This is a genomic window from Planctobacterium marinum (genome assembly GCF_020687805.1).
Classification (GTDB): Bacteria; Pseudomonadota; Gammaproteobacteria; order Enterobacterales; family Alteromonadaceae; genus Planctobacterium; species Planctobacterium marinum.
On record NZ_JAJEWQ010000004.1, the window covers coordinates 230,686 to 287,670 of the forward strand.

A 56,985-nucleotide genomic window follows, 5' to 3' on the forward strand; every position below is an offset into this window, starting at 1 on the left:
TATCGATAAGTTTATGGATGCCACCCCATTTTTCTTGCGCTTGTTCAATTCGGGTTAACATGATTTATACCTTCTGAGTTATGATAGATGCCTTGTCAGAGACAATAGAATTTCCAACTAACGCACCCATTTGATTCTGATTTCAGTATAACAAAAACTTCAGCCACCAAAAGTGTTGTTTGTCTACCTGCTGATAACATTTCCCGGTGCGGGGTGGCAACAGACAGGAGCAGTGCAGTTTGATTCAACAAAATCCGGTATTTCACGACGTGGCAGACGCCTGGTGGATTGTGGTGAGCAAAGAGAATATTTTGCAGTATTCAGAGCAGCCAGGGTTGATCCGGGGCAGTTGGCAAACTTTGACCGAGTTTCACGCCTGGCAGGACGATGTTATTCAGGTGGGTGAAGTGGATTCTTTGCCCTGTTACATGCTGGATCTGGAATCACAGTTTGTAGCAACAGATGAATTAGACAGCCTCAGTCTGCGCGCCATGTTGATGCAGTTACCGGGTGAATTGTTTTCTGTGGTATCCAGGGCCTGGCAGGTAGCGTTGTTTCTGCGTACCCACCGTTTTTGTGGTTGCTGCGGCAACAAGATGAGTCGGGTAGACTGGGAATTGGCAACCCAGTGTCACACTTGTCATCACCGTTGTTATCCACGCATTTCGCCTTGTATTATTGTGGCCATACGCAAAGGCAATCAAATATTACTGGCCAAAGGCGCCCATCATAAAAACGATATGTATTCTACACTGGCGGGTTTTGTAGAAAGTGGTGAAACACTGGAGCAGGCTGTACACCGTGAAGTGTTTGAAGAAGTGGGGGTTAAGGTGAAGAATCTGGAGTACTTTGCCAGTCAGCCCTGGCCATTCCCGCATTCGTTAATGTGTGGGTTTTTAGCTGAGTACGACTCGGGTGATATTAATGTCGACGGGGAAGAAATTATCGCCGCACAGTTTTACGATTTCGATGCACTGCCCAATATTCCACCCAAATTTTCTATTGCTGGTCGGTTGATCTCAGCCACAGAACAGAAAATCAGAAACGGGTAATTTGGGGTAACTAATTACCTCAGAAATGCGTCGCCGAACAAAATAAAAAGGCCCTTTCCGGAGAAAGGGCCCTAATTTCTGTTAGCGTCTTGGTCCTGTTAATTCAGGCTTCTTAATTGTTTGGAAGTCGTTAACTGCAATAAGTTATAGCAGATAATTAAAAAGAATGACAAGTTTTTTTGTTTAAAAAAATATCAATAGTCGCAAAAGTTCTCTTTCCTGGCTTGTTTTTGTGTAGAATAGCGCGGTTTCTAAAATTCTCTCAACTGCCCATGGCGTAAGGTATTATGACCCAGCAAAGCAATCCGAATCCCCTAAAGAATGATCGTTATCTCAGAGCATTATTACGAGAACCTGTCGACGTTACGCCGGTATGGATGATGCGTCAGGCTGGTCGCTATTTGCCAGAATACAAAGCCACCCGCGCTCAGGCCGGTGATTTTATGTCATTGTGCAAAAATACCGAGCTGGCCTGCGAAGTTACGCTACAGCCTTTGCGTCGTTATCCCTTAGATGCTGCTATTTTATTTTCCGATATTTTGACCATCCCGGATGCGATGGGACTGGGGCTGTACTTTGAAACCGGTGAAGGACCCAAGTTTGAACGCCCCTTGAGTAATATGGCTGACGTTGAAAAGTTACCGATTCCCGATCCGGAATCGGAACTTGGTTATGTGATGGATGCCGTCAGAGCCATTCGCAGTGCGTTGCAAGGCAGTGTGCCACTGATAGGGTTTTCCGGTAGTCCCTGGACTCTGGCCACCTACATGGTAGAGGGTGGCTCAACGAAAACCTTTGGGAAAATCAAGAAAATGGCGTTTTCCGATCCCGCCGCCCTACACCTGTTGCTGGATAAATTAGCCGATTCAGTGGTGTTATACCTGAATGCCCAGGTTAAAGCGGGGGCACAATCGCTGATGGTATTTGATACCTGGGGTGGCGTGTTGTCGCCGCAGGCCTATAAAGAATTTTCCTTGCAGTATATGGAAAAAATCGTGGCTGGTCTGATCCGTGAAAACGAAGGCCGCAAAGTACCGGTAACCCTGTTCACCAAAAATGGGGGACAGTGGCTGGAAGCCATTGCCGCGACAGGTTGTGATGCGGTTGGACTGGACTGGACTACTGATATTGCTGATGCCCGTGCTCGGGTGGGCGACAAGGTGGCGATTCAGGGGAATATGGACCCTTGTATGCTGCATGCCCCGGTCGAGCGCATCGAATCGGAAGTCGCCTCAATTTTGGCCGGATTTGGTGAAGGCACTGGTCATGTGTTTAATTTGGGCCATGGAATTCATCCTGATATCGATCCGGATAAAGCCGGTGCGTTTATTCACGCGGTCCATAAACTGAGCGGCCAGTACCACAGATAAACAGGTGCCGCGGCGCGGCTTTAATTGACAGAACATCCGGTCTTTTATCATTGCGCTGCCTGAACACGGCTATCAGGCAGCCGCAATTGTTACATTTTGTGAATGAAATAATTCATATAATTCAAGCAGTAAAGAAACTTTGCGTGATAGATCCAAAATGGACTATGATGTGGAGATGTCTATATAATTTCCACAAAAATTGTAGGGTGTAGCTAAATGTCCAGCGTACTGTTAGTTGAGGACGACAAGGAAATGAGCAGTTTGGTGGATGTGTTTCTGTCGGGAAATGGCTTTACCATCACACCGGTGGAAACCGCCAAAGACTGTTTTTCGCAGGTGGCGAAAAGTAATTTCGACCTCATTATTTTGGATCTGACTTTGCCGGATGAAGACGGTCTGGTTATTTTGCGCAAGTTAGTGAAGCGCACAGCGACGCCGATTATGATCATTTCAGGCCGCAAAACCGATGATGACAAAGTGGCGGGCCTGGAGTTAGGTGCCAAAGATTACCTCGGCAAACCCTTTTCCCTCAAAGAATTACTGATACGGATCAAAAACGTGCTGGGACTACCGCTGGTAGTGGAAACTCAGGATGAAGATTTAACCTTCCACGAATACGTGTTGAGCCAAAAACGTCGGGCACTGTTTGACGTGGATGGCAATCGCATCGAACTGACTCAGCACGAGTTTAAAGTACTGGCCACTTTGGCGCGCAGATACAACGAAGTGGTGCCCCGTGAAGAAATCGTAGAACAGGTTTCTGATCTGGATATTCCGGAAAATAACCGCGCTGTGGATATCAGTATCAGCCGTTTACGTAAAAAATTAAACGACAATGAGAAGCCGTTCCGCATCATCCAGACCATTCGCGGTGAAGGATATATGCTGCGCAACTAAATCACATGCCTGTCAGGCGCTGTCTGGCATGCCCTTTTCGATAGTGCGAATTAACCTCAGGGTCAGTCGCCCGGTGGATTCTTTCGCCTGTTTTGCTTTTTTCTGTAATTGTTCGGCAATTGCCCAGTCAATGTGACGCTGCACCAGCGCTGAAGCGTCATGCTGTTTTTGCTGTAAGGCCTGCAAAACTGCCTCACTGTATTGGGCGTTGCCCAGCGCAATACTGATGTTGCGTTGCCAGGACTGAAAGCCAATGCGTCTGATGGCAGAACCCTGCATCTTGTTCAGAAAGGTTGACTCATCCCATGCAAACAGTTCGAGTAACGTGGCCTGCGATAAATTGTGGCGGATCTTAAAATCCGGTTCGTCACTGATCTGAGCATAGCGATTCCACGGACAAATCAACTGGCAGTCATCGCATCCATAGATACGATTGCCGATGGCGCGACGAAATTCTTCGGGAATGTCACCTTTGTTTTCGATTGTCAGGTAACTGATACAGCGCCTGCCGTCTACCACATACGGGGCCACAATGGCCTTGGTGGGGCACACAGTAATGCAAGCTACACAACTACCACACTTCTCTTCAGTTGGGGTATCTGTTGGCAAGGGCAGGTTGATAAAAAGCTCCCCCAGAAAAAATAGCGAGCCGGCATGGCTGTTCAGGGTCAGGCTGTGTTTACCGGTCCAGCCGATCCCCGCTTTTTCTGCCAGTGCGTGTTCCAGCACCGGAGCCGAATCCACAAAGGGCCGCCACTGCGCTGACGGTACCAGCTCTGATATTTTCTCCCCCAGCTTTTTTAGCCGGTTACGCATCACTTTGTGATAGTCTCTGCCTGTGGCGTAGCGACTGATATAGGCCCGTTGATCATCTTTCAGGTTTTTAGCAAATTGCGCATCATCGGGCAGGTAAGCCATGCAAACACTGACAACGCGCAGGGTGCCCGGCACCAGTTTAGCCGGGTCCAGGCGTTTGTCGGTATTCTCGGTTATCCAATGCATATCGCCGTAATATCCATTGTCTAACCAATTCTGTAACGTTATTTTATGACTTTCCAGGTTAATATCAGCGATACCTACTTGCTGGAACCCAAGTTCCTGGCCCCAGATTTTAATTTTTTTGCTGAGCTCAGTATAAGTATCGTCGGGAAGGGCAGACATTGAAAACCTTTAAAAACCTATTTCAACGAGAGAGTTTAACACACAATATTTATACCGCAGACCAGGTTCGTCTGGTGGAGCCGCGCGCCGCTGAGCTGGCGGGGATCAGTCTCTACCAATTGATGGAAAACGCCGGTGCGGCTGTTTACGAACTGATAATTAAACAATATAGCCATGTTAAAAAACTGATTGTGCTGGCAGGACACGGAAACAATGGTGGTGATGCCTATGTGGTGGCACGACTGGCACTGGAAGCGGGGTTGATGTGTGATGTGTGCGAATTGGGCAATCCGCAAAAGCTGTCTGCCGATGCCAGACTGGCGCGCAGTAAATGGCTGAGCCAAAAAGGTGGAACCCGCACAGCCCACAACCTGGATTTCAATCAGTATGATCTTTGTGTCGATGGGATGCTGGGCACAGGTATTAAAGGCGCCGTTAAAGCTCCTTATGCCGAAGTGATTTCGCGCCTCAACGACAGTGTTATTACCGTAGTCAGCATCGATATTCCCTCCGGCATGAACGCCGATACAGGCTATGCTTCAGGCGTTGCAGTGCAGGCCGATGATACTTGCACCTTTGTGGGCATTAAAAGCGGCCTAAAAACCGGTGAAGGCAAACAGTATTGCGGCCATCTGCACTTTTTTGACCTGGGAATTGGTCGTGAGTTTCAACGTATTGCAGTGCAGGTAGGTAAAATCATTGACTTTCAGATGCTGCCGCCCTTACCCAAAAGACGCATCAACGCCCACAAAGGCGCGATGGGAAAATTACTCTGTATTGGCGGCAATGAAAGTTATGCCGGCGCAATCCGACTCACCGCTGAAGGTGCGTTGCGCACCGGAGCCGGACTGGTTAAAGTGTTTTGTCATCCGGGCTCGCGTTCTACTATAAACGGTACTCGTCCGGAAATTATGGTAGAAACCCGTACCGAACAACTGGCTGATACCTTGTCCTGGGCCAATGCCATTGCCATTGGGCCAGGTCTTGGAAAAGATCTGTGGTCTGTGACTTTACTGGAGGCCACGTTGCAGCATTGCCTGCAGTTTCACAAACACCTGGTGATTGATGCTGATGCCCTGAACCTGATTGCTGAGCACTATCGCCTGGCGATCCCGAAAAATCTGGCAATTATTACACCTCATTCCGCTGAGGCTTCGCGTTTGTTAAAATCCACCCCCAATGCCATTGAATCTGATCGCTATCAGGCAGCGGCTACCCTGACTCAACATTTTGAGGCTGTGGCTGTGTTGAAAGGCGCGGGCACGCTGATCGCATCCCAGGAAAACACCTGGGTGTGCAACAATGGCAATCCGGGTATGGCCACCGGAGGTATGGGGGATGTGTTAACCGGTATTCTGGGGGCCCTGCTGGCCCAGGGAATGAGTAACCGCCTGAGTGCCCTGTACGGTGTTTGTCTGCACAGTTGCGCGGCTGACCTGGCAGCACAAGAAAATGGTCAGATTGGCTTGTTAGCCAGTGATTTGTTCCCATATATACGTCGACTTATTAACACCGAAAAACGCGATTGATCCGGAGTGCGTTCACATGAAACAAACGATTCAGAGTCGTTCCGAACAGGATACGGAACAACTCGCACAAAACCTCGCCCGGTTTTGCCTGCAAAACCCCGAGGCCTGGACAATTCACCTGAATGGCGATTTGGGCGCCGGGAAAACCTGTTTTAGTCGGGGATTTATCGCCGGACTTGGCCATCAGGGCAGTGTAAAAAGTCCTACCTACACCCTGGTAGAGCCCTATGATTTAGGTAGCTTTAAAGTGTTTCACTTCGATCTGTATCGGCTGGCTGATCCGGAAGAACTGGAATTTATGGGGATTCGGGATTATCAGCAACAGGACACGATTAATCTGATCGAATGGCCGGAAAAAGGTGCCGGTTGGCTGCCAGCCCCGGATCTGGAGATAACTATTGAGTTTACCGACCAAGGGCGTAGTATAGAACTTCTAGGAAGGTCTCCCAAGGCAAGGGAACTGATACAACAATTAAAATAATATGTATCAATGAAGATATTGTTGCGCTACTGCCTGCTGGTTTTTTTGTGCTATCCGGTTAGCGGAGGGCTTGTCGCGCCTGAAGCTCATGCCAGCAATAATTCCATCAACAGTGTTCGCATCTGGCCTTCGCCCACCAATACCCGCGTTGTGCTGGACTTACAGCAGCAACCTAAATACAGCTGGTTTATCCTGCAGAACCCACACCGACTGGTCATCGATTTAGCCGACACCAAAGGCGATTTGGATTTCGCAAAAATTGATAACAGCAGTGAATTGGTTAAAAAAATCCGTTACAGCCGGCCAAAGGCGAATGGCGATGTGCGCATAGTGCTGGAACTGGACAAGAAGGTCACCCCGCAAATATTCTCCCTGCAACCCACTGCACCATATGGCAACCGTTTAGTGGTAGATTTGCCTGACGAGCGGGATTCGCAGCGCAATATGATCGAGCAGCCGGTGAACAAACGTCATCAGGACATTATTATCGCGATAGATGCCGGGCACGGTGGAGAAGATCCCGGCTCAATAGGCCGTGGTGGTACTTTTGAAAAAAATGTCACCCTGAAAGTGGCACGGGAGCTGGCAAAACTGGTGGATGGCGAGCCGGGGATGCGCTCTGTGTTGATCCGCACCGGCGATTATTATCTGACACCCAATCGCCGGCCTGAAATTGCGCGGGAAAAGAAAGCCGATTTATTTGTGTCAGTACACGCTGATGCCTTTACGCAACCACAACCCAATGGCTCATCGGTATGGGTTTTATCCACTGGCCGGGCCAACAGTGAGTTAGGTCGCTGGCTGGAAAACACCGAACAGCATTCCGAGCTGTTAGGCGGTGCTGCTGAGGTGATCCAGGATACCAACAACGAGCGCTATTTAACGCAGGCACTGCTGGATATGTCCATGGACCATTCCATTGCCACCAGTTATGACGTCAGCCGTAATATATTATCTGAACTTAAAGGCATGATGAAACTGCACAAGAAAAGCCCGCAGGCAGCCAGTCTGGCGGTGTTAACATCGCCGGATATCCCTTCGGTGCTGGTGGAAGTGGGGTTTATTTCCAATCCCAAGGAAGAGAAAAACCTGAACTGGCGTAAACATCAGCAAAATCTGGCTCAGTCTATCTTCAAAGGGATACGCTCACACTTTTTAAACAGCCCACCTGATGGAACGTTATGGGCAAAGCAAAGACCTAAAAATCGCACCCACCGGGTGGAACGCGGAGATTCCCTCAGCGAACTGGCTTTGCGTTATAATGTCAGCGTTAACAATTTAAAAAAGGCCAACAATCTCAATACTGATATTGTCAGAATAGGCCAGGTTTTAAATATTCCGCAAAGTTAAACAACGAGTCGAAGTCTCTTGCCGATAAAAGTGTTACCCGCCAGGTTGGCGAACCAAATTGCTGCCGGGGAAGTGGTTGAACGTCCCGCTTCCGTGCTGAAAGAACTGCTGGAGAACAGCATAGATTCGGGCGCCACACAAATAACTATCGATGTGGAAAAGGGCGGACATAAGAAAATCAAAGTAACCGATAATGGGTCGGGCATTGTCAAAGATGAATTAATGCTGGCGCTGAGTCGTCATGCCACCAGTAAGGTTGCTGAACTGGAAGATTTGGAGCACATTGCCACCCTGGGATTTCGCGGTGAGGCCTTGGCCAGTATCAGTTCGGTGTCGCGATTGACTCTGACGTCTCGTCCTGAACAACAAACCGAAGCCTGGCAAGCCCGAAGCGAAGGCCGCGATATGCAGGTGCTTGTTGAGCCTGCGGCTCACCCACAGGGCACCAGTGTGGAAGTGCTGGATTTGTTTTTCAATACGCCTGCCCGTCGAAAGTTTCTGCGCACCGAAAAAACCGAATTCAATCATATCGAAACGCTGTTCACGCGTATTGCGTTGAGCCGATTTGACGTGGGAATGAAACTACTACACAACGGCAAGTTAGTTAAATCTTTGCCTGCGATAACCTCAGATGACGAGCAGATAAAACGCATCCAGCAGATATGCGGCACCAGCGTTAGTCAGGATTTTTTGTATCTGGACAGCCAGTATCAGCAATTTCGACTGCTGGGATGGGTGTCCAGGCCCGGTGCTTTTCGATCGGTGAACGATACTCAGTATGTATTTGTTAATAACCGTATGATGCGCGATAAATTAATTCTGCATGCTATCCGGCAGGCATTTGAAGGGCAGTTACCGCCGGATAAATTTCCATTTTTTGTCTTGTATCTGACCTTGCCTCATCACGAAGTCGACGTGAATGTACACCCGGCGGAACACGAAGTGCGTTTTCATCAGGCGCGTCTGGTGCATGACTTTATCTATTCCGCGGTGAATGATGCTCTGAATAGCGGTGGTGCTTGCGCTGTTGAGCCGGCCGGGCCTGAGGCAAACGCGGATTCCGGGTCTGCTTTGACGGCAAAACCGGCTTCCCAAAGACACAATTATCAGCCGGACCGCGACTATATAAAACCGCTGCAAAGTTACACGCCGCAAACCGGACGGTATCAGGGAAGCTATAAATCTCAATCCGCAACCACCATTGAGGAAGCCGCGGGTAATTATACGCAACTTATGCGCCCACCAGTGTCGCAGACCGATGTTCCGCAACCAGAATATAAGGAGTCTGCTCAGGCAAAGTACAGCAGGGGGTTTGAAGTACCGGGAATGGGCTGGCTGTTACACAAGCAAGAGCAGGTTTATTTTGTACCGATGCAAAATTTAATTGTGCATTATTTGCAAGGTCGCTATCTGACTGAAAGCCCGGTATCTCAACCTTTGTTGTTGCCGGTCTCTGTCGTTAAAAACAGTCAGATTGACACTGAAACCCTGTGTCACAACGCCGCCCGAATAGGCATGAAGCTGGAACCTTATCACAATAAGTTGATACTGAAGCAGGTGCCGGTGGGCGCCAGAAATCAGCGTTGGCAGGATATTGTAACGGCCCTGAGTGACGCTGACGAATGCACATTAGCTTCACTCTTGCACTGTCTGGCGCGGTACTGGCAACTTGACGGGCTGGTGGATACACAGCAATTATTCGAGCAATATACGCAAAGCGTGGCATTGGAAAACTTTGCGGAACAGGGCATTGTTCCCGTGCCACTTCACACATGGCTACAAGAATTTCATGGCAACTGATAAACAAGGGCTACCTAAAGCCATTTTCCTGATGGGACCCACCGCCTCAGGAAAAACGGATCTGGCGATTGAGTTGGTGCAAAGTGGGTTGTGCGAAATTATCAGTGTTGATTCCGCGCTGATTTATCAGGGCATGGATATCGGTACTGCAAAACCCACTGAGCAGGAACAACAAAAAGCGCCTCACCGCCTGATTGATATTCTGGACCCGGCTGAATCCTATTCCGTCGCCCAGTTTCGAGATGACGCGCTGCGTGAAATGCAGGATATTACGCAAACCGGGCGTATTCCCTTGCTGGTGGGCGGTACTATGATGTATTACAAAGCCCTGACCGATGGCATTTCCACGTTACCGGAAGCAGACGATACTGTGCGTCAGCAGATCAGTGCAGACGTTGAAACTCATGGCTGGCAGGCATTGCATCAGGAATTGCAGCGCATCGATCCGGTATCTGCAGCCCGTATCCATCCCAATGATCCACAACGATTAATGCGCGCTATTGAAGTATATCGGATATCGGGAAAATCCATGACAGAATTGACGGCAACACGGTCGTCATCTATACCCTATAATATACTTCAACTTGGGATCGCCCCCGAGGATCGAAGTGTATTACACCAACGTATTGAGCGCCGCTTTGATATTATGCTGGAAAATGGCTTTCAGGATGAAGTTGAGCGGTTGATGCAGCGCACGGATTTGCATCTGGATTTGCCGTCTATGCGGTGCGTTGGTTATCGTCAAATGTGGTTATATCTTGTAGGAAAGTATGATTTTGACGAAATGCGATACCGTGGTATCGTCGCTACAAGGCAATTGGCCAAGCGTCAATTAACCTGGCTGAGAGGTTGGCCGGAGTTACATTGGCTGGATACGTTTGCCGATAATAACGTTAACAGGGTCAAAGACTTATTCTCAAAGTTGTAACTTGAATTTGCTGTGGTAAGACCCAAATATCAGGAGTGTATACAGTCCAGGTAAATCCTGTATACTGTATTTGACTTGCCCAATTGTGGGCAGCACACACAACCAGAACAACAAAAAAGATAAGAAGAACAAGAGGCTGAAAATGGCTAAGGGACAATCACTACAAGACCCGTTTTTGAACGCTTTGCGTCGCGAACGTGTTCCCGTGTCGATATATCTTGTAAATGGCATCAAGCTGCAGGGACAAATTGAGTCCTTCGATCAATTCGTCATTTTGTTAAAAAATACGGTAAGCCAGATGGTTTACAAGCATGCAATTTCTACTGTCGTACCGGCCAGAGCGATTCCAATGGTTGCGAACGATCAAGGAGATGGAGATAATATTCAGTCTGAATAATTACCCAATCAAGGAAATGAAGCTTGTTTGACCGTTATGAAGCTGGTGAACAGGCTGTATTAGTACATATATACTTCTCCGATGAACAGAGCAAAGAAGATTTGCAGGAATTGCAAATGCTGGTGTCATCGGCAGGTGTCAATGCAGTTGATATAGTCACGGGGTCTCGTCAAAATCCGGCCCCAAAATATTTCGTGGGCAGCGGTAAAGCGGAAGAGATCGCTAACGCCGTACGCGCCAATGATGCTGATGTGGTGATCTTTAACCACAGTCTTTCCCCTTCCCAGGAACGCAATCTGGAGCAACTCTGTAAGTGCCGGGTGCTGGACCGTACCAGTCTGATCCTGGATATTTTTGCGCAACGGGCCAGAACTCACGAGGGTAAGTTGCAGGTAGAGCTTGCTCAGCTTAAACATATTTCCACCCGCCTGATTCGGGGCTGGACGCACCTTGAGCGCCAAAAAGGCGGTATTGGTTTGCGCGGTCCGGGTGAAACTCAGCTAGAAACTGACCGGCGGTTACTGCGGGAACGCATCAAAAGCATATTGAAGCGTCTGGCGAAAGTACAAAAGCAGCGGGAGCAAGGTCGACGTTCACGGGAACGCGCCGAATTACCCACTGTATCGCTGGTGGGCTATACCAACGCAGGTAAATCTACGCTGTTTAATACCATTACAGAGTCCGGGGTATATGCCGCTGACCAGTTGTTCGCCACCCTGGATCCCACCCTCAGAAAAATTCAGTTACAAGATGTGGGTGCGGCAATATTGGCTGATACGGTAGGCTTTATTCGTCATCTGCCGCACGATCTGGTGGCCGCATTTAAGGCGACGTTGCAGGAAACACAGTCGGCGGATTTATTACTGCACGTTGTCGATTATTCCGATGAACGTTTCAGAGAAAACACCGACCAGGTAAATGCGGTTTTGAACGAAATTGAAGCCAATGACGTACCACAGTTGATAATTTGCAATAAAATAGACCGGATGGAGGGGATTGAGCCCCGAATAGACCGGGATGACGAAGGGCGACCAATCCGCGTCTGGTTGTCGGCACAACAAGGGCTGGGGATTGATTTATTACTAAATGCCCTCACTGAGTGTTTATCAGAAAAGATGGTGCAATATCGGCTTCGGGTGCCGCCGGCTTTAGGCCGCTTAAAAGGCGCTTTATATGCGATGAATTGTATATCAGCGGAAGAATACGCCGACGACGGAGACTGGCTTGTGGATATCCGCATGCCAGCCAAAGACTGGCATCGGTTAGCTAAGCGCTTCGATGCGGATATTAATACCATTATCGAGCATTAAGATTACATTGGATCAGTGCTGGTAGTTTTTTGGAACTTCCAGTAAGTTACGTATCCAAATCATGAATTTTGATTAATTGTGGAGAACAACATGGCCTGGAATGAGCCGGGTGGGAACAACAATGATCCCTGGAAAAATCGTAAAAACAACGATCAGGGCCCACCAGATTTAGACGATATTTTTAAAAATATTTTTAAAAAATTTGGTGGTTCTAAAGGAGGTTCAGGCAATGGACCTTCCTTTGGAAAAGGCCTGAGTGGCTTGGGGGCCGGTGTGATAATCGGTGTTCTGGTGGCCATCTGGGTGGTCAGTGGTTTTTACACCGTAAAAGAAGCTGAGCGCGGCGTTGTGTTGCGTTTTGGCCAGTTCCACTCATTGGTGGAGCCGGGCCTGCAGTGGCGTCCGACATTTGTTGACGAGGTGATCCCGGTTGATGTGCAAACCATTCGCTATATTCCGGCGTCCGGCTTCATTCTGACAGAAGACGAAAACGTGGTCAGAGTCGAAATGGAAGTACAGTATCGGGTTGTTGAACCCTATCAGTATACTTTCGCGGTAACTGAACCTGATGAGAGCTTACTGCAGGCGCTGGACGCATCCTTGCGTTATGTGGTGGGGCATTCACGAATGGATGACGTACTAACCAGCGGCCGTGAAGTGGTTCGCCAACAAGTCTGGGAAGAACTGGAAAGTGTGATCAACCCTTACAACATGGGGATCGCCATCACAGACGTTAACTTTAAAGATGCCAGACCACCAGAGGAAGTTAAAGCGGCCTTTGATGACGCGATTGCGGCTCAGGAGGATGAACAACGCTTTATCCGTGAAGCTGAAGCCTATGCCAGAGAAATCGAGCCTCGCGCCCGTGGCCAGGTGCGCAGAATGGAAGAAGAAGCACAGGCCTATAAAGAGCGTGTTATTCTGGAATCCCGTGGTGAAGTGGCCCGCTTTGAAGAGTTGCTGCCCCAATACGCTGCGGCACCGGAAGTAACCCGTCAGCGCCTGTATCTTGAAACGATGGAGCAGGTATACAGTAATACCAGCAAAATTGTGGTGGATACGCAGGGCGGCGGAAACATGATGTATCTGCCTCTGGACAAAATTTTAGAAAGACAGCAAAACTCGCAAACCCCTGCCAGTCGTAGCACGATAGAAGGTTTACGTGATAACAATGATGCGTCTGGTACATCGACGAATACCGCGCCGAGTTCTTCTCGCGGTGATCGCTTTCGTTCAGGGAGAGGCTAAGCTATGAAAAACTTAACATTGATTATTGCTGTGATTATTGCCTTCTTGGGTTTTAATTCACTCTTTGTGGTGCAGGAAGGTACACGTGGTATCGTAATCCAGTTTGGTAAAGTCAAACGGGATGCCGATACGAATGAAACCACCGTATTTGCACCTGGTTTACACTTTAAAGTGCCTTTCTTTGACAGAGTCAAAATACTGGACGCGCGGGTGCAGACGTTAGACGATTCACCGGGTCGTTTCGTGACATCTGAAAAGAAAGACCTGATCGTGGATTTGTACGTTAAGTGGCGTATCAGCGATTTTGCCAAGTACTACCTGGCAACACGTGGCGGTATCAAAGAACAGGCGGAAGCGCTGTTAAAGCAAAAGGTAAACAACGGCTTGCGTACCGAGTTTGGTACACGCACCATTTCACAGATTGTTTCTGGTGAACGTTCTGAACTGATGGACGAAGCATTAAAGCAATCCTCGCAAAGCTCTGACGAATTGGGAATTGAAATCGTTGACGTGCGGGTTAAGCAGATTAACCTGCCACTGGAAGTCAGTAATTCAATCTTTGACCGGATGCGTGCCGAGCGTACTGCGGTGGCCAAAGAGCATCGCTCTGAAGGTCAGGAACAGGCAGAAATCATTCGCGCCGATATCGACCGCAGAGTCACTGTTATGTTGGCTGATGCAGAGCGTAACGCCAGACAACTGCGTGGTGAAGGTGATGCCACTGCTGCCAAAATCTATGCAGATGCCTACAATAAGAGCCCTGAGTTTTATGCGTTCTTAAGAAGTATGGATGCTTACCGCAACAGCTTTAACAGCAAACAAGACGTATTGGTAGTAGAGCCCAACAACGACTTTTTCAAATACATGAAAAAGCAAAACTAATCAGCATCGCGATTAGTGTTACATAAAAACCCGCTTTTTAGCGGGTTTTTTCATTGTCAGGCGCAGTAATCTTACGCGATTACTTGTATAGTTCCGCTCAAACGAGTTTACGGAGACAGGCATGTTAAAGCACCACTACACCCATTTTCTGAACGCCAATCAGGGTGTGCAGCACTATGCCTGTCACAGTCATCACTACTGGCCCGATGTCAGCCGTCAGGCCATGTTGGATTACTGGGATGACTCAGCACGGTTCGTCGATGATAAGTGGGGCTATTTTTTTGCTGAAAAAGTACCGCGCCTGCAGAGCCACATTGCCAAATTGCTCAACACCAATTTGCCTGAGCAATTGGTTTTTGCTCCCAATACGCATGAACTCCTGTTTCGGGTGATCAGTGGCATGGATTTGCAATCGGAGCTTACGATTGTTACCACCGACAGTGAATTCCACAGCTTTACCCGACAGGTAAATCGCCTCGATGAGTTTAATAATATCCACGTGATTAAGGTGCCGGTGCAGCCGGTGAAATCCTTTCAGTCACGATTTATGGATGCTATCGAATACAATGATCCTAATCTGGTGTTTTGCAGTCAGGTGTTTTTCAATTCGGGTCTGGTATTAAAGGATCTGGATGCTCTGGTGTCAGCGGTAAAAAATCCCGATACCCTGATTATGATCGACGGTTATCACGCGTTTTGTGCGTTACCGGTAGACATTGAAAAGCATCGAAATCGCATTTTTTACCTTGCCGGAGGCTATAAGTACGCGCAGGGAGGCGAAGGTGTTTGTTTTATGCATGTGCCCAAAGGCTACCTGAATCGGCCTCTGTACACCGGCTGGTATGCTGAATTTGGTGAGTTACAAAAATTTAAGTCCCGCAAGGTAGACTATGCCACCAATGGTTTCCATTATGCGGGCTCTACCATGGATTATTCAGGTATTTACCGACAACTGGCCGTATTCGATCTGTGGCAAAAGGAAAAGGTTACCGTAGCGGTTATTCATCAGCATGTGCAGCAATTACAGCAGGCATTTTTAAACCATGTTTTTGGTCTTAAGCAATCAGTTCTTACCGAATCACGCTTGATGATGGTAAATCCAGAAAACCACGGGCACTTTTTGACCTTTGAACTGCCGGACGCCAGTATCACCGCAACTTTGCACGATTATCTGAAAGCCCACAAGATTGAAACCGACTATCGGGGCAACCGGTTGCGGTTTGGGTTTGCCCCTTATCATGCTATTGCAGATATTGATTTAAGTTGTCTGGAAAACTACGGTGGATAGTCTCTGGCTGGCATTGGCGCTGTTGTTGATTCTGGAAGGGGTTGGGCCCCTGCTTTTCCCCAATCGCTGGCAAAAATATTTGCACAGCCTGTCTCAGCTGCCGGCTGCTCAGTTGCAAAAAGTCGGGGCTGCAATGGTGCTGGGTGGCGCTATCCTGCTGTGGTTATTACTGGTTTAGGAATAACCGTGCCAAATAATGCCATTTTCCGCTTTTTTTGGGACAAAAAAGGTGAATCAGGGCACTCAACTTGGTAGAATCCCCGCTTAACTTTCAACCAAAGCGAAGTCAATGGCAAATAATGTAGTGGTCCTTGGTACCCAATGGGGTGACGAAGGCAAGGGTAAGGTTGTCGACCTTTTAACAGACAAAGCTTCATACGTAGTGCGTTATCAGGGTGGGCATAACGCTGGTCACACCTTAGTAATCGACGGTGAAAAAACCGTTTTACATCTTATTCCATCCGGTATTTTACGCGACAATGTTACCTGTGTAATTGGTAATGGCGTGGTATTAAGCCCGGAAGCGCTGATGAAAGAAATTGGCATGCTGAAAGAGCGTGGTGTGCCGGTAGAAGAGCGTTTGGTTATCAGTGAAGCTTGTCCGTTGATTTTACCTTATCACATCGCTTTGGATCAGGCGCGTGAGCAAGCTCGTGGCAATAAAGCTATCGGTACCACGGGACGTGGTATTGGTCCAGCCTACGAAGACAAAGTATCACGTCGTGGATTGCGTGTTGGTGACTTGTTCTGCGTGGAGAGCTTCGCAGCTAAACTCAAAGAAGTGATGGAATATCACAATTTTGCGCTGCAGCATTATTACAAAGCTGAGCCTGTCAGTTACGACAAAGTTTTACAGGAAGTGTTAGCCATTGCGGATATATTAAAATCCATGGTGGTAGACGTTACCGACCTGCTGGACAAAGCGCGTCTGGAAGGTAAGAAAATCATGTTTGAAGGTGCCCAGGGCACGTTGCTGGACATCGACCACGGTACTTATCCTTATGTTACCTCATCCAATACTACGGTAGGTGGTGTTGCCACAGGTGCCGGTTTTGGTCCGTTACATCTGGATTATGTGCTGGGTATCGTTAAAGCCTACACCACTCGCGTGGGCTCTGGTCCGTTTCCTACTGAGTTAGACGATGCCGTGGGTGAACATCTGGGCGTTAAAGGTCACGAATTCGGGGCCACCACAGGCCGTAAACGCCGCACGGGTTGGTTTGATGCCGTAGCCATGAAGCGTGCAGTGCAAATTAACTCTATATCTGGTTTCTGTCTGACTAAGTTAGATGTATTGGATGGCCTGGAAGAGCTGAAGATTTGTGTCGGTTATAAAGATGCTGACGGCAATATCAAAGATGTGCCTCCGATGGCGGCCGATGGCTATGAAGCCGTTACTCCTGTGTATGAATCCATGCCGGGCTGGTCAGACAATACTTTCGGTGCAAAAACAATTGACGCACTACCCCAGGCGGCGAAAGATTACATTAAACGCATTGAAGAAGTGACAGGTGTGCCGGTACATATCGTCTCTACCGGACCTGACAGAAATGAAACCATCATTTTAACTCATCCTTATGATGCCTAATTAAAAAAGCCGCTTGTTAGCGGCTTTTTGCTCTAAGTTGGTTTTTCAGGAGCTACGATGGACGCGAAAACGTTAAATACCATTCCCGATATAGTAAATCGCCTGCGCAATACCTATGCCACAGGTAAGACACGCTCGTTGCAATGGCGTATTCAGCAACTGCAGCAAGTGAAGAAGATGACACTGGATAACGAAGATAAAATTCGTGACGCCTTACTGGCCGATCTGGGCAAGTGTCAGCTTGAAGCCTGGAGTGCTGAAATTTCCTATATTGCTACGGAAGTGGACCATACCATTAAGCACCTGAAAAAATGGATGAAACCGCGCAAAGTCAAAACGCCCTTAGTGGCTATGCCCGGTAAGAGCTACATTCAACCAGAACCTCTGGGTGTGGCTTTGATTATTGGTGCCTGGAATTATCCCTGGCAACTGGTAATTGCCCCTTATGTCGCTGCGCTGTCTGCCGGTAACTGTGCCATTTTAAAGCCTTCTGAATTGGCAGCGAATACGTCAAAGCTCATGGCGGAACTGGTACCCAGATATCTGGACGGCGACGCAGTAGCGGTGGTCGAAGGGGGGGTAGAAGAATCTACAGCGCTGTTGCAACAGCGCTTTGATCACATCCTGTATACTGGTGGCGAAGCTGTCGGTAAAGTGGTTATGCGAGCGGCGGCTGAGCATCTCACACCGGTGACGTTAGAGCTGGGAGGAAAAAGTCCCTGCATCGTGGATAAAAGCGCCAATCTGGATGTATCTGTTGCCCGCATTGCCTGGTGTAAGTGGATGAATGCCGGGCAAACCTGTGTCGCACCTGATTATGTGCTTGTGGATGAGAGTGTAAAAGAGACGTTTATCGCTAAGTTGCAGCAAAAAATGCAGGAATTTTATGGCGAAGATGCCAGTAAAAGTGCTGATTATGCGCGTATAATCAATCAGCGTCACTGGTCCAGGATCATGGGCTTGCTGGATGGGCAGACGGTGTTGTCGGGCGGCGTAGGTGACCAGGAAAGTCGTTTTATTGCACCAACCCTGGTCGCTGAACCGGATCCGGAGTCACCGCTCATGCAGCAGGAAATTTTTGGTCCGATCCTACCCATTTTGACTTATCGCAAGCTCGATGAAGCCGTGCATTTTATCAATCAGCGGCCTAAACCTCTGGCCATGTACATATTTAGTAAAGATAAATTCGTATCTCAAAGCGTACTGCAACAAACCAGTGCCGGTAGCGTTTGTGTGAATGACGGCATGATGTTTATGACCAACCAGGACCTGCCGTTTGGCGGAGTCGGTACCAGCGGCATGGGCAGTTATTGTGGTCAGGCGGGTTTTGACACCTTCAGTCATTTAAAAGCGGTGATGGAGCGTAGCTTCGCCCTGGATGTAGATGTTCGTTATCCACCCTATAACGTTAAAAAGCTTAAAATGTTAAAAATGCTGTCCTGAGTAGTAAAGGTAAAACTATGCTGAACCCGTTTCATCTTGCCATTCCTGTCCACGATTTAGAGGCCGCTGAGAGCTTCTATGGGGAGATTCTGGGCTGTGAAAAAGGACGCTCTTCCAGCAACTGGATAGACTGGAACTTTTGGGGCCACCAGTTGGTGACTCACTTAGACAGAAGTATGCAACTCAACGAAACCATTAATCTGGTGGACGGCAAGGACATTGGCGTCCCGCATTTTGGATTAGTGCTGGATTGGGACGACTGGCAGGCACTGCAGACTCGCCTTAAGACTAAGCAGGTACCATTTGTTCTGGAACCCTACATCCGCTTTGCCGGAAAACCAGGCGAACAAGGCACTTTTTTTATTAAAGACCCCTCCGGCAATCGCCTGGAGTTTAAATCGTTTAAAGACCAGGCCTATTTGTTTGCCACTTAATTATTTAACGAATTTGGCGCGATTATTCGTACCAGGTTAAGCCTTTGTAGGGATTATGTTTTAAAGAATCCAGGCGTTGTTGCAGATCACCACAGTGTATCTCTAACTTGTGGCCATCCGGGTCTAAAAAATATAGGGAGTCACCTTCGCTACTGTTATCTTGCCAGATACCATATCCTGCCGCTACGATTTGCTGTTTCAGGTGATCAAATTGTCCCTCGTTAACCGAGAAGGCCAGATGTGAGTAATCTCGTGAGGGTTTGGCTTGTCCCAGAGATAAGCACAACCAAATTCCGGGTGATGAAAGATATGCACCCTTATCCCATCTGACTTCAGGTTTAAACCCAAGTACATCGCTGTAAAATTGCAGGGAAATATTCAGGCACTTTACTGAAAAGGTGATGTGATTGATACCTGAAATTATCAAGACCTAACCTGTCGCTTCATTAAAGCCCTCAATAAAGCCTGATGTGAAAGCGCTGAGGTCATTGAAGGTAGCAAATAGTAACAATACCAAAACCAGAATAATGACTTTTTTACCGTGCTTGTTCATTTCAAAATTCATTTTAAGTTCTCCAAATGAAGGTTAAAAGCATCAGCTTTTAACCTTTTTTTGCATTTAGTCTTTTAGTTTAAACAATTGTATAGCCAGATACCGAAGTCATGCCCGGCACCGCCGCCTACAACATATCCGATGCCATAGCCAATGTCATAACCCAGGTTTCCGACACTGTAACCAGCGCCCACCAGATTTAGTTCTTGTTCTGTTAAGTCGTTCATTTCAAATTCCTTCTTAAAATTAAGTTTTAGTTGCGTCGATTGTGGATGCCGTCATAAATGCCCGCACCCAGTGCAGACCCAAAAGAGGTCAGTGAATCAAAAGCACCAACAAAGCCTAATCCGATACCGATAGCTGCGCCAAGATTTCCAGCGCTAACTACTTCTAATTCAAATTCATTAAGTTCCTTCATAATATTCTCCATTCATTAAAGTTTTAACGTCTCTCAACAATAAGAGACGGATTAACTATAACTTACCGAGAAAATAATTCACCTGTACTAAAGTACAGTTTTTCAGCCGGCATAAAAAAGGGCAACCTAAGTTGCCCTTTGATAATGCGAATAGTTTATTTAAACGCGTTCGAAGATAGTGGCGATACCTTGCCCTAAACCAATACACATGGTGGCCAGGCCGACAGATTTGTCATTGGCTTCCATCAGATTGATTAAGGTAGTGCTGATACGCGCACCGGAACAACCCAGTGGGTGACCTAGTGCAATAGCACCACCATTGAGGTTAACCATCTCGTCGTAGTTATCCATCAGGCCCAGTGCCTTGATACAAGACAGGGCTTGTGCTGCGAACGCTTCGTTAAACTCTGCCAGTTCAATATCTTTGATATCCATACCGGCGCGTTTAAGTGCTTTTTGAGTGGCAGGTACCGGGCCGTAACCCATGATTGCCGCATCACAACCCGCCACACCCATAGAGCGGATTTTCACTCTGGGTGTTAGGCCCAATGCTTTGGCTTTATCAGCAGACATTACCAACATGGCTGAGGCACCGTCTGAGATCGCAGAAGAGGTACCGGCGGTTACCGTACCATTAGCTGGATCAAATACCGGGCGCAGGCCTCCGAGTGTTTCCACTGTGGTTTCCGGACGAATAACTTCATCGTGGGTGACGCTTACCAGAGCGCCATTGGCATCGTGGCCTTCAGTGGCAACGATTTCGTTGTCCCAGCGGCCTTCTAACGCTGCGGCGTGGGCTTTCTGATGAGAGCGGGCACCAAAGGCATCTTGTTGTTCACGAGAAATACCATTTTGTTTGCCTAACAGCTCGGCAGTTAAGCCCATGCTACCTGAAGCCTTGGCAGTGTATTTTGCCAGGCCAGGGTGGAAGTCTACGTTAAAGTTCATAGGCACGTGGCCCATGTGTTCAACACCACCAATCAGGTACACATCGCCAGCACCTGTCATGATACCGCGTGTTGCATCGTGCAGTGCCTGCATGGAAGAACCGCACAGACGGTTAACCGTGACTGCTGCCACATGACGCGGAATGTCAGTTAATAATTGTGCGTTACGGGCGACGTTAAAGCCCTGTTCTTTGGTTTGCTGTACGCAACCCCAGATAATGTCTTCGATATCAGCCGGATCTAAGGCCGGATTTCTGGCTAACAGTGAATTCATCAGATGAGCTGATAAGGTTTCAGCACGGACGTTTCTGAATACACCGCCTTTAGAGCGCCCCATAGGGGTACGAATGCAATCTACTATTACTACTTCTTTCATGATAGTTCCCCCTTATCCGCAGTATTTCTGGTTGTTTTTGGCCATTTCGCGAGTGCCTTCAGTTACCTGATACACTTCACCCAGGTGGGCAAACTTGTCTGCCAGTGCCACAAAGTTGGCAACACCCATGGTATCAATGTAGCGGAAAATACCGCCTCTGAACGGCGGGAAGCCCAGACCGTATAGCAGTGCCATGTCGGCCTCAGCGGCGGAATCTACAATGCCTTCTTCCAGGCAGCGAATGGCTTCATTGGCCATTGGGATCATCAGACGTCCAATGATTTCGTCAGCTTCAAAGTCTTTCTTGTCAGCCACATGCGCGCTCATCAACTCATAAGCTTCTTCTGCTGGTGTTTTTTGCGGCTTACCGCGCTTATCCAGACCGTGGTTGTAGAAGCCTTTCTGGTTCTTCTGACCATAGCGCTCCGCTTTATACAGCAGGGTCACTGGGTCGTTATCCACTTTCTTCATGCGCTCAGGGAAACCGTCGGCCATAACATCTGCGGCGTGATCAGCGGTGTCGATACCCACAACGTCAAGCAGGTAAGCCGGGCCCATTGGCCAGCCGAAGATTTTTTCCATTACCTTGTCTACTGCTACGAAGTCAGCACCGTCCAACAACAACTTGCTGAAACCTGCAAAATAAGGGAATAACACGCGATTCACTAAGAAGCCAGGGCAGTCGTTGACCACGATTGGGGTTTTACCCATCTTCAGGGTCATTGCTACCACATTGGCGATGGTTTCATCTGAGGTTTTTTCACCGCGAATGATTTCCACCAACGGCATTCTGTGTACCGGATTGAAAAAGTGCATACCGCAGAAACGTTCTGGGTTTTCCAGGTTCTCTGCCAGGGCATTGATTGAAATCGTAGAGGTGTTAGAACAAATGATGGCGTCTTTTGCTACAGTTTGTTCGGTTTCTTTTAATACGATCCCTTTAACTTTGGGGTTTTCCACAACAGCTTCGATAACGATATCAACGTTTTCCAACGCCTTGTAATCCAGGGTTGGCACGATATTGTTCAGAGTGGCCGCCATTTTCTTGCTGCTGACTTTGCCTCGCTGCATACCCTTGTCGAGAATCTTGCTGGCTTCGTCCAGACCCAGTTTTAATGCTGGCTCTGCAATATCTTTCATGATGGTCTTGGTGCCTTTAACGGCGGACTGATAGGCAATACCACCGCCCATGATACCAGCGCCCAGCACACCTGCCTGTTCAAAGGTTTTAGTGGCTTGTTTGGCCTGCTTTTTACCTTTGCCTTTTACTACCTGGTCTGCCAGGAAAATACCTACCTGGGCCGTAGCGGCCTCAGATTTGGCTAGTTTTACAAAGCCTTCGTTTTCCAGCTTCAACGCGCCTTCGCGATCCAAAGTAGCGGCTTTCTCCAGGGTTTCTACCACCATGTGCGGTGCCGGGTAATGTTTACCTGCCTGCGCAAATACCATGCCTTTGGCAGTGGCGAAACTCATCATCATTTCATTGCGATTCAGTTTCAGAGGCGATTTTTTCGCTGCGCGACGCGCCTGCCAGTCAATCTTTCCGGCGGCTGCATCGGCGGCCATCTGATTGGCAACCGCCACCAATAGCTCTGGTGCGGTCGCGGCATCAATCGCACCTTCATTCAGGGCTTTTCCCGCATTGCGGTCTTTACCTGTGGTCATCCACTCCATGGCGTTATCGGCACCGATAACCCGTGGCAAACGCACAGTACCACCAAAGCCAGGCATCAGGCCTAGTTTTACTTCTGGCAAGCCGATGGCGGCAGTGCTGTCTGCAACCCGCAGATCACAGGCCAGCGTCATTTCACAGCCACCGCCCAGCGCGAAGCCATTAATGGCGGCAACAGTAGGGAAGGGCAGATCTTCAAAACGGTCAAATACTTTGGAGGTATTGGCTACCCATTGCAGCAGCGTTTCTTCGGGCTCTGCAAATAAACCGGTGAACTCGGTAATATCGGCACCGACAATAAAGGTGGACTTGGCGGAACGCACCACGGCGGCTTTGATATCAGCGTTAGATTCTATGGCAGCACACAATTCATTTAATTCTGATACAGTTTGCTGGTCAAATTTGTTGACGGAGCCTTGCGCATTGAAAACAATATCTGCGATACCATTTTCATTCAGGCTGGCTTGTAGGCATTGGCCTTCAAATAACATTGGTTTCTCCTGTGCTTTTTCAGAGCCTTTAACCAGATTGAAACAAAAAATCACTGGCACGGTCTGATGTAGGGTGGCAACATTGTTGTTGAAGAAATGTTAAATTTCAACCTAAATTCAAACAATTGTTTGAATTTTTAATTTCATTTTGTTTCGAACGGTATAAAAGCCGTTACCTGAGGCCGCGAATTTGCTCGCAGTCTGTAGGCTAAAGATAGAGAGAATACGACAAAAAAGGTAGTCAATGCGTGCAATAAAACAGGGCGTTTTTTTACTTTCTGTATCGATGTTTTTACTGGTCTCTGTCAAAGGTGCAGCGCAGCCGGTTGCGCCTGAGCAGTTGCGGGAGTGGTTTGAACGTGCTGAACAAATCGCACACCGGCCAAATAGTAGTGAGTACAAACTACTAAAACAAAACCTCAAAGATTATCCGCTGTGGCCCTACGTTACCTACAAAACGCTGTTGCGTTTCCCCTATATTTCCAACGAAAACGCCATCGCGGAGTTCCTGGCAGAATACGTAGACACGCCAATGGAACGTCCTTTGCGCAAGAAATGGTTGCAACACCTCGCTCGTCAAAACCGCGACGATCTGTATTTAAAGTATTACGCCGAGGTGGGTGATACTGCGCTCCTGTGTCAACGCATCGCTTTCGATATTGCCAGACAGGGGCTGGACACCTATCTGGAAGAAATTCAGTCGCTGTGGTTGGTGGGAAAATCACAACCCAACGAATGTGATCCTTTGTTTGACCAATGGCGGGATGCCGGCAGAAGAAGTAAAGACATTGTATTACAGCGCATCGAGCTGGCCGCTGATGGCGGCAACAGTACCCTGATTCCCTATTTAAAGCGTTTGTTGCCGGAGTCAGAAAAATATCTGGCGGATTTGTGGTTGTCGGTGCGCCGTTCGCCCAGCATGTTATCGCGACAGTCGAAGTTTACCGGCGTACGCCCAGCTATTGAAACGCGCATTATTACCTATGGATTACGCCGTTTGATCTGGCGCGACCCGGAACTGGCACTGGAGACATGGCGGGATTATGCCCGTAAGTTCTCTTTCAGTGCAGAGCAAAAGCAAGCGATTACTGAGCGTTTTGCTATCGCTTTGGCCTCAAAAAATCACCCGCAGGCAGAAGGCTGGCTGGAAAAAGCCAGTGGCTTGCAGGAAGAAGACGTGTACCTCTGGCATTTAACTCACGTTTTGCGGGAGCAAAACTGGCACCATGCGCTGGAAGTACTGAGGGCTATCCCGGATGGCATGACCCAGGACCTGATTTTTCAGTATTGGGAAGCGCGCTCCCTGGAGTTACTCGGCAATCAGGACGCTGCAAACAGAATGTTCACCCAGCTGGCGCAGAATCGTCATTATTATGGTTTTATGGCCAGCGGTAAGTTGGGCATGGAAGTGAATTTACAAAACCGCCCCTACCAACAACAGGAAACTCAGTTCAGGCAACTGATGGCTAAACCTGCTATGCAGCGCATAGTTGAGTTTATTCAACTGGAGCGCAAAACCTCAGCTCGTCGTGAATGGAATATGTTGATCCCGACGTTGCCTACTGAGCTTCAGCAACTGGCAGCTGCGCTCGCCAGTCAGTGGGACTGGCACGATCAGGCGATTCACGCCTTTTCCAACTCCGGTTATCTCGATGACGTAGAAAAACGTTTTCCGTTGGCCTATAAATCGGATCTGATGGCCAGCGCAGAGCGCAATGACATCAGCCCGGCCTGGGCCTTTGCCATTGCCAGAAGAGAGAGTTCATTTAAACCGGATGCTCGTTCGGGAGCTGGTGCTTACGGGTTGATGCAGGTGCTTCCCAGTACCGTACAATATATGGAAAAGCGCAAAATTCGCGCCCGACAACTTTACGATGCGCAGTTCAATCTGGATATGGGCACTCAATATATGAATTACCTGATGCAGCGCATGGATAAAAATATTGTACTGGCGACAGCGTCTTATAATGCCGGCTGGCACCGGGTGAAAACCTGGGTGCCGGAAGGTCAGTCTATGGCAGCAGACATCTGGATTGAGAACATCCCATACCGGGAAACCCGCAATTACGTAAAGGCAGTGCTGGCTTATAAACAGATTTATCACCTGCTATTGGGCAATGAATATAATTACTTTAAAGATTATGCCCAGATGACAATAGGTGGAGCCGGAACCTGACAGTTAACCATATTTAATGGCAATGACTTTGGGCTGTAACATTTACACTCCGGAGATGGCGAGATACCATCATTTATTATTCCTCATTCGTTTCGTAGCAGAAGCTACCCTATAAGAAGGAGCCGCCTTTTATGTCAGAACTCAAAGCCCAATTTCAACAACACATCGCCGTGATGCAGGCACGTACCCGCGAGGCTTTGCAGCGCGAAGGGCTTGATGGCATTGTGATTCATTCCGGACAGGGCAAAATCAAGTTTCTGGACGACAATTATTATCCGTTCGCCGTTTCTCCCCTGTTTAAAGCCTGGCTGCCGGTGGTTGATAACCCCAACTGTTGGTTAATTCTGGATGGCGAATCAAAGCCGAAGCTGGTGTTTTATTTGCCGGTGGACTTCTGGCACAAAGTGCCTAAAGAGCCGAACGACTTCTGGACTGACGAATTCGATATCCATTTGCTGGCGAAACCCAATGCGGTGGAAAAGTACCTGCCCTACGACAAAGCAAAACACGCCTATCTCGGCGAATATCTGGAAGTGGCCAGTGCACTGGGATTTAGCAATGTTAATCCGGATCGGGTCTTACATTATCTGCACTATCATCGCGCTTACAAAACCGATTATGAAAAGTACTGTATGCGTGAGGCGAACAAGATCGCTATCCAGGGCCACCGGGCCGCAGAACAGGCGTTCAGAGCGGGCAAAAGCGAGCTGGATATTCATCTCGCCTACCTGGCAGCGACTCGCCATACCGATGAGCAATTGCCCTATCCCAGTATTATTGCCCTGAATGAAAATGCCGCCATCCTGCACAACAGCGTGCGGGATATCGACGCACCGCAACAGAGCCGTACTTTTTTAATTGATGCTGGTGCGCAATATCACGGCTATGCGGCAGATATCACCCGTACCTATGTTCAGCAGGATGGGGAGTTTGCTGATCTGATCCGGCACATGGATCAGGTAAATCTGGATCTGATTGATATGCTCAAACCCGGTATTGAATATGCGGATCTGCAATTTAAAGCCCACGAAAAGGTAGCGCAGTTGTTGTCAGATTTTGGCATCGTTAACCTGAGTGGCGCCGATACCCTGGAGCAAGGCATCGTTTCCACCTTTTTCCCGCATGGGATAGGTCACTTTTTGGGATTGCAGGTGCACGATGTAGGTGGGCACATGGCGGATGATCGCGGCACGGCTAAACCTTCACCTGAGTCACATCCGTTTTTGCGTTGCACACGCACAGTTGAAGCCGATCAGGTGTTTACGGTTGAGCCCGGCCTGTACTTTATTGATAGTCTGCTGGCGGATTTACGGAGCACCCCGGAGTCTAAATATATCAACTGGGATAAAGTGGCAGAATTCAAACCTTACGGCGGAATTCGCATTGAAGATAATGTGATTGTCCACGCTGACAGAAATGAAAACATGACCCGTGAAGGGGGATTGAACTAAACGTTATGAGTTAGCGCAAGGAGTCGCTACGCGGCTCCTTCAATTTACCGGCTTAATCTTCATCCTCTTCAATTTCAATGCCTTTTTCTGCCATGATGCGTCTGGCTTCTTCCGGAATCTTATGGGCGTTTTCTTTGGTTAAATCATTGTCGTTGGGCAAAGGCTGCCCGGTAAACGCATGCAAAAAGGCTTCACACAATAATTCCGAATTAGTGGCGTGTTTCAGGTTGTTAACCTGGCGTCGGGTACGCTCGTCAGTGAGTACTTGCAATACCTTGAGCGGTATAGAAACCGTTATTTTTTTAACTTGTTCACTCTTTTTTCCGTGTTCTGCGTACGGATCTATATAGTTACCATTCCATTCTGCCATGGTGGGAAACCCTGTTAATGATTATGAGTCAGAAGCTTTAATTCTAATGACTCTGGGAAACTAATCAATATTAGATGGCTAAACTGCTTGACGTCCAGACGGTGTTTAATTACATTTAGCCATCTAAACGTCTAAATTGGTTAAGGTTAACATGGTTTCGTACGCGCAGGGCATAGATGCTCTTAATCAGACTTTGTCTGAAATCAAAAATATTCAGGTGTCTTTTGAGTTTTTCCCACCTAAAACTGAAGCCATGCAACAAACTCTCTGGAATTCTGTAGAGCGCTTAGCGCCGCTTAATCCCAAATTTATGTCAGTTACCTATGGTGCTAACAGTGGTGAGCGGGATCGCACTCACGAAGTGGTTAAGCGCATTCAAAACGAAAAGGGTATCAATGCAGCCCCGCATTTAACCTGTGTGGACGCTTCACGGGAAGAACTGGTGCAAATTGCGCAGGATTACTGGGAGTCGGGCATTCGTCGGATTGTAGCACTGCGAGGCGATTTACCCGAAGGTTCAACTGAGCACCGCTCCTACGCGGTTGATTTGGTGAAATTACTCAAGGAAGTGGCTGACTTTGACATTTCTGTGGCAGCCTATCCGGAAACCCATCCCGATGCCCCTAATTCGCAATTTGATTTGCTTAATCTGAAACGCAAGGCTGAAGCCGGTGCAACTCAGGCTATCACTCAGTTTTTCTTCGACGCCGAGGTGTTTTTGCGTTTCAGAGATCGCGCCGCAGCCGCCGGTATTGATATCGATATCGTGCCGGGTATCCTGCCAGTTACCAACTATAAAACCTTGTTACGCTTCGCCGGTTTTACCAATGTACATGTGCCCAACTGGCTGCATCACATGTTTGAAGGTCTGGACGATGATGATCAGACTACCCGCAACCTGCTAGGCGCCAGCATTGCCATGGATACGGTAAAAGTGCTGGCAAAAGAAGGTGTGAAAGATTTTCACTTTTATACCCTGAACCGCAGTGAATTGAGTTACGCCATCTGTCATATGCTGGGCGTGCGCGGTTAACCAGGCTACACTGTCAAAAATTTCCGATTTTTGAGTGTATTTTGCAAAAACTTAAACGACTGTTTCGGCGACTTCGCCCCAAAGCGATTCAGTTTACCCGGTCTTTTTTAACCCAGTGCAAAGAAGATCGGGTTGCAGTGACCGCCGGTCACCTGGCCTATGTGACGTTGTTGTCGCTGGTGCCTTTTATCATGATGTTTTTTGCCATTTTGCAGGCGTTTCCGGCGTTTCAAAGCATTCGGGTTAAAGTCGAAGACTTTATCTTTCACAATTTTGTGCCCGCCGCCGGAGATACCATCAGGCGCTACGTGTTTGAGTTTGCCAACAATGCATCGGAAATGGGCATTATCGGTATCGGCTTTTTGGTGGTGGTGGCGCTGCTGCTGATCTCCAATGTAGACAAGACCCTTAACCATATCTGGCGCACCAACATCGAGCGGCGCAAGATATTCACCTTTGCGATTTACTGGATGGTACTGACATTGGGCCCGTTACTGGTGGGCAGTAGTCTGGCCATGACTTCCTATCTAATTTCTCTGACCACCTTTGCAGAAGAATACACGCCAGGCATAACCACCTTTGTTCTGCGGGTTCTGCCGTTTCTTATCTCTTTCGGTGTGTATTTTATTCTGTACATGGTGGTGCCCAATCAGATGGTACGGGCAAAAGATGCCGCAGCCGGGGCGGTGTTTGCTGCTGTATTGTTTGAGTTAGGGAAAAAAGTCTTTGCGCTTTATGTTACCAGCTTTCCGTCTTACAAAGTTATTTATGGCGCGCTGGCGGCTGTGCCTATTTTGTTTGTCTGGGTTTATTTGTCGTGGGTTATTGTATTGTTAGGCGCTGTGTTAACGGTACAGGTGGAAAAATGGCGTATCCTGAATATTCGGCCCAAACCAGAAGACGAGCAGGTTGCAACAAGCTCCTATACCAACGAACCGGAAGAATCGGCCTGATACAGGTATCAGGCTGATCGGATCAAGGGGCTTTAATACTATTGATAAACTCTGAAGATTGCGCAATGGCGCTGTTCATTTCGTTTATCAGCACCTGAATATCCTGTCTGATTTTGTCAAATTCTCCCTGCAATGCTCCAATCGCAGAGGCATTCAGGTTGTGTTTCAGGTACAGCACATTGTCATTGAGTGCGGTAAGCACCGGCTGCATTTTGTCCGCAGAACGATGCATGGCTTTGAGCAAACTGTTGTAGCGTCGTTGAGTTTCTTTTAGTTTGCGCTCACTATCGCGTCGTAGACTTTCATTGCTGTATTGTTGCAATTCATCTTGCCATTCATCAAACAAGGCCTCTGCTACCGACTCTACTTTGTCAATACGACTGATGAGGCGTTCTGCACTGTCGTTACTGGCATCGTATTGATCCTTAATTTGCTCGTAGGCGTCCTGCAACTCACCGCCGTCGAAGTTGATTAAGGCGGACAGTTCTTCCAGTGCCGAGGAGAATTGCTGCTGTGCTTCCTCCTGAGCCTCATTAACTGACTCTACTCTGTCCACCAGAATGTCGCGTTTCTCAACACCCATCGATTCCCAGATGGAATAATAGGTGGACTGACAGGCACTGAGCAGTAGCACCAGACAAGCCGCTAGTAGGTGTTTCATCAGCTGGCCTTAAACTTTGCGGCGTCAATAATGGCCCATAAATGGAAGATTGCGCCTACCGGCCACATAAAAATAAAGATCACAGTTGCCGCCAAACCATAGCTGACAGTACATACCAGAAAGAACAGCAACGCCATCATGATACGGCCCTGAATTAACTGTCCCAATCCGGGAATGAAAATATTACATAATGCAGCGATTACATTGCCGCCTGAACCTTGACCTGACATACGCGTTTCCTTCTGTTTAGCTGTTAACGGTGTTCGGTATGTGCTTAAAATAAAACAAAGTTTTTAAACTTACCAGTTGATATTTGTAAGCGATTTCGAATCGGGTGTGGTAAATATCGGTAATAACTGAATGAAAAAGGAGCAACATTGATAGCATTATTACAACGCGTCAGCTCGGCCTCAGTGACTGTTGAGGGCCAGTGTGTGGGCGAAATAGACCAGGGTTTACTGGTGTTGTTAGGGGTAGAGAATGGTGATACCAGGGAAAAAGCGGAGCGACTGGCACAGCGCGTGTGTAATTACCGTATATTCCCTGATGAGCAGGGCAAAATGAATCTCAATGTACAACAAACGGAAGGATCGGTGCTGGTGGTGTCGCAGTTTACCTTGCTGGCGGATACTAAAAAGGGCAATCGTCCCAGTTTTTCAAGCGCCGGCGATCCGGAACTGGGTAAACAGCTGTATCAGCACTTTTATGAATCGGTGCGCAACAACGGCGTGCCCTGTGAAACCGGACAATACGCGGCAGACATGCAGGTTGCTCTGGTAAACGAAGGTCCGACAACCTTTTGGTTGCACATTTAACGCATAAACACCACGGCGTTCAGGTCTAACTGATATTGCCGGGCGACCTGTTGCAGTTGCGAATCAAAGTCCAAGACAGGAAGCGCCTGACGGGCGGCAAAAATGACTTTGTTTTGGTAACCTGGTACCGCAAGGATGCGAAACTGCAGTTGCAACTCACTGAGAATTTCCAGTAATTGCTCCGATTGCAACCAGCTGGCGCTGAGCAGGTTAATCACCATCAAACCATCGGGATTCAGCGCATTGCAACAATCCTGATAAAAGGCCTGACTAAACACAAAATCCGGGCTGCCCTGTTCAGCAAATAAATCAATAAACAACAGATCCTGCGCTGCTACATCTTTAATGGCTTGCTGTGCGTCCTGTTGTACAATCTGACAAGGTGAACCGGCCGGCCAAAACCACTGCTCAAACAGCCGGATTACCCGGGCTGAATATTCGATTGAGCGTATTTCACACAAAGGAAAGTGGTAACGGAAAAAGCGCTGTAAACTGCCGCCGCCCAATCCTAATTCGGTGACTTTTTGAGGGCGCTGGCGGTAATAAAAGCACAGCAACAATGCACTAAGGTGAGGCAATACCGGTTGGTGTGGCGAGTGCAAAGACATCACCGTTTGCACAGCATCATTAATAGAAAGCCAACGGTATTCTGTATTTTCTGATATTGTCAGAGCAGTTGACCCGGGACGCTCAAAATGCAAAATACGTGGGTTGTTTTGTAAATCGTTCAGATGAAACAGAGTTCAGGCTCCCAAAAAACGGGGTGGTGCTGTGCTGGTTTGTCTATGTAACCACGAAATAAGGCCAAAGTGAATGTATCGAATTAGTACGCCAGAAACGCCAGAGCAATTGGATGCTTATTTTTCTTTTCGCTGGCAAGTGTTACGGGAGCCTTTTAACTTTCCTCCGGGGTCTGAAAAAGACGAATACGAGAGCGTAGCGGAACATCGCATGTTGTTGTCGCCTAAAGGGGATATAGTCGCCGTTGGGCGGGTTCATCTGAATGTTCAGGAAGAAGCTCAAATCAGGCATATCGCAGTCTCTGCCGAGCATCGCAAAAAAGGCTTGGGTAGTCTGATATTAAGTGCCCTGGAAGAAGAAGCCAAACGCCAGGGCGCGACCAGGGCGGTCACCAACAGCCTGGATACCTCGGTGGCCTTTTTTGCGGCAGCAGGGTATAAAATTGAAGACTCACCGGAAGCCTTAGGCAAACAAAAACGCCAACACATGGTAAAAAAACTGGACATGCAGTCTATCGTCAGGTTGCATCCCAAATGGTGTAGTGAGCTGCAGAAAACCTGGTATGAAACCATTCCCATCTCTGAGCAAATGGGCATCGTGCTGCATCAATACAGCGGCAAAACTCTGGAAGCCAGAGCGTCGCTGAACAAAAACATCAATCTGCATGGCACCATGTTCGCCGGCAGTATTTATTCACTGGCGACACTCACCGGTTGGGGCATGATCTTTTTACAGTTAAAAGAACGCGGCCTTACTGGTGATATTGTGCTGGGGGATGCCAATATTCATTATCACAAGCCGGTAACCGCTGAACCCAGAGCCATTTGTAATATTGAAACCCTGAGCGGCAAGTTTAATTACGTTGAACGCAAGAAAAAGTGCCGGCTGGAATTGCAGGTCAATATTCAGGATGGTGATAAAGCGGTGGCGGAATTTCACGGTGTTTATTGGGTGTTGCCGCTCAAAGACTGACAAAACGGCCTCACAATCCGGATATTCAGGCCGTTTCATCCTCCGACAATACAAGGCTGAGTTCGCATACGGGCCAAAGTTGGCCTAATATTGGTCATATTTAGTTGATTTTTGTAGCAAAAGTTGATTTGCTTTTTAAAATCAAAATCTTGCCCACTTTACAGGCGTTTGCTGAACGACGGATATGAGCACCAATCTTCAACAAAACCTGACGATCCGGTTATTGCGGGTACTCAGGTATAACAAAGCCCGAACGGAACGGGCTTTGGAACTCATGCCGTCAGAAAAACGCGATGCATTTCATATCATTCCGTTTTTATTGCATATTAATCACCCGGCCTTTCCGGGTTATATTGAAGATCCCCAAACCCCGCTGGGCCTTGTCAATTACTCGCTAAGGGAAGAGCTGAAAGATGCGCTACACCGTATATTCCCCGACCAAAAAGCCCTGATAGAGGATTTAAAACCTATCTGGCCCAAGCGCCGGATGATTGAATCGTTGGTCTTAATGGGCAGTATCGGCACCATTGCTCAGTCGTCACAATCGGATTTTGACTACTGGGTGTGCGTCGATGGCACACGCTATAAAAATGCCCATTTTCGCCTGTTGCAGAGTAAGTTGCACAAGATTGAACAATGGGCCGAAAAACACTTTGGCATGGAAGTACACTTCTTTTTGTCGGATATTGAAAAAGTGCGCAACAACGATTTTGGTGTGGCAGATGGTGAGAGTTCGGGCAGTGCTCAGGCGATATTCCTGAAGGCCGAATTTTACACCACCAATATCGTGGTAGCAGGGAAAGCGCCTTTTTGGTGGTTATTGCACGAGGGGGCAACCGACAAACAATATCAGCAGTTATTGAGTTCCTTAAAGGACGGTGTTTCGCCCGAGCCTAAGTGGTTTATGGACCTGGGCAATATAGAAAAGATGGATACCGCAGAATTGTTTGGCGCTGCCATCTGGCAAATCAGTAAAGCCATGGACTCGCCGTTTAAATCGGTGCTGAAAATGGCCAAACTGGAAGTGTTTCTGGCTAATATTGATAGTCAGCAACCCTTGTGTAGCCAGTTGCGCAGTGCTGTACACAATGGCACCCGTGCTCCGGGCGAGCAGGAACACATCGATCCCTATGGCCTGATGTTTGAACAGGTTATTCGTTACTATCAGGAGCTTGGCGAGCAGGATACCGTTGAACTGTTGCAGTTGTGCTTGTATATCAAAAGTGACTGTGGCTTAAGTTTGCCAGCAGATGAAAACGCCTTTCATTTTAAACGCAAAATCATCATGGCCTACGTGGAGCAATGGGGTTGGTCACGGGAGAAAATCAAAAAAATTGATCGCATCAAATACTGGGATTTCAAAGATCTTTCACAAATTGGCAAGCGCATTCACGCATTTCTGATTGGTTGCTATCGCCGTATCTCGGTGAAAATTTCTCACCAAAAGCAATTGGTAAGCAAAGAAGATGTTACTGTTATCGGCCGTAAAATTGACTCCTTCTACTCTAAAAAAGAGCATAAAATCGATTATCTGCGCAGTGCCTTCGAAGATGGTACCTACTGCAAAATTGTCACTGTTAAAGCCGAACCGCAAAGTAATAATCGCCGGCGCTGGAGCCTGTATCGCGGCAATCAGATAGACTGGAATGACTCGGCGCTGGGTAAGGTGTTGATGAAAAGTGCCTGGAATCCGGTAGAACTTATCTTGTGGGGCGTTTTTAATGGCATCATGGACAGCGAGACCAGGATTATGTTGTCTTATCATGCCGAACCCGTGTTGGAACGAGATCTACTGGAACTCACCAAAGTATTTCAGACGCTATTCCCGCCGGTACGCATCTCGGAAATAAAGCGCAATGCCTTACTGGTACCTTATCGCATTATTAACTGTCTGACGGTGATCAATTTTGAAAGTCGTCGCCACAAACCCGAAACCGAAGAGCTGAAAGTGATTTATTTCACCAGTTGGGGAGAGCTGTATTGCAGCGATGGGTTTGAAGCACTGGAGGCTTTGCGTTTTGATTTAATGGATGTCACACCCGCCCCCAACAAATATCTACTGTCGCCGGATGGCTCCTACCGGGATCGCCTGTCTGCTGATTTTAAAGAACGTTCAGATATGGACTTTACTTCGGCCCTGGAACTGATTAAAGAAAAATGATTTAGCGCCAGCATCGTCGCGGTTCTCCCGCCGCAGGGTAGGGTTTGGAAAATGTATTGATGTACAGTTGTGATGGATATCCTGATAAAAAATAGTAAGTGATTAGCTGTAAAGGAGGGCGTGTTGGACTACCAAGTAAGAATGGAAACAGCATTTGATAACTATTTCCGTGTGTCTAGTATCCTAACTGATGATTTGAAGGAACTGGTCAAAAGAGATATGACTCACGACTCAGCTAAGCGAAATTTTATTCGTGCAGCTTGCTCTCTCATTGAAGGTTATGGGCATTGTTTTCGTGAGATACTTGCAATTGGTTTAGATATGGTAAGTGATTTAACCAAGAATCAGATCAAAGTTATTCGCAATGAATCGGGTAGTTCACTGAGTGATAGAGCTAAATGCACTCTGACTGCAATGCATAAAATGTTTGAATTGGAAGGTGTACCGGATTTTGGAAACAACTCCTGGGAAGATGCTAAATTTGCCCTGAAAAAAAGAGATGCTATAGCCCATCCAAAAAATGAGTTTGACTTATCAATTTCAGAAGAAGACTGGATTAAAATATGGGAAGGGTTAGAGTGGCTTTTGAAACAGTACATGAAGGTCATTGAAAAGCTACATAATAAGTACTGATGTGCAATGGTGATGGCTGTCCCGTTAAGAAATATTAAAAGTTCACTGACTAAAATGGGGCAATTTCATTGCCGGTTCGTATCAAGTCAGTTTCCGTTTTCTGTCATACACAAAATACATTAAATCCGGTCAAAAAACAGGCTGGCTGGTGTGAACCTTGGGTAAGTTACACGCAATAAAAAAGCCGCAAACATGCGGCTTTCGTTTTTTTCTATGCCAGTTAGCGTTTAGCTCATGGCGTTTTGCAGCTTTTTCATGGCGTTCTTTTCAATCTGACGTACGCGCTCAGCAGAGACATTGTATTTGTCTGCCAGGTCCTGCAATGTGGTCTTTTCATCAGATAACCAGCGGGTTTGCAGTATGTGTTGGCTGCGCTCGTCCAGCGTTTTAATGGCGGAGTACAAGCGGGCAGAAGCGTTTAGATCCCAGTCGGCATTGATCACTGACGTTTCTACGTCTTCGCTTTTGTCTTCCAGATATTGAACTGGTGCAAAACTGCCGGATTCGTCGTCGTCAGCCGACAGGTCAAACGCCTGGTCCTGACTGCTCATCCGCGCTTCCATTTGCAATACTTCTTTGGTGCTGACACCTAATTCCTTAGCAACGGTTTGCACCTCTTCATGGGTGAACCAGCCAAGGCGTTTTTTGGCTTTGCGCAGATTGAAAAACAATTTGCGTTGCGCTTTAGTGGTGGCAACTTTTACGATGCGCCAGTTGCGCAGTACGTATTCGTGAATTTCTGCCTTGATCCAGTGTACGGCAAATGAAACGAGGCGCACGCCCATGGTGGGGTCGAATCGTTTTACCGCCTTCATCAGGCCGATATTGCCTTCCTGAATTAAGTCTGCCTGGGGCAGGCCATAGCCTGAGTATGATTTGGCGATATGCACCACGAAACGCAGGTGCGACATGATCAGCTTTCTGGCTGATTCCAGGTCTTCGTCTTCTCTCAGACGGGTCGCCAATGCACGTTCCTCTTCAGCGGATAGCATGTTGATGCCACTCACATACTGAATGTACGAATCCAGGCTTCCGCTTTGTGGAATGCTTAAGGCCATGGACTGTATTTTTGTGCTCATAATTACCTCTTTATTTTTTGCCGCTGGCATGCTAGCACAGTGGGCTGAAGATCACCAGAGTCGGTGCCTTAAAACGAAAATGCATCGCCTGTTTGCTGTAAATTTAAGCGACATCGACGGATTTATATTTGTTGTTACGTTGTCAGACCTGCTAAAGTTTAATTTTGTTTCGTGTCACAGGGATGAATATCACCTATGAAATGTAACAGAGTTTTATGCACCGGGATTTCGATTACTTATTGGTAGAGGGTTAACAAGTCAGTCTTGTTTACCCAAGAGGTAGAAGAATGTTTGCATACGTTGCACGTCAGGCCATATTGGACCGCGATAAGAATGTGTTTGGTTACGAGTTATTGTTTCGGGATGGCAAACAAAACTGTTTTCCCAATGTCGCCCCCGACGAAGCGACTTCTAAGATTCTGGCCAGTAACCATTTAACACTGGGCCTGGATGAAATCACCGGTGGCAAAGTGTCGTTCATCAATTTTTATGAAGACACGCTGCTATACCGTTTTCCCACTTCACTTGATCCGATGGCCGTGGTTATCGAAATCGTTGAAACTGCCCCCATCAGCAAAGAATTGCTGGCTGCCTGTAAACACATTAAGCAACTGGGTTACAAACTGGCACTGGACGATCACGATTTTGATCCCAAATGGGATGTGTTTCTGCCCTATATTGATATTGTGAAGGTGGATATTCGCGAGAGCGATTACGAAACCATTAAAAAACACGTGCCTAAGTTTCTCGATGCCAAGGTGAAAATCGTGGCTGAAAAAGTGGAAACCCATGAAGAGTTTGAGCTGTATAAGGAGATGGGCTGTCATTACTTTCAGGGCTACTTCTACGCCCGGCCTGAGGTGATGAAGCAAAAGAACATTCCCAATTCCAAATTGTCCTTGCTGGAACTCATCAGCGAAAGCTCCAAATTAGAAATGAACTTTGATCGCATTAACGACATTATTGAGCGGGATGTGGCTTTGTCGTACATGCTCTTGCGTTTTATCAACAATCCCACGGTGAATAAACGCAACAAAATTACCTCATTGCGCCATGCCTTAAATTATATGGGGGCGCTGGAATTGAAGAAGTTTATTGCGCTGCTGGCGCTGGCCAATCTGGGCGATGCCAAGCCGATGGAATTGCTCCAGGTGTCGTTAATTCGGGCCAAGTTTTGCGAACTCTTAGCGGCCGCCCGAAACGATCCGGAAAATCCGCCTAAAGGCTTTCTGGTGGGTCTGTTTTCCCTGATCGATGCCATGCTGGATCGCAATATGAACAATCTGATGGAAAACCTGCCATTATCCGATGATTTAAAAGGGGCCTTGTGCGGCGAAAAGAATAATTTATTGTTTTATCTGGAGCTGGCAAAAACCTTTGAAACTGCGAACTGGCAAAAAACCCGTAAGCTGTCTCAGGCGCTCAAGGTGGAGCAAAAGGCATTGCACGGGTATTACAACCAGGCTGTGGTCTGGAGTAACGCGATGCGTATGAGCATTGCCTAATACCCGGTCCATTAACTATTTACCTGGGTTCAATCTGACTGACATAGCGGGACACGGAAATCGCTGAACCTGCCAAACCCATGAAAATGGATATACCCAGCATTGACATCAGGGTTGAAAAGCTCATACCTGCAAGGTCAAAGTCCTGATTATACAGGGCTAAAATATCTTCAATGTTAGAGGACATCCACCAGAGCAAAATGGCAATGGTGATCCAGGCCATAATCCCGCCCAGAAACCCATACCAAAAACCAGTATAGAGAAACGGACGCTGAATAAAGCTGTCGGTGGCACCTACCAGTTTCATGACTAATATTTCGCTGCGTTTGTTGAAGATATTGAGTCGGATGGTGTTACCGACAATCAGTATTACCGCGATAAACAGCAATAACGCGATCATGGTAACCAGCTCGTTGGCAATGGCAAGTATGGCATGTAGCCGTTCCAGCCATTCGATATCCAGTTTGCCCGATTCCACTTCGCGCTCCTGAATGAGTTTATCCAGCAAGGTTTTGGCAGTGGCTGGGGTGCCGAATTTGTCACTGGGATACACCAGCAATACGTTGGGGAGAGGATTGCTGTCCAGGTAATCAACGGCATCACCAAAACCGGACAGTCTGCGAAATTCCTCCAGGGCATCATCAGCAGACACAAAGGTCAGGCTTTCGATTTCCGGCCAGGTGCGTATGCGTTTTATCAGTTGCTGAATGTCAGCGTCGCTGGCCTGTTGTTTCAGGAACACCGAGATCTCCGCCGCCTGTTGGGTATCGGCACTGATATTATTCAGGTTTTTCACCAGCACATAGAGGGTGCCGGGCAGGGTAATGCTCAGGCCCAACACCGCAATCGTCATTACTGAGGCCAGTGGTGTTCTGATGATTTCGCCAAAACTGGCAATGCACTGGCGAAAATGACTGGTAAAAAACATCAGCAGTTTTTGCAACAAGCCGATCTGATGTTGCTGTGCCCCGCTTTGACGGCTCTTAAATAACAGGCTCATGCCTGCACTCCTGGTGTTTCAGTGAGGCCGTCGTTGATCATCTGGCCCCCTTTCAGGGTCAGTGTGCGGTAGTGCATGCGCGCAATCAGTCCCAAATCATGGGTGGCGATAAATACCGATGCCCCGGCTTTGTTGAAGGCTTCAAACAGGCGAATAATTTCCAGGGATAGGGCCGGGTCCAGGTTACCTGTGGGTTCGTCGGCTAATATAATGGGCGGACGATTGACCACCGCCCGGGCAATTCCAACCCGCTGCTGCTCACCACCGGAAAGGGTTGCCGGTGGATTGTTTTGCTTGTGTAGCAGGCCAACCCGGTCCAGCGCTGCGTGCACTCTGGCATAGATCTGTTTGCGGGAATAACCTTCGATCACCAGAGGCAGGGCGACATTGTCGAACACGGTTTTGTCCATCAGCAATTGATGGTTCTGAAAAATCATACCGATATCGCGGCGCACGTAAGCGACGTCGCGTCGGGTAATGCGGCTCAAATCATGGCCGTTGATGTATACCCGGCCGACGCTGGGGCGTTCCATCAGGCTGATCAGTTTTAATAAGGTGCTTTTACCGGCCCCGGAATGGCCAGTAAGAAAGACCATTTCTCCGGGGGCAACGTGGAAGTTGACCTTGCTTAAGGCCAAATGCCCGCCTGGATAGGTTTTGCTGACTTCTTCAAACTTGATCATTGTGGCCTGATTCGCATCCGACGATGGTTAATGTTTGGTTTTTTCAAATAATGCGTCAATAAATGTCTTGCCGTCAAATGTCTGCAAATCATCGATGCCTTCACCAACACCGATAAAACGCACCGGGATATTAAATTTATCAGCCAGCGCGAAGATCACGCCGCCTTTAGCGGTGCCATCTAACTTGGTGAGTGTCAGGCCGGTAATGCCAACGGCGTCGCTGAACAATTTCATCTGACTGATGGCGTTTTGTCCGGTGCCGGCGTCTAAGGTCAGCATGATTTCGTGTGGTGCTTCGGGGTCCAGTTTTTTCATGACCCGCACGACTTTTTTCAGCTCTTCCATCAGGTTGTCTTTGTTTTGCAGACGGCCTGCGGTGTCGGCAATCAACACGTCGGCATTGCGCGCTTTGGCAGACTGCAGGGCGTCAAACAATACGGAGGCGCTGTCCGCTCCGGTGTGTTGTGCAATCACCGGAATATCATTGCGTTCACCCCATACCTGTAACTGTTCAACGGCGGCTGCCCGAAAGGTATCCCCGGCGGCTAACATGATCGACTTACCCTGGTTTTTCAATTGCTTAGCCAGCTTACCTATGGTGGTGGTTTTGCCCACACCGTTAACCCCCACCATTAATATAACAAAGGGGGTTTTGCTGTCATCAATAACCAGTGGGGCGCTGATGGCGGTTAGCATGTTACTCATCTGATTCTTGAGTACCGGGTACAGCTCATCGGCATTTTTTAGTTGGCTACGACTGGCCTGCTCGGTGAGTTCATCAATGATCCGGGTCGTGGTTTCAACACCAATATCGGCCGTCAACAGTTGCGTTTCCAGGTCTTCAAACAAATCATCATCAATGCTTTTACCCAGAAACAGGTTGGCCATGCCAGACCCAATATTGTCACCGGTTTTCGCCAGACCGCGTTTCAGACGGGAAAAGAAGTTTTCTTCTTTTGTCGTTGTGTCGGCTTTTTCATGGCTGTCCTGAGCGATAGTTTCAGCTGTTTCGGTTACCGGCTCTTCTGTTGGCTGGACCTCCTGTGCAGTCTGCCCGGTGACCTGCTCCTGCGTGTCTTCCTGGCCAGGCTGATCAGTAGCCGGGGCATCTTTTGGGTTTTTATCTTTGTTAAACCAATCAAAAAATTTTGACATCGTACGTGTAATTCCTGATGTTTCAGCAATCCAGGTCATCCGCACACTATCTGTATCGATCATTATCTATTCATATCATGAACTATACAGAGCATTGTCTTGCAGATCCCGGAGGGGGAGTTTGGTAAACTTGTGCCCGACACAAATTTCCCGTTATTTTTTGGAACGGCATCATATCACAGGGGAGCCAGGCTTCAATGCGCGCTAAACAATCAGCTTCATCGAAATCAGCAGGTTTCATTCGCATCATTTCCGGAAAATGGCGTGGACGAAAGTTACCGGTGATTAACAGTGAAGGCTTGCGTCCCACCACCGACCGCACCAAAGAAACTCTGTTCAACTGGCTGATGCAGGATGTGGCAAATGCAACCTGTCTCGATGTTTTTGCCGGTTCAGGATCGTTAGGGCTGGAAGCATTGTCCCGCCATGCTCGGCAGGTCACGCTGGTGGAAAAGCAAAAAGACATTGCCGGCTCACTGCGCAATATACGCACATTACTGAATGCCGATGAGCAGGCACTGCAGATTGTCAATCAGGATGCGCTGACCTGGTTAGGTACCTGTGATCGGAAGTTTGATATTGTGTTTATCGACCCGCCGTTTAAGAAGAATTTGTTACAACCTGTGGTTGAGGCTTTACTGAATCACAATTTACTGCAAGATAACGCCTTAATTTATATTGAGCATGAAATCGAATTGGCATGGTCAATACCAGCATCACTGCAGGAAATAAAACGGAAGAACACACGACAAGTGTCTTCGCTGTTATTGCAATATCAACCCTGAAAGGCTGTTAATTAATGCACAACAAACCCAATGGCACCGGGCTGGCCCGGTTGTTTAAGGCCACAAAATGCTCAATGGACGTCATTCGCCTGGCCTGGCAACATGAATCGGCGTTTCGTCAGGAACTGACATTAGCGGCGGTGATGTGTCCGCTGGCTTTTTTGCTCAGCACGTCCGTCGAACAGCTGGTACTTTTGCTGATGCCGGTATTTTTACTGGTGATCGTCGAGTTGTTGAACAGTGCGATTGAGGCGACTGTGGACCGCATCAGCACATCATTGCATCCGCTATCAAAACAGGCCAAGGATATTGGTTCAGCCGCGGTATTTTTTGTGTTGCTGCTGCTGACCCTGACCTGGGGGCTGATTTTGTTGAATAATTTTGTACTTTAAACAATCTCCAGCCCGATATTACTGATCCCTTCCTCAACAGCGAGTGCTTTTAAGCGCTTGACCAGATCGTTATTGCGTTTGATCTTCCCCTGCAACAGGGCAATCAATTCCGCCTGAAAGGCTATTTCCCAACTCATCAGAGGATGTTGTTTAATGTCTTCCTGCTCACCTTCAGATGCCTCTATGTAGGCTTCTACACAGCCCTGAGATACTTTGCTTACAACCACGGCGCCCTGTGCGTCTTCACCGGAAATCAGGTTTAACACCGAGTCCAATGACACGGCGAAATCCAATGCCGGATACACGCCGTAATTGTCAAAGTTGTTAATGTCCGGCGTGGCTTCATCCAGTTTTAAGCGTTGCGATTCAAAATTGATTTTGGTTTTCGGTGATCCTAACCAGTCCCAGAGACTATTGAGTGTGTGACGCAATTGTTCAGCGTCGTAAAAACCGGTGAGTTCACAAAAAAGGTGGTAATTGGGATACATTCTTTCCAGTAAGGTTAACGCAAATGCACTGGCACGCCAGTCGTTAAATTCTCTTACCTGTTGAAAAATCGTTAGTTTGGCCAAGTGGAAACTCTGTCAGTGTTTTACGCGCTAGTTTGCCCTGATTTAACGTTGCGTACAACGTTTTCACCCAATACAAAAAATGTGCTTTGTTTACCTATTTGCCAATTCTGTGCTATCTATTAAGTTTACCACCAGAGACTACTCTGGCTGCCGGGGGCTTTTTTAGCAAGCTATCTGGCCTATTTTGTTAACCAATAAATCCCTGATAAGCAAAGAAAAATAAATCGGGAGGAGAAAATCAATGAGTTTAATGACGGTCGCTGAAGTTGCAGAGTATCTGGGAATACAAGACGTTCGGGTGCAACGACTGGAACGAGAACATTTGTTAAATGCCAAGGAAAAAGACGCTGCCGGTGATCCGCTATTTGATCGCACAGATGTGGAAAAATACAAGGAACTGGCAGAACGTCTGGGCGGAATATAAGCCATTCATTCAGAGTCCGGATTAAAGGAGCGTGCTTCGGACACGATCCTTTAATCCGGTTTTTTACCCGTCACTTATCATCGCTGACTGGTATTCCCTGTCAGTTGAGTAAATTCGCCAGCATGCGAATGCCCTGAGCTGTAGCTCCGGCGGGTTGGGTGTCTGTGCCGCTGCTGTTAAATGCCGCTGCCAGGTCTACATGCAGCCAGCCCTGTCCGTCGTTGGGCACAAATCGACTCAAAAATCCTGCTGCGTTACTGGCACCTCCGGCGCCGCCGCCTTTTTGTGGGCGACTATTGGCGGTATCAGCATAGGGTGATGGGCAGTTGTCCTGGTGAAAGGCTTCCAAAGGTAAGGGCCATGCGGGTTCATGCACTTCTTGTGCAATCTGCAGTGCCAGCGCCCTGAGTGCATCGTCCCGGCTAAACAGGGCGTTGTAATGACTACCTACGGCCACCATGGCGGCCCCGGTAAGCGTGGCGGCGTCAATGATCCTGCGAGGTTGGTATTCGCTGGCCAGTAACAAACCATCCGCAAGTACCAGCCGACCTTCTGCATCCGTGTTAACCACTTCAACCGTCAGGCCATTTTTATAAGTGATGATGTCGCCCAGTTTGTAAGCATGACCACTGATCAGATTTTCAGCGCAACACAAAATCAGACGGGTGCGCTGTTGCAGACCGTTCATGATGGCCAATCCCAGTGCGCCGGTAACGGTGGCAGCACCGGCCATGTCACATTTCATCGACAACATGCCTTCACTGGGCTTAATGCTGTATCCACCACTGTCAAAGGTAATGCCTTTACCCACTAAAACAGAGTGAACCGGGGCGTCCTGATCACCACCTGGATTAAAATCCAGATCCAACAGCACAGGTGGCCGATCACTGCCGCGGCCCACTTCGTAAATTCCGTTCCATCCGGCTTTTTTCAGTTCTTCGCCGACAATCATCTTGTGGGAAATGGCGTCAGGTGCCAGTTCGGTCAGCCAGTTTACGGCGCGTTCTGCTAACGCTTCGGGCGAGACATTTTGCGGAGTATCGTTCACCAGCGCGACGGTAAATGCGTGCGCTCTTAAGGCATTGCTCACGGCCGGCGTATTTTGCTGCTCAGCAAACGTCACCTCGTAGCGAAGTCTGGCGTCGTTAAAACTGGTACAAAAGGCAATACACTGATCGTCATTCCAGTTTCCCTGCAGGCTGACGCGCTGGGTGAGAGTGGCCAGTTTTCTGGCGGCCACCTTAATCTGTTGCAGTTGCGTTGCGGTATCGCCTGGCAGGTGAATACTTGCCCCTTCTGATGTGATGGAAAGTGGCCCATTGGGGTTCCACGGGGCCGGCGTTGGTGATGTGCTTAGCACAACGGATAATTGGCCTTGGGTAGGGTTTTCTGACATGTGGCATCCTTAGAATGTATTTGGTTATCGCCGGGAATTTTGACACAATCACTGCCCACTTTAAATGTCCCGACAGGTTCTGCTTCACTATGCAATTTCCGAAAACACTTATTTGCGGCACGTTGGTCAAAAGATATAAGCGCTTTTTAGCGGATGTCGCCCTGGAAGACGGCAGCATTGTCACGGCGCATTGTCCCAATACCGGTGCCATGACCGGGTGTGCTGAGCCCGGTTTTAAGGTGTGGTTGAGCAGTAATAATGATCCGAAGCGAAAACTTAAGTACACCTGGGAAATTGCCGTTGATCACGATTACAACAAGATAGGTATTAACACTCACAATGCCAATAAGTTAGTGTTTGAGGCTCTGAATAAACGTCGTCTGGCAGAGTTTCGTGCCTTCGGACAATACCGACGGGAAGTTAAGTTTGGCAACGAAAACAGTAAAGTGGATTTTCTGCTTTCCAACAGTGACCACGCGCAAATGTACCTGGAAGTAAAATCCGTCACACTGGCGGAAAAAGGCTTAGGTTTGTTCCCGGATACTGTAACAGAGCGGGGCCAAAAGCACCTTAGAGAGCTCACCTACATGGCATTGCAGGGCAACAATGCCGGTATTTTATTTTGTGTGCAGCACACCGGCATTAAACGTGTGGCTATCGCCAAAAAACTGGACCCTGAATACTTCGATTTAATGCGTCAGGCCATCAAGGCAGGCGTCAAAGTCTTTGCTTATGGCTGCGATATCAGTGAAAAAGAAATCGTATTAAACAAGAAAATCCCGTTTGTTTACGATGTTTAGGCGAAAAAACAAGCAGTTGTTAGCCAGTTATTAAAATTTTTTGCTTGAAAAGCGATAAATGAACACCATATTTGCCCAGCGATAAAAATTGTGTCAATCTGCCGGGTGATCAGTGGTTTGTTAGCCCGCCAACAACCCGCGTTTAGCAAGTATTGTAGGTGAGCAAATATCAAATATTGCTCTTTTTGTAGATTTTTGTATAAGATAGCGACCCTTTTTAGCAGGTCTCATAGTCGTTTAGGAGAGTTGACCTATGCCGACAGGTAAAGATGGTAAAACGTTAGGGCTTTTGGCGCTGGCTGGCCTGGAGCCTTACCAGGAGAAAGACGGCGAAGAATATATGAACAGCAAGCAACTGGATCATTTCCGGTTGATTCTGTTGGCATGGCGTGATCAACTTCGTGAAGAAGTGGATCGCACAGTGCATCATATGCAGGACGAAGCTGCCAACTTCCCGGACCCGGTTGACCGTGCCGCGCAGGAAGAAGAGTTTAGTTTAGAACTGCGCACCCGTGACCGTGAACGTAAGTTGATCAAGAAAATTGAAAAGACTCTGAAGCGCATTGAAGAAGATGATTTTGGTTTTTGCGATTCTTGCGGTATAGAAATTGGCGTAAAACGTCTGGAAGCCAGACCTACCGCTGATATGTGTATCGATTGCAAAACCATGGCTGAAATTAAAGAAAAGCAACTGCTAGGTTAAATAAGAAGAGCTGCAAATTGCAGCTTTTTTTATGTCCGAAAAGTGAGCTTTTCCATGGTTCAGAATACACCCGCCGCAGAGGGCGAGCCCGGGACCGAAAGGTACCGTGGGCGCTTTGCACCTTCGCCCAGTGGTAACCTGCACTTTGGCTCATTAGTCACTGCCCTGGCCAGTTACCTGATAGCCAAAAAACAGCAGGGTACATGGCTACTGCGCATTGATGATATTGACCAACCCAGAGTGAAACCCGGGGCGACGGACAGCATTTTAAAAACGCTGGAAGCCCACGGCTTGTACTGGGATGAGCCAGTGTATTATCAAAGTCAGCATCTGGACTACTACCGGGAGACCCTGACCCGGTGGCAACAGCAGGGTTATTGTTACTATTGTGATTGTACCCGGCAAGCCATAAAGGCCAGGGGAACTCTGTATGACGGTTTCTGCAGGGCGCGAAAATTATCTCAGCCGGGTTGTGCCGTACGCATCAAAAATCCGGGGCAAAGCCTGGCGTTAAATGACGCCAGACTGGGCCAGATTCAGGTACCGGATGAGGTTATAAACGAAGATTTTGTGCTCCAACGCCGGGACGGAATTTTTGGTTATCACCTGGTGGCCGTGCTGGATGATATACAGCAGAATGTTACCCAGGTGGTGCGCGGTGCGGATTTGTTGCTGCCCAGTGCTTGTCAGTTGGTGCTTTACAATTTGCTGCATCATCCCACCCCCTCGTTTTTACACATTCCATTAGCTGTTTCTTCGCCGGGTAAAAAATTAAGTAAACAAAATCACAGTCCGGAACTGGACGAGACTCAGGTGCAGCAAAACCTGTGCTCTGCACTCGATTTTTTAGGGGCAGATATTCCGCCAGAATTACTCCGCACTGATAAAGACCGGCTGTTGAACTGGGCCGTGCAACATTGGAACCCGGACAATTTACCCTCAACACTGGAAAAAAAGGTAACCGGGCGCTGGTGTTGACGAAAAGTTATTCAAATTAGTGACCGATTAGTTTAAAATCCGCGCCCGAAAAAGCTGGCGAATCGCTTATTTTTCAGGATATATTTTCTCAGCTTATCTAATTTTCAGGTATTCTTACCTAAACCCAGCAAGATCGGAGTCAGGCATATTATTTCCAGGGTATTTGACAAAGTAAGGAACGCATTCACTGGAAAAGGTGAACCCGAAATCGTTGCCGAACAACTCTCTGGCGATGTTGTGGTGCCTCGCAGTCAGCATTCGATTTCCCGTGATGACATCAGCCCTAATGCCTTAAAAGTACTGTATCGACTGCATGGCAGCGGTCATCAGGCCTATCTGGTAGGCGGCTGTGTGCGCGATCTGTTACTGGGCCATCATCCCAAAGATTTTGATGTGGTCACCGACGCCACCCCTGAGCAAATTAAAGGTCTGTTTCGCAATTGTCGATTGATTGGTCGTCGTTTCCGGTTAGCGCATATTGTTTTTGGTCGGGAAATTATCGAAGTGGCAACGTTTCGCGGTCACCACCAGGTGGAAGACAACGACAGAGCCCAAACCAGCCAGCAAAGTGAAGCCGGACAATTACTCAGAGACAATGTGTTTGGCTCGATTGAAGAAGACGCGGAGCGCCGGGATTTTACCGTTAATGCGATGTACTACAATATCGCAGATTACAGTATCCGCGATTTTGCCAATGGACGTGACGCCATTGCTAAAAAACAACTGGAACTGATTGGCGATCCTGAAACCCGTTACCGTGAAGATCCGGTCAGAATGCTCAGAGCGGTGCGATTCGCGGCCAAACTGGATTTTACCATCACCGCCAGAGCCAGTGATCCTATTCCAGAACTGGCTGATTTACTGAGCAATGTGGCACCCGCCAGATTGTTTGAAGAAGTGATCAAACTGTTTATCAATGGGGCCGGCGTGGCTACCTTTAAATTGATGCACCAATATCATTTGTTTGGTCAACTGTTCCCGCAGATTCAGCCCTTGCTGGAAAACCCCGAAGGCAAAGAGTATCAGTTTTTACTAAAGGTGCTGGCTAATACCGACAACCGCATCAACTCCGGGTTAAGGGTGACGCCCGCGTTCTTTTATGCCGCTGTGATGTGGTATGCCGTTGAAGAGCGGCAGGAGCAACACATGAGCGAAGGGGGATTTAACCGCCACGATGCCTTTATTATGGCCATGAATGATGTATTACATCGCCAAATGCAGCGCATTATGATCCCCAAACGCTTTACGGCCGTGATCCGCGATATCTGGTTACTACAGCATCGTTTACCCAAACGCTTTGGCAAGCGGGCCTGGGTTACCCTTGAACACGCCAGATTTAGAGCCGCATATGACTTTTTAGTTTTGCGTGGTGAAGTGGAAGGCGGTGAGATCGCCGAAGTAGGACAGTGGTGGACTGAATTTCAGGATGCCGGGGCACCACAGCGCAAAAAGATGTTGGCCAATCTGCGAGGCAGAGATGGTAAACCGGCGCGCAGAAAACGTCACTTTCACAATAAAAAGTCGTGACCCGGGAAATCGTCTACATCGGACTGGGCGCCAACCTGAATAACCCGGTGCGGCAACTTCACAATGCCTTGTCGGCAATTAAACGTCTTCCTGATACCCAGCTGTTAAAGCATTCCGGTTTTTACAGTAGCACGCCACTGGGGCCCAGTGACCAGCCGGAATATGTCAATGCGGTCGCAGCTATTAGCAGTTTGCTGACGCCGGAAGCTTTGTTAAAAGCGCTGCAAAACATTGAGCTTGAGCAGGGCAGAACACGAAAAGCGGAACGCTGGGGGCCAAGAACCCTGGATCTGGATATTATTTTGTTCGGACAACGCGTCATCAATACCGAACATCTCACTGTGCCCCATTATCACTTTCAGCACCGCGAATTTGTCTTATACCCACTTTATGAAATCGCACCCCAGCTCAGCTTGCCGGATGGCAGCACCGTCAGGCAACGGTTGCAGGCAGTCCCGAAAAACGGACTGACCGAATTGCTGGCGGCAAAGAATATTCAGATCGCTTGAAATCAGATGGTTTCTTCGTATAGTGCAGCATTAAACGCGCGTTTGAAAAGACGCCGGTTGATACTGATTACCCGTAACCTTGAGAATAAGGCAGTAGTTTTATGAAAAAAGTGACCACTTCCGTCTTGCTGAAAATGAAGCAGGAAAAGCAGAAGATAAGCGTATTAACTGCCTACGATGCCAGCTTTGCCAAGTTGTTTGATCAGGCCGGTATAGATGTGTTGTTAATTGGTGATTCATTGGGCATGGTACTGCGAGGGGAAGATTCCACCTTACCGGTCACGGTGGACAATATTGCCTATCATACCCAGTCTGTAAAAAATGGCACTGAACGGGCCCTTGTGGTGGCGGATATGCCATTTATGTCCTACGCCACTCCTGCGCAGGCTTATGAAAATGCAGCAAAACTCATGGCCGCCGGGGCACAGATGGTAAAACTGGAAGGTGGCGAATGGTTACTGGAAACCATTGAAGGTTTGGTTACCCGTGGTATTCCGGTTTGTGGCCATCTGGGATTAACGCCTCAGTCGGTGAATGTTTTCGGCGGTTTCAAAGTGCAGGGCCGTGATCAACAAAAAGCACAAAAAATGATTGCGGATGCGCAACAGTTGGAGCAGGCAGGCATTCAAATGCTGGTGCTGGAGTGTGTTCCCAACGGTTTGGCAGAGCAGATCACTAACGCGGTGTCCATCCCGGTTATTGGCATCGGTGCCGGGCCTGAAACCGATGGCCAGGTACTGGTAATGCACGATATGTTTGGTATCAGCGCCAACTACATGCCAAAATTTTCCAAAAACTATCTGGCGGAAACCGGCGATATCCGCAGTGCCGTGGCGAAATTTATTGAAGAAGTGCAAAACGGGCAGTTTCCGGACGAGGCTCACAGTTTTGTCGACTAGGCTGAGAACGCAATGCGCGTAAGCTGACGACGATTCTCTCAGGTTTTTTAGAGGCAAATTCATGCAGAAAGTTTCTGACATTCTTAAGTTGCGGGAAATGCGACGCAGCTGGCAAATCGACGGCAAAGTTATTGGCTTTGTACCTACCATGGGCAATTTACACGACGGTCATTTACAACTGGTGAAAGAAGCCAAAAAAGTGTGTGATGTGGTGGTAGTGTCAATTTTTGTTAACCCAATGCAATTTGGGCCTAATGAGGATCTGGATGCCTATCCGAGAACCATGGAACGGGACTGTGAGTATCTCGAAGCATTGGGTGTTGATTGTTTGTTTATCCCCGATGCTGAGGCCATTTATGCCCGCGGGCTTGAGCAACAAACCTTTGTGGAAGTACCAGGTTTGTCCTACATGATCTGTGGCGCCAGCCGACCAGGTCACTTCCGTGGTGTGGCGACTATTGTCTGCAAGCTGTTTAATATGGTGCAGCCCAATCACGCCTTTTTTGGTGAGAAAGACTTCCAACAGTTGCAGGTCATTCGGGCCATGGTTCAGGATTTGTCCATGAACCTGACTATTCACGGCGTGCCAACTGTACGCGAATCTGACGGTCTGGCGATGAGCAGTCGCAATGGTTATCTGAACGATAAAGAGCGAGCTATCGCCCCTAAGTTATATGCCACCCTGATGACTCTGTCGGAACAGATCATTTCCGGTCGCAGAGACTTCCGGCAACTGGTGAAAGAGCATTCATTGTTTCTGAATAACGCCGGTTTTAAAACCGACTACATCGAAATTCGCTGTGTTGAAACCCTGATGCATCCCAGTCACGAAGATACCGAGTTGGTGATCCTGGCGGCGGCCTTTTTAGGCAAAACCCGCCTGATAGACAACCTGCCGGTAAGTCTGGATTAGATTCTTAACCGGGAGTTACTCGCTGAACTGAAACAGCCACCTCTGCAAAGGTGGCTTTTTTGTTTGCCGATCAGGCTGCCGGGGCGATGAGTTTTTGAAACACCTGAGTGGTGCTGGAAATGGCCTTTTGCTCAGCCAGAATATCCAACAAATCTTGTTTTGTGGTGAGTGGGTTGGCCAGGATCACCCGGAATACAGTGATAGTTTGCCCCTGGTATTTGGCGACTTCCAGACGGGTTCTGGAAACAAAAGACTTGCCTGACTCCCGCTGTTGTTTTTGTACCCGAACGGTTAAGTCATCCAGACGCTGATTGATTTTTTGTTTTTCACTGTCTGTGGCTTGTGTTAACTGGGCCTGTACTACTCGCGGGCAAACGCGGTAAGTAAGAATGCACAAGGTGGGTTCTGTGATCAGTTCAAAGTCCGGATCATCAGTAATGAGCTGCGCGAACAATCTGGCTTTCTCAATGCTTTGGTCCACCAGTAATTCATAACCACTGCGACCAAAAATATGTAATGCTGAATACACCAGCATGGCCATGCCATTGCGGGAGCCTTCCAGGGTGGTAGCCCCTAAATCTTTGGAACCGGCCCTGAGTATGTAGTTGGCATGGTGGCGCACGGCATTAGAGTGCTCCGGATTTTTAAACAGCACCATGCCTGCCCCCATAGGCACATACATTTGTTTGTGAGCATCAATGGTGACGGAATCGGCTTTCTCTATTCCCGCCAACAGGGTCGAATGGGTTTTTGAAAACAAGGTAGGACCGCCCCAGGCGGCGTCTACATGAAAATGGCAACCCAGTTGTTGGGCCACGTCGGCAAGTTCATTAAGCGGGTCTATGTGCCCGGTTTCGGTGGTGCCTGCTATACCTACGATGGCAATGACCTTATTGCCCTGAGCTTCAAATTCCTGTGCAGTTTGCAGGGCTTTTTCAGCCGATAATGTTTGTCCCGGGCAGTCAACGGTGAGCAGTTGTTCCCGTCCAAGACCCAGTAAATCCACTGCCTTAGACAATGAGTAATGACCACGGCGAGAACAAATTACCCCGAGTTTCTTATAGCCGTAATGCTGCATAGCGGCGGCAACACCTTCTTTGGCTACGCCGCGAAAATCGCCTGATTCGCGCAGCAAATTGTTGCGTGCCACCCACAGCGCCGTAATGTTGGCAATGGTACCGCCAGAGCAAAACGCGCCTAAGGCGCGCTGAGCACTGTGCAAATGAGCCTGGTAGAAGCTGTCGTCATTGTCGTAAACCAGCTTGTGCAGCATACCCAGGACCTGACGCTCCAGTGGTGTAAAGGCTTTGGACGTTTCTATTTTCACCGGGTTTTGGTTCAGACCGACCAGCAGCTTGGAAAGAGGTAAATGGAAATAGGGCAGTGCAGACGTCATGTGACCGATAAACGTCGGCGAGTAGGTGTTGACTGAATTGGCTACCAGTTTGTCCAGCAAATGTTCAGCGTGTGCGGAAACAAATTCGGGCTCTTCGGGTACCCGAAAATCGGCAAAATCGCGTTCCAGATCTTCTAATGAACGGGCCTGTGTGACCACGTGCTGGCCCAAAAATTCTGACAAGTTGGCCGACAACTGTTGTTCTATTTCTGCCAGTTTGGAGTCCCCTTGCTCGGGAACGGTAAACACCCGATACAGGTGCTCCAGGCTTGCTTCCGCTTTTTTCAAAACTCTCTCTCACTTCGCGCTGGTTTGCCGAACCAACAGTTGCATTTAATTCTGGCTGAACCCGCCACAAAAAGCCCTGAAATACCCATTCAGCGGCGGCCCGGAACAGCTAACGGGCTAGTTTACTTTTTTATCGAATACTCTGCAATCACAGGTCTAATCAGCAAGAATTCGACAAGATCCGGTTAACTGCTATATTCAAAAATAGCAGGTGTGTTAAGACTGTTAAGTATTTTTACCGCCCTGCGATTCAACAGGCAGAGTAATAATATGCAAGTGCGTGAAATCAGTCGGGATTTCAACCTCGAAAATGTTGTTCCGTTTTTCCAGCCAATCATGGATCTTTCTGATAATTCCGTGTGGGGTTATGAGTGTCTCGCCAGGTTGATATACCCTGGGGAGCAGATTTTCCTGCCCAGTGACTTTTTGTATCTGGTGGAGAAAAACAGTTGCCACGGAGAACTGACCCAGAAGGTGTTTCACCAAAGTGCGCAGTATTTCAGGGATAAACAGGTGAACTGGAGCATCAACATTACAGAACAGGACGTGCTTGATCCTCAGACGGCGGTATTCATTGAACGCAGCTTGCGGGATTATCCCAACGCTCACCGCATAACCTTAGAGATTTGTGCTCACACTCTGTTCAGTTATCCGGAACAATTTAAAACCTTTTTGCTGCTGGGAGAAACCCTGGATATTCAGATTGTGGTGGACCGATTCAGTGCACCCTGTGAGCAACTGGAAAGCGTTTTGTCCTATCCGATAGATGGCGTGAAGGTGGAAAGTCATGCGCTAAAATCGTTAACCGCTAAGGAGCCGGAAGCGCTGCGCAAGGTGTTGCAAAAAGCCCGACTGAATGACGTCGCAGTTATTGCGGAACACATCGAAAGCCATGCAACCCTGACGGCGATGCAAAAACTCAATATTGAATACGGCCAGGGGTTTTACTTCAGTCAGGCGATGCCTGCTGTGCGTTGATTACTGTGCCTGGCTCAGAGCGAACAGTTGACCTGCCAGCTTTGTTGCCCGCTGTTCCAGTATTTGCGTTCAAAGGGCGTGATGGCAACGCCTTGTTCTACCTGTGAAACACGCGGGGATTTAGCACAAAGGGTTAACGCTGTGGCAAATTCCTCGATGTATATTTGCCAGTTGCTGCGCACCGTCAGTTCTCCCCCAATCGCCAGTACATCCTGCAGTGAGGCACTGGCATGCCAGCGCTTTTGTACCTGAGCAGACTTGGGATAGGGATTGGGATACAGTAAAAAGTGCTTTGTCACCGGCCAGTTGGCTGCCCTTACCAGACGCCAAAAATCAATGACATCAGCGCGTATCACCCGATAGTTACTGCCACCAGAAATCACTTCAGAATCATCAGCGTGCTGGCCCTTTTCGGTGCCTTGATATTCATCCTGTTTGCCGTGTTTGTTGATGCGTACGGCGGATTTATCAATACCAATCACCAGAGCATCGGGGTACTGCTCTGCCAGTCGCCAGGTACTTTCTCCGATGCCGCAACAGGAGTCCAGAATGACTGGACGCTGTTCAAACGTCGCCAGCCAGGCCGATATCTGCTGAAAAGCCGCTTCTGTATGAGGCTGAATCGGTTTTTGATTCACACTGCGTTGGTGGCGCAGAACAATCTCCGGCAATTTGTCATGGATGTCCTGCTGATTAGTGCTGATTGAGCGGGAGTTACCTTGCATTTTAGGAGCGAATTCCGGTGCCGGTGGAAATCAGGCGCCAGGCGATTGCCGAGAAAACCAGGTTAAAAATCACCAGCACCAGCAATGATGTCATGACGGTAAAATCAGACTGCCCGAGGAAGCCAAAACGGAAGCCGCTGACCATATACACAATAGGATTAATTTTGCTTACCCATTGCCAAAATTCCGGTAATAAACTCAGACTGTAAAACACCCCACCCAGATAGGTCATCGGCGTTAACACAAACGTCGGAATGATACTGATGTCGTCAAAGGTTTTGGCAAAAACGGCATTAATCAACCCGGCCAGTGAAAACAGGGTGGAAGTGAGGATCAGGGTGACGATGATAACGGGCAGGCTATGCAGGCTGATATCTACGAATAGCAGGGATATCGCTGTGACAATGATACCGGTTAACACGGCGCGACTTAAGCCACCGCCCACATAACCGGCAATAATCACCCAGGTGCTCACTGGTGACACAATGAGTTCCTCGATATTGCGCTGAAATTTAGAGCTAAAAAACGACGACGACACATTGGCGTAGGAGTTGGTGATAACTGACATCATGATCAGACCGGGTACGATAAACTCCATGTAGGAGAAGCCACCCATCTCGCCAATACGGCTACCGATGAGGCTGCCAAAAATCACGAAGTACAGGGTCATAGTAATCGCCGGGGGAACCAGGGTTTGTACCCAAATGCGGGTAAAGCGGGTGATCTCTTTACGCCAGATGGTTTTTAAGGCTACCCAGTTGTAATGAGTCATTATTTGGCCTCCTGTTGTTGTGCTTTGCGGCCATTTTCTACCAGGTTGACAAATAACTCTTCCAGTCGATTGGCTTTGTTGCGCATACTCATGATTTCAATGCCTTTGTCGGTCAACTGTTGAAACAATTTGTTGAGGCTATTGTCTCTGGGAATGTCTACTTCCAGGGTATGCACATCCGGCATGCGGTAGATAAAGCCCTCCAGTTTTGGATCGGCGCTACAGCCGGGCAGGTCCAGTATAAAGGTTTCCATATTCAGCTGGCTGAGCAATCCTTTGATACTGGTATTCTCCACAATAACGCCTTTGTCGATGATGGCGATATTGCGGCACAGCATTTCGGCTTCTTCCAGATAATGGGTGGTCAGGATGATAGTAATGCCCTGTTGGTTTATTTCTTTTAAAAATCCCCACATTGCACGACGGATTTCGATGTCGACACCGGCAGTGGGCTCATCCAGAATCAGCATTTTAGGTTCATGCATTAAGGCTCTGGCAATCATCAGGCGGCGTTTCATACCACCGGATAAAGTGCGGGCTGGTTGATTGCGTTTTTCCCACAGGTCCAGTTGCTTCAGGTACTTTTCAGCCCGTTGTAGTGCAAGTGGGCGGGGTACGCCATAAAAGCCGGCCTGATTGCAGACGATTTGCAACAGGGTTTCGAACTGATTGAAATTAAACTCCTGAGGCACTAAACCAATACAGGCTTTGGCCGCTTCCAGTTCAGTGTCGATGGAATGGCCAAACACTTCCACCTGTCCCTCGGATTTGTTGACCAGTGAGCTGATAATGCCAATGGTTGTAGACTTGCCAGCGCCATTGGGGCCCAGCAATGCGAAAAAGTCACCAGCCTGCACGGTCAGGTCTATGCCTTTTAATGCCTGTGTGCCGCCCTTGTAGGTTTTTTTCAGGCCTTTGATGGAGAGTGCATGCATAGTAAGTTCCCGTGTTCAGAATGAGTCCAGAGTGACCAGATATTAGCAACGCTGTTACCTCTGTAGTCTGACAGAGAATACAAGTTTCACAGCAAAAATCTGAAGGCTTTAATATTGCGCTGTTTTTGATTTATTCAACCCGTAACGAATCACATTTTGTTCGCCAAAGATTACAACCCCTGACCAGGTAATTCGTTTGCAACAGGTGCGCTCTATGGTAGGTCTGTTATCTTCACTATTCAAATTATTCTCATTATTCCAACAATTACTGACAGAGGAAAATTCATGGCACATTTAGCCCCGCTACCCCCAGAAACAACGCCGGAATTGGCCGAGCATTTCGATATTTTTGTGGATATTCTGGGTTTTGTTCCCAACTCGTTGCTCACCATGCAAAGACGTCCTGAAATCGTGAAGGGATTCGGCGTGTTGACCCAGGCTGTAATGGCCAAAGACGGCGTTGTTGATTTGGGATTTAAACGCCTGTTAGCCCACTTCGCCAGTCGCGCAGCAGGCTGTCAGTACTGTGAAGCTCATAGTTTGATTGCTGCTAAAATTCACGGTATTTCCGAGGAAAAAGTAGCCGCGGTATGGGAGTATCAAACCAGCCCCTTGTATACCGAGGCAGAGCGGGTGGCGCTGGACTATGCGCTGGCAGCAGGCAGTGTGCCCAATGCGGTAGATGAACCACTGATGGTGCGCATGAAGCAACATTGGTCGGAAGACGAAATTGTGGAAATTCTGGGGGCGATTTGCCTGTATGGCTTTCTCAATCGCTGGAATGATTCCATGGCCACCGACCTGGAAGAGGCGCCAAAAGCCCTGGGTAAGGCCGTGTTAGAAAAAGGTGGCTGGACCGGCGGCAAACACGTTAAGTAAATCAGGGGGAGTGTGAGCATTGGCTCACACTCATTGGCAGTCTCGCTACACTTTAAACTTGTGCACAATCTCAATCAGGTTGTGACTGCTCATTGCCAGTACTTTTGATTT

General features: G+C 48.2%; 61 protein-coding genes (2 of these 61 cut by a window edge). 38 read left to right on the forward strand and 23 right to left on the reverse strand.

What is annotated here, in order from left to right; translation table 11 throughout:
- On the reverse strand, window positions 1-61 hold the start of the coding sequence (rsd, locus tag LJ740_RS14585) for a sigma D regulator (RefSeq protein WP_229529845.1). It extends 404 nt beyond the left edge of the window; 61 of the gene's 465 nt are visible here — the first part of the coding sequence; its start codon is at window positions 59-61; the stop codon falls past the left edge of the window.
- A gap of 178 nt (window positions 62-239) precedes the next feature.
- Here rsd and nudC point away from each other — a divergent pair, with 178 nt between their 5' ends.
- The 3 genes from nudC to LJ740_RS14600 all read left to right on the forward strand — a co-directional run bounded on the left by nudC (window position 240) and on the right by LJ740_RS14600 (window position 3,319).
- On the forward strand, window positions 240-1,052 hold the full coding sequence (nudC, locus tag LJ740_RS14590) for an NAD(+) diphosphatase (protein ID WP_229529846.1): 813 nt from the start codon (window positions 240-242) through the stop codon (window positions 1,050-1,052).
- 287 nt (window positions 1,053-1,339) lie between these two features.
- Complete coding sequence (gene hemE / locus LJ740_RS14595) at window positions 1,340-2,422, forward strand: uroporphyrinogen decarboxylase (protein ID WP_229529847.1); 1,083 nt, start codon at window positions 1,340-1,342, stop codon at window positions 2,420-2,422.
- 216 nt (window positions 2,423-2,638) lie between these two features.
- Complete coding sequence (locus LJ740_RS14600; RefSeq protein ID WP_229529848.1) at window positions 2,639-3,319, forward strand: response regulator transcription factor; 681 nt, start codon at window positions 2,639-2,641, stop codon at window positions 3,317-3,319.
- A 12-nt stretch (window positions 3,320-3,331) separates the two neighbouring features.
- Here the strand turns inward: LJ740_RS14600 and queG are convergent, their stop codons facing one another.
- Window positions 3,332-4,480: a tRNA epoxyqueuosine(34) reductase QueG gene (gene queG, locus LJ740_RS14605; RefSeq protein ID WP_229529849.1), complete on the reverse strand. Its 1,149-nt coding sequence runs from the start codon at window positions 4,478-4,480 to the stop codon at window positions 3,332-3,334.
- Here queG and LJ740_RS14610 point away from each other — a divergent pair.
- The 14 genes from LJ740_RS14610 to LJ740_RS14675 all read left to right on the forward strand — a co-directional run bounded on the left by LJ740_RS14610 (window position 4,480) and on the right by LJ740_RS14675 (window position 19,158).
- Window positions 4,480-6,009, forward strand: coding sequence for an NAD(P)H-hydrate dehydratase (locus LJ740_RS14610; protein ID WP_229529850.1), 1,530 nt, complete (start codon window positions 4,480-4,482; stop codon window positions 6,007-6,009). The genes queG and LJ740_RS14610 overlap by 1 nt on opposite strands.
- 16 nt (window positions 6,010-6,025) lie before the next feature.
- Window positions 6,026-6,490 (forward strand): tRNA (adenosine(37)-N6)-threonylcarbamoyltransferase complex ATPase subunit type 1 TsaE, encoded by a 465-nt coding sequence (gene tsaE / locus LJ740_RS14615; RefSeq protein WP_229529851.1) that lies wholly within the window; start codon window positions 6,026-6,028, stop codon window positions 6,488-6,490.
- Window positions 6,491-6,499: 9 nt separating this feature from the next.
- A complete protein-coding gene (locus LJ740_RS14620) occupies window positions 6,500-7,840 on the forward strand; it encodes an N-acetylmuramoyl-L-alanine amidase (RefSeq protein WP_229529852.1) in 1,341 nt (446 codons plus the stop codon).
- An 18-nt stretch (window positions 7,841-7,858) separates the two neighbouring features.
- Window positions 7,859-9,640, forward strand: coding sequence for a DNA mismatch repair endonuclease MutL (mutL, locus tag LJ740_RS14625; RefSeq protein WP_229529853.1), 1,782 nt, complete (start codon window positions 7,859-7,861; stop codon window positions 9,638-9,640).
- Window positions 9,630-10,568 (forward strand): tRNA (adenosine(37)-N6)-dimethylallyltransferase MiaA, encoded by a 939-nt coding sequence (miaA, locus tag LJ740_RS14630; protein WP_229529854.1) that lies wholly within the window; start codon window positions 9,630-9,632, stop codon window positions 10,566-10,568. Before mutL ends, miaA begins: the two co-directional genes overlap by 11 nt.
- A 142-nt stretch (window positions 10,569-10,710) precedes the next feature.
- Window positions 10,711-10,965 (forward strand): RNA chaperone Hfq, encoded by a 255-nt coding sequence (hfq, locus tag LJ740_RS14635; RefSeq protein WP_229529855.1) that lies wholly within the window; start codon window positions 10,711-10,713, stop codon window positions 10,963-10,965.
- 23 nt (window positions 10,966-10,988) lie between these two features.
- Window positions 10,989-12,275, forward strand: a complete 1,287-nt coding sequence (hflX, locus tag LJ740_RS14640; protein ID WP_229529856.1) for a ribosome rescue GTPase HflX — start codon at window positions 10,989-10,991, stop codon at window positions 12,273-12,275.
- 90 nt (window positions 12,276-12,365) lie between these two features.
- Complete coding sequence (gene hflK, locus LJ740_RS14645; protein ID WP_229529857.1) at window positions 12,366-13,523, forward strand: FtsH protease activity modulator HflK; 1,158 nt, start codon at window positions 12,366-12,368, stop codon at window positions 13,521-13,523.
- A 3-nt stretch (window positions 13,524-13,526) separates the two neighbouring features.
- The gene (hflC, locus tag LJ740_RS14650; protein ID WP_229529858.1) at window positions 13,527-14,405 is read left to right on the forward strand and encodes a protease modulator HflC; all 879 of its coding nucleotides are present in this window, start codon (window positions 13,527-13,529) and stop codon (window positions 14,403-14,405) included.
- Window positions 14,406-14,526: 121 nt separating this feature from the next.
- Window positions 14,527-15,693: an aminotransferase class V-fold PLP-dependent enzyme gene (locus LJ740_RS14655; protein WP_229529859.1), complete on the forward strand. Its 1,167-nt coding sequence runs from the start codon at window positions 14,527-14,529 to the stop codon at window positions 15,691-15,693.
- Window positions 15,686-15,871 carry a DUF2065 domain-containing protein gene (locus LJ740_RS14660; protein WP_229529860.1) on the forward strand — a complete coding sequence of 62 codons (186 nt, stop codon included), beginning with the start codon at window positions 15,686-15,688 and terminating at the stop codon, window positions 15,869-15,871. Before LJ740_RS14655 ends, LJ740_RS14660 begins: the two co-directional genes overlap by 8 nt.
- A gap of 111 nt (window positions 15,872-15,982) precedes the next feature.
- Window positions 15,983-17,281: an adenylosuccinate synthase gene (locus LJ740_RS14665; RefSeq protein WP_229529861.1), complete on the forward strand. Its 1,299-nt coding sequence runs from the start codon at window positions 15,983-15,985 to the stop codon at window positions 17,279-17,281.
- Between the two features lie 57 nt (window positions 17,282-17,338).
- Entirely contained in the window at window positions 17,339-18,724 is a 1,386-nt protein-coding gene (locus tag LJ740_RS14670) for an aldehyde dehydrogenase family protein (protein WP_229529862.1), read from the forward strand.
- Window positions 18,725-18,741: 17 nt separating this feature from the next.
- On the forward strand, window positions 18,742-19,158 hold the full coding sequence (locus tag LJ740_RS14675; RefSeq protein ID WP_229529863.1) for a VOC family protein: 417 nt from the start codon (window positions 18,742-18,744) through the stop codon (window positions 19,156-19,158).
- 22 nt (window positions 19,159-19,180) lie between these two features.
- Here the strand turns inward: LJ740_RS14675 and LJ740_RS14680 are convergent, their stop codons facing one another.
- The 6 genes from LJ740_RS14680 to fadB all read right to left on the reverse strand — a co-directional run bounded on the left by LJ740_RS14680 (window position 19,181) and on the right by fadB (window position 23,615).
- Window positions 19,181-19,582 (reverse strand): fosfomycin resistance glutathione transferase, encoded by a 402-nt coding sequence (locus LJ740_RS14680; RefSeq protein WP_229530172.1) that lies wholly within the window; start codon window positions 19,580-19,582, stop codon window positions 19,181-19,183.
- A 6-nt stretch (window positions 19,583-19,588) separates the two neighbouring features.
- Window positions 19,589-19,723: a hypothetical protein gene (locus LJ740_RS23160; RefSeq protein ID WP_267498301.1), complete on the reverse strand. Its 135-nt coding sequence runs from the start codon at window positions 19,721-19,723 to the stop codon at window positions 19,589-19,591.
- A 62-nt stretch (window positions 19,724-19,785) separates the two neighbouring features.
- Window positions 19,786-19,938 (reverse strand): hypothetical protein, encoded by a 153-nt coding sequence (locus tag LJ740_RS14685; protein WP_229529864.1) that lies wholly within the window; start codon window positions 19,936-19,938, stop codon window positions 19,786-19,788.
- A 26-nt stretch (window positions 19,939-19,964) separates the two neighbouring features.
- The gene (locus LJ740_RS14690; protein WP_229529865.1) at window positions 19,965-20,129 is read right to left on the reverse strand and encodes a hypothetical protein; all 165 of its coding nucleotides are present in this window, start codon (window positions 20,127-20,129) and stop codon (window positions 19,965-19,967) included.
- Window positions 20,130-20,288: 159 nt separating this feature from the next.
- Complete coding sequence (fadA, locus tag LJ740_RS14695; protein WP_229529866.1) at window positions 20,289-21,452, reverse strand: acetyl-CoA C-acyltransferase FadA; 1,164 nt, start codon at window positions 21,450-21,452, stop codon at window positions 20,289-20,291.
- Between the two features lie 12 nt (window positions 21,453-21,464).
- Window positions 21,465-23,615: a fatty acid oxidation complex subunit alpha FadB gene (fadB, locus tag LJ740_RS14700; protein WP_229529867.1), complete on the reverse strand. Its 2,151-nt coding sequence runs from the start codon at window positions 23,613-23,615 to the stop codon at window positions 21,465-21,467.
- Between the two features lie 244 nt (window positions 23,616-23,859).
- Between fadB and LJ740_RS14705 the strand changes: the two genes are divergently transcribed.
- Window positions 23,860-25,791 carry a transglycosylase SLT domain-containing protein gene (locus tag LJ740_RS14705; RefSeq protein WP_229529868.1) on the forward strand — a complete coding sequence of 644 codons (1,932 nt, stop codon included), beginning with the start codon at window positions 23,860-23,862 and terminating at the stop codon, window positions 25,789-25,791.
- A gap of 131 nt (window positions 25,792-25,922) precedes the next feature.
- Window positions 25,923-27,242: a Xaa-Pro dipeptidase gene (gene pepQ / locus LJ740_RS14710; protein ID WP_229529869.1), complete on the forward strand. Its 1,320-nt coding sequence runs from the start codon at window positions 25,923-25,925 to the stop codon at window positions 27,240-27,242.
- Window positions 27,243-27,294: 52 nt separating this feature from the next.
- Here pepQ and metJ read toward each other — a convergent pair whose 3' ends face one another.
- The gene (metJ, locus tag LJ740_RS14715; RefSeq protein WP_229529870.1) at window positions 27,295-27,612 is read right to left on the reverse strand and encodes a met regulon transcriptional regulator MetJ; all 318 of its coding nucleotides are present in this window, start codon (window positions 27,610-27,612) and stop codon (window positions 27,295-27,297) included.
- A 151-nt stretch (window positions 27,613-27,763) separates the two neighbouring features.
- On the opposite strand from metJ, the gene metF reads away from it, so the two are divergent.
- Both metF and LJ740_RS14725 read left to right on the forward strand, forming a co-directional pair.
- Window positions 27,764-28,645, forward strand: coding sequence for a methylenetetrahydrofolate reductase (metF, locus tag LJ740_RS14720; RefSeq protein ID WP_229529871.1), 882 nt, complete (start codon window positions 27,764-27,766; stop codon window positions 28,643-28,645).
- Between the two features lie 41 nt (window positions 28,646-28,686).
- Window positions 28,687-29,598, forward strand: coding sequence for a virulence factor BrkB family protein (locus tag LJ740_RS14725; protein ID WP_377307069.1), 912 nt, complete (start codon window positions 28,687-28,689; stop codon window positions 29,596-29,598).
- Between the two features lie 22 nt (window positions 29,599-29,620).
- Here the strand turns inward: LJ740_RS14725 and LJ740_RS14730 are convergent, their stop codons facing one another.
- Both LJ740_RS14730 and LJ740_RS14735 read right to left on the reverse strand, forming a co-directional pair.
- Entirely contained in the window at window positions 29,621-30,259 is a 639-nt protein-coding gene (locus LJ740_RS14730) for a DUF2959 domain-containing protein (RefSeq protein ID WP_229529872.1), read from the reverse strand.
- Window positions 30,259-30,489, reverse strand: coding sequence for a hypothetical protein (locus LJ740_RS14735; RefSeq protein ID WP_229529873.1), 231 nt, complete (start codon window positions 30,487-30,489; stop codon window positions 30,259-30,261). Before LJ740_RS14735 ends, LJ740_RS14730 begins: the two co-directional genes overlap by 1 nt.
- Before the next feature lie 147 nt (window positions 30,490-30,636).
- Between LJ740_RS14735 and dtd the strand changes: the two genes are divergently transcribed.
- Window positions 30,637-31,074, forward strand: coding sequence for a D-aminoacyl-tRNA deacylase (dtd, locus tag LJ740_RS14740; protein WP_229529874.1), 438 nt, complete (start codon window positions 30,637-30,639; stop codon window positions 31,072-31,074).
- Here dtd and LJ740_RS14745 read toward each other — a convergent pair.
- On the reverse strand, window positions 31,071-31,676 hold the full coding sequence (locus tag LJ740_RS14745; protein WP_229529875.1) for a spermidine synthase: 606 nt from the start codon (window positions 31,674-31,676) through the stop codon (window positions 31,071-31,073). The genes dtd and LJ740_RS14745 overlap by 4 nt on opposite strands.
- 211 nt (window positions 31,677-31,887) lie before the next feature.
- On the opposite strand from LJ740_RS14745, the gene LJ740_RS14750 reads away from it, so the two are divergent.
- The 3 genes from LJ740_RS14750 to LJ740_RS14760 all read left to right on the forward strand — a co-directional run bounded on the left by LJ740_RS14750 (window position 31,888) and on the right by LJ740_RS14760 (window position 35,581).
- Window positions 31,888-32,787 (forward strand): bifunctional GNAT family N-acetyltransferase/hotdog fold thioesterase, encoded by a 900-nt coding sequence (locus LJ740_RS14750; protein ID WP_229529876.1) that lies wholly within the window; start codon window positions 31,888-31,890, stop codon window positions 32,785-32,787.
- A gap of 184 nt (window positions 32,788-32,971) precedes the next feature.
- Window positions 32,972-34,948: a class I adenylate cyclase gene (locus LJ740_RS14755; RefSeq protein ID WP_229529877.1), complete on the forward strand. Its 1,977-nt coding sequence runs from the start codon at window positions 32,972-32,974 to the stop codon at window positions 34,946-34,948.
- A gap of 123 nt (window positions 34,949-35,071) precedes the next feature.
- The gene (locus LJ740_RS14760) at window positions 35,072-35,581 is read left to right on the forward strand and encodes a hypothetical protein (RefSeq protein ID WP_229529878.1); all 510 of its coding nucleotides are present in this window, start codon (window positions 35,072-35,074) and stop codon (window positions 35,579-35,581) included.
- A 227-nt stretch (window positions 35,582-35,808) separates the two neighbouring features.
- Here the strand turns inward: LJ740_RS14760 and rpoH are convergent, their stop codons facing one another.
- Window positions 35,809-36,660, reverse strand: coding sequence for an RNA polymerase sigma factor RpoH (gene rpoH / locus LJ740_RS14765; RefSeq protein WP_229529879.1), 852 nt, complete (start codon window positions 36,658-36,660; stop codon window positions 35,809-35,811).
- 287 nt (window positions 36,661-36,947) lie between these two features.
- Here rpoH and LJ740_RS14770 point away from each other — a divergent pair, with 287 nt between their 5' ends.
- Entirely contained in the window at window positions 36,948-38,165 is a 1,218-nt protein-coding gene (locus LJ740_RS14770; RefSeq protein WP_229529880.1) for an EAL and HDOD domain-containing protein, read from the forward strand.
- Window positions 38,166-38,184: 19 nt separating this feature from the next.
- Here LJ740_RS14770 and ftsX read toward each other — a convergent pair whose 3' ends face one another.
- Genes ftsX through ftsY form a run of 3 tightly spaced genes read right to left on the reverse strand, consistent with a single transcriptional unit; the run spans window position 38,185 to window position 41,003 of the window.
- Window positions 38,185-39,165, reverse strand: coding sequence for a permease-like cell division protein FtsX (gene ftsX / locus LJ740_RS14775; protein WP_229529881.1), 981 nt, complete (start codon window positions 39,163-39,165; stop codon window positions 38,185-38,187).
- Window positions 39,162-39,848: a cell division ATP-binding protein FtsE gene (gene ftsE / locus LJ740_RS14780; protein ID WP_229529882.1), complete on the reverse strand. Its 687-nt coding sequence runs from the start codon at window positions 39,846-39,848 to the stop codon at window positions 39,162-39,164. Before ftsE ends, ftsX begins: the two co-directional genes overlap by 4 nt.
- 27 nt (window positions 39,849-39,875) lie before the next feature.
- A complete protein-coding gene (gene ftsY / locus LJ740_RS14785) occupies window positions 39,876-41,003 on the reverse strand; it encodes a signal recognition particle-docking protein FtsY (RefSeq protein WP_229529883.1) in 1,128 nt (375 codons plus the stop codon).
- A 197-nt stretch (window positions 41,004-41,200) separates the two neighbouring features.
- On the opposite strand from ftsY, the gene rsmD reads away from it, so the two are divergent.
- Complete coding sequence (rsmD, locus tag LJ740_RS14790; RefSeq protein WP_229529884.1) at window positions 41,201-41,788, forward strand: 16S rRNA (guanine(966)-N(2))-methyltransferase RsmD; 588 nt, start codon at window positions 41,201-41,203, stop codon at window positions 41,786-41,788.
- 14 nt (window positions 41,789-41,802) lie between these two features.
- Window positions 41,803-42,180, forward strand: a complete 378-nt coding sequence (locus tag LJ740_RS14795) for a diacylglycerol kinase (protein ID WP_229529885.1) — start codon at window positions 41,803-41,805, stop codon at window positions 42,178-42,180.
- Here the strand turns inward: LJ740_RS14795 and LJ740_RS14800 are convergent.
- Complete coding sequence (locus tag LJ740_RS14800; protein ID WP_229529886.1) at window positions 42,177-42,752, reverse strand: YjaG family protein; 576 nt, start codon at window positions 42,750-42,752, stop codon at window positions 42,177-42,179. The two genes, LJ740_RS14795 and LJ740_RS14800, sit on opposite strands and share 4 nt — an antisense overlap.
- Before the next feature lie 241 nt (window positions 42,753-42,993).
- On the opposite strand from LJ740_RS14800, the gene LJ740_RS14805 reads away from it, so the two are divergent.
- Window positions 42,994-43,176, forward strand: coding sequence for a MerR family transcriptional regulator (locus LJ740_RS14805; protein ID WP_229529887.1), 183 nt, complete (start codon window positions 42,994-42,996; stop codon window positions 43,174-43,176).
- A gap of 100 nt (window positions 43,177-43,276) precedes the next feature.
- Here LJ740_RS14805 and pepB read toward each other — a convergent pair whose 3' ends face one another.
- Window positions 43,277-44,572 carry an aminopeptidase PepB gene (pepB, locus tag LJ740_RS14810; RefSeq protein ID WP_229529888.1) on the reverse strand — a complete coding sequence of 432 codons (1,296 nt, stop codon included), beginning with the start codon at window positions 44,570-44,572 and terminating at the stop codon, window positions 43,277-43,279.
- Window positions 44,573-44,661: 89 nt separating this feature from the next.
- On the opposite strand from pepB, the gene sfsA reads away from it, so the two are divergent.
- From sfsA to panC, 7 genes are all read left to right on the forward strand, one after another.
- Window positions 44,662-45,372 carry a DNA/RNA nuclease SfsA gene (gene sfsA / locus LJ740_RS14815; protein ID WP_229529889.1) on the forward strand — a complete coding sequence of 237 codons (711 nt, stop codon included), beginning with the start codon at window positions 44,662-44,664 and terminating at the stop codon, window positions 45,370-45,372.
- 253 nt (window positions 45,373-45,625) lie between these two features.
- Window positions 45,626-46,075: an RNA polymerase-binding protein DksA gene (gene dksA, locus LJ740_RS14820; protein WP_229529890.1), complete on the forward strand. Its 450-nt coding sequence runs from the start codon at window positions 45,626-45,628 to the stop codon at window positions 46,073-46,075.
- Window positions 46,076-46,129: 54 nt separating this feature from the next.
- Complete coding sequence (gene gluQRS, locus LJ740_RS14825; RefSeq protein WP_229529891.1) at window positions 46,130-47,053, forward strand: tRNA glutamyl-Q(34) synthetase GluQRS; 924 nt, start codon at window positions 46,130-46,132, stop codon at window positions 47,051-47,053.
- Window positions 47,054-47,293: 240 nt separating this feature from the next.
- Window positions 47,294-48,580 (forward strand): polynucleotide adenylyltransferase PcnB, encoded by a 1,287-nt coding sequence (pcnB, locus tag LJ740_RS14830; RefSeq protein ID WP_229530174.1) that lies wholly within the window; start codon window positions 47,294-47,296, stop codon window positions 48,578-48,580.
- Entirely contained in the window at window positions 48,577-49,089 is a 513-nt protein-coding gene (gene folK / locus LJ740_RS14835) for a 2-amino-4-hydroxy-6-hydroxymethyldihydropteridine diphosphokinase (protein ID WP_229529892.1), read from the forward strand. Before pcnB ends, folK begins: the two co-directional genes overlap by 4 nt.
- Window positions 49,090-49,190: 101 nt before the next feature.
- Window positions 49,191-49,988 (forward strand): 3-methyl-2-oxobutanoate hydroxymethyltransferase, encoded by a 798-nt coding sequence (panB, locus tag LJ740_RS14840; protein ID WP_229529893.1) that lies wholly within the window; start codon window positions 49,191-49,193, stop codon window positions 49,986-49,988.
- A gap of 61 nt (window positions 49,989-50,049) precedes the next feature.
- Window positions 50,050-50,901: a pantoate--beta-alanine ligase gene (panC, locus tag LJ740_RS14845; protein WP_229529894.1), complete on the forward strand. Its 852-nt coding sequence runs from the start codon at window positions 50,050-50,052 to the stop codon at window positions 50,899-50,901.
- 70 nt (window positions 50,902-50,971) lie between these two features.
- Here the strand turns inward: panC and panP are convergent, their stop codons facing one another.
- The gene (panP, locus tag LJ740_RS14850) at window positions 50,972-52,585 is read right to left on the reverse strand and encodes a pyridoxal-dependent aspartate 1-decarboxylase PanP (protein ID WP_229529895.1); all 1,614 of its coding nucleotides are present in this window, start codon (window positions 52,583-52,585) and stop codon (window positions 50,972-50,974) included.
- 270 nt (window positions 52,586-52,855) lie between these two features.
- Between panP and LJ740_RS14855 the strand changes: the two genes are divergently transcribed.
- Entirely contained in the window at window positions 52,856-53,563 is a 708-nt protein-coding gene (locus LJ740_RS14855) for an EAL domain-containing protein (protein WP_229529896.1), read from the forward strand.
- A 14-nt stretch (window positions 53,564-53,577) separates the two neighbouring features.
- Here LJ740_RS14855 and trmB read toward each other — a convergent pair whose 3' ends face one another.
- Genes trmB through LJ740_RS14870 form a run of 3 tightly spaced genes read right to left on the reverse strand, consistent with a single transcriptional unit; the run spans window position 53,578 to window position 55,995 of the window.
- On the reverse strand, window positions 53,578-54,288 hold the full coding sequence (gene trmB / locus LJ740_RS14860) for a tRNA (guanine(46)-N(7))-methyltransferase TrmB (protein WP_229529897.1): 711 nt from the start codon (window positions 54,286-54,288) through the stop codon (window positions 53,578-53,580).
- A gap of 1 nt (window position 54,289) precedes the next feature.
- Window positions 54,290-55,060, reverse strand: coding sequence for an ABC transporter permease (locus LJ740_RS14865; RefSeq protein WP_229529898.1), 771 nt, complete (start codon window positions 55,058-55,060; stop codon window positions 54,290-54,292).
- Window positions 55,060-55,995: an ABC transporter ATP-binding protein gene (locus LJ740_RS14870; protein ID WP_229529899.1), complete on the reverse strand. Its 936-nt coding sequence runs from the start codon at window positions 55,993-55,995 to the stop codon at window positions 55,060-55,062. Before LJ740_RS14870 ends, LJ740_RS14865 begins: the two co-directional genes overlap by 1 nt.
- A gap of 285 nt (window positions 55,996-56,280) precedes the next feature.
- Here LJ740_RS14870 and LJ740_RS14875 point away from each other — a divergent pair, with 285 nt between their 5' ends.
- Window positions 56,281-56,874 carry a carboxymuconolactone decarboxylase family protein gene (locus LJ740_RS14875; RefSeq protein ID WP_229529900.1) on the forward strand — a complete coding sequence of 198 codons (594 nt, stop codon included), beginning with the start codon at window positions 56,281-56,283 and terminating at the stop codon, window positions 56,872-56,874.
- A 45-nt stretch (window positions 56,875-56,919) separates the two neighbouring features.
- Here LJ740_RS14875 and LJ740_RS14880 read toward each other — a convergent pair whose 3' ends face one another.
- Window positions 56,920-56,985, reverse strand: the 3' portion of a protein-coding gene (locus LJ740_RS14880; RefSeq protein WP_229529901.1) for a methyl-accepting chemotaxis protein. 2,061 nt of this gene lie beyond the right edge of the window; only the last 66 of its 2,127 coding nucleotides appear in the window; its start codon lies off the right edge, out of view — the gene reads right to left on this strand; its stop codon occupies window positions 56,920-56,922.

Coding starts and splice junctions, on each gene's coding strand:
- hemE (WP_229529847.1), top strand. CDS start 1,340: ATGACCCAGCAAAGCAATCCGAATCCCCTAAAGAATGATCGTTATCTC.
- LJ740_RS14600 (WP_229529848.1), top strand. CDS start 2,639: ATGTCCAGCGTACTGTTAGTTGAGGACGACAAGGAAATGAGCAGTTTG.
- queG (WP_229529849.1), bottom strand. CDS start 4,480: ATGTCTGCCCTTCCCGACGATACTTATACTGAGCTCAGCAAAAAAATT.
- tsaE (WP_229529851.1), top strand. CDS start 6,026: ATGAAACAAACGATTCAGAGTCGTTCCGAACAGGATACGGAACAACTC.
- LJ740_RS14620 (WP_229529852.1), top strand. CDS start 6,500: ATGAAGATATTGTTGCGCTACTGCCTGCTGGTTTTTTTGTGCTATCCG.
- miaA (WP_229529854.1), top strand. CDS start 9,630: ATGGCAACTGATAAACAAGGGCTACCTAAAGCCATTTTCCTGATGGGA.
- hfq (WP_229529855.1), top strand. CDS start 10,711: ATGGCTAAGGGACAATCACTACAAGACCCGTTTTTGAACGCTTTGCGT.
- hflK (WP_229529857.1), top strand. CDS start 12,366: ATGGCCTGGAATGAGCCGGGTGGGAACAACAATGATCCCTGGAAAAAT.
- hflC (WP_229529858.1), top strand. CDS start 13,527: ATGAAAAACTTAACATTGATTATTGCTGTGATTATTGCCTTCTTGGGT.
- LJ740_RS14655 (WP_229529859.1), top strand. CDS start 14,527: ATGTTAAAGCACCACTACACCCATTTTCTGAACGCCAATCAGGGTGTG.
- LJ740_RS14665 (WP_229529861.1), top strand. CDS start 15,983: ATGGCAAATAATGTAGTGGTCCTTGGTACCCAATGGGGTGACGAAGGC.
- LJ740_RS14670 (WP_229529862.1), top strand. CDS start 17,339: ATGGACGCGAAAACGTTAAATACCATTCCCGATATAGTAAATCGCCTG.
- LJ740_RS14675 (WP_229529863.1), top strand. CDS start 18,742: ATGCTGAACCCGTTTCATCTTGCCATTCCTGTCCACGATTTAGAGGCC.
- LJ740_RS23160 (WP_267498301.1), bottom strand. CDS start 19,723: ATGAATTTTGAAATGAACAAGCACGGTAAAAAAGTCATTATTCTGGTT.
- LJ740_RS14685 (WP_229529864.1), bottom strand. CDS start 19,938: ATGAACGACTTAACAGAACAAGAACTAAATCTGGTGGGCGCTGGTTAC.
- LJ740_RS14690 (WP_229529865.1), bottom strand. CDS start 20,129: ATGAAGGAACTTAATGAATTTGAATTAGAAGTAGTTAGCGCTGGAAAT.
- fadA (WP_229529866.1), bottom strand. CDS start 21,452: ATGAAAGAAGTAGTAATAGTAGATTGCATTCGTACCCCTATGGGGCGC.
- fadB (WP_229529867.1), bottom strand. CDS start 23,615: ATGTTATTTGAAGGCCAATGCCTACAAGCCAGCCTGAATGAAAATGGT.
- LJ740_RS14705 (WP_229529868.1), top strand. CDS start 23,860: ATGCGTGCAATAAAACAGGGCGTTTTTTTACTTTCTGTATCGATGTTT.
- pepQ (WP_229529869.1), top strand. CDS start 25,923: ATGTCAGAACTCAAAGCCCAATTTCAACAACACATCGCCGTGATGCAG.
- metJ (WP_229529870.1), bottom strand. CDS start 27,612: ATGGCAGAATGGAATGGTAACTATATAGATCCGTACGCAGAACACGGA.
- metF (WP_229529871.1), top strand. CDS start 27,764: ATGGTTTCGTACGCGCAGGGCATAGATGCTCTTAATCAGACTTTGTCT.
- LJ740_RS14730 (WP_229529872.1), bottom strand. CDS start 30,259: ATGAAACACCTACTAGCGGCTTGTCTGGTGCTACTGCTCAGTGCCTGT.
- LJ740_RS14735 (WP_229529873.1), bottom strand. CDS start 30,489: ATGTCAGGTCAAGGTTCAGGCGGCAATGTAATCGCTGCATTATGTAAT.
- LJ740_RS14750 (WP_229529876.1), top strand. CDS start 31,888: ATGTATCGAATTAGTACGCCAGAAACGCCAGAGCAATTGGATGCTTAT.
- LJ740_RS14755 (WP_229529877.1), top strand. CDS start 32,972: ATGAGCACCAATCTTCAACAAAACCTGACGATCCGGTTATTGCGGGTA.
- rpoH (WP_229529879.1), bottom strand. CDS start 36,660: ATGAGCACAAAAATACAGTCCATGGCCTTAAGCATTCCACAAAGCGGA.
- LJ740_RS14770 (WP_229529880.1), top strand. CDS start 36,948: ATGTTTGCATACGTTGCACGTCAGGCCATATTGGACCGCGATAAGAAT.
- ftsX (WP_229529881.1), bottom strand. CDS start 39,165: ATGAGCCTGTTATTTAAGAGCCGTCAAAGCGGGGCACAGCAACATCAG.
- ftsE (WP_229529882.1), bottom strand. CDS start 39,848: ATGATCAAGTTTGAAGAAGTCAGCAAAACCTATCCAGGCGGGCATTTG.
- ftsY (WP_229529883.1), bottom strand. CDS start 41,003: ATGTCAAAATTTTTTGATTGGTTTAACAAAGATAAAAACCCAAAAGAT.
- rsmD (WP_229529884.1), top strand. CDS start 41,201: ATGCGCGCTAAACAATCAGCTTCATCGAAATCAGCAGGTTTCATTCGC.
- LJ740_RS14795 (WP_229529885.1), top strand. CDS start 41,803: ATGCACAACAAACCCAATGGCACCGGGCTGGCCCGGTTGTTTAAGGCC.
- LJ740_RS14805 (WP_229529887.1), top strand. CDS start 42,994: ATGAGTTTAATGACGGTCGCTGAAGTTGCAGAGTATCTGGGAATACAA.
- pepB (WP_229529888.1), bottom strand. CDS start 44,572: ATGTCAGAAAACCCTACCCAAGGCCAATTATCCGTTGTGCTAAGCACA.
- sfsA (WP_229529889.1), top strand. CDS start 44,662: ATGCAATTTCCGAAAACACTTATTTGCGGCACGTTGGTCAAAAGATAT.
- dksA (WP_229529890.1), top strand. CDS start 45,626: ATGCCGACAGGTAAAGATGGTAAAACGTTAGGGCTTTTGGCGCTGGCT.
- gluQRS (WP_229529891.1), top strand. CDS start 46,130: ATGGTTCAGAATACACCCGCCGCAGAGGGCGAGCCCGGGACCGAAAGG.
- panB (WP_229529893.1), top strand. CDS start 49,191: ATGAAAAAAGTGACCACTTCCGTCTTGCTGAAAATGAAGCAGGAAAAG.
- panC (WP_229529894.1), top strand. CDS start 50,050: ATGCAGAAAGTTTCTGACATTCTTAAGTTGCGGGAAATGCGACGCAGC.
- LJ740_RS14855 (WP_229529896.1), top strand. CDS start 52,856: ATGCAAGTGCGTGAAATCAGTCGGGATTTCAACCTCGAAAATGTTGTT.
- trmB (WP_229529897.1), bottom strand. CDS start 54,288: ATGCAAGGTAACTCCCGCTCAATCAGCACTAATCAGCAGGACATCCAT.
- LJ740_RS14865 (WP_229529898.1), bottom strand. CDS start 55,060: ATGACTCATTACAACTGGGTAGCCTTAAAAACCATCTGGCGTAAAGAG.
- LJ740_RS14870 (WP_229529899.1), bottom strand. CDS start 55,995: ATGCATGCACTCTCCATCAAAGGCCTGAAAAAAACCTACAAGGGCGGC.
- LJ740_RS14875 (WP_229529900.1), top strand. CDS start 56,281: ATGGCACATTTAGCCCCGCTACCCCCAGAAACAACGCCGGAATTGGCC.